Source organism: Dactylosporangium sucinum (assembly GCF_014647515.1).
GTDB lineage: Bacteria > Actinomycetota > Actinomycetes > Mycobacteriales > Micromonosporaceae > Dactylosporangium > Dactylosporangium sucinum.
In genome coordinates, this window is sequence record NZ_BMPI01000076.1 from 1 (window position 1) to 49,980 (window position 49,980).

A 49,980-nucleotide genomic window follows, 5' to 3' on the forward strand; every position below is an offset into this window, starting at 1 on the left:
CTCTCCCGCGCCGCCCTGCTCGACATCTTCCTGATGTTCTGGATCGTCGTCGCCTTCTACTTCCTCGTCCTCGACCGCGAGCAGCGCCGCGCGGGTGTCCTGGCGTCGCTGGAGGGCGGACGGCAGCCGGGGATCCCGTGGTACCGCGTCGCCTGCGCCGTCTCGCTCGGGCTGGCCTGCGGGGTCAAGTGGAGCGGCCTGTGGTATCTCGTCCTCTTCGCGGTCGCGGTGGCGGTCTTCGACCTGGGTGCGCGCCGCAGCGCCGGGCTGCGGCTGCGCCCCGTGCCCGCCGCCGGCTGGGCGCTCGCCGTGGTCGGCATCGCGGCGCTGGCCTACCTGGCCACCTGGTGGGGCTGGTTCGCCTCCGACGACGGGTACTTCCGCCACTGGTCCGACAACGCGCTGGTCAGCCTGTGGCACTACCACCGGGAGGCGTACGGGTTCCACACGACGCTGGACACGCCGCACCCGTACCAGTCGTGGCCGTGGCAGTGGCTGCTGCTCGGCCGGCCGGTGCTGCTGTACTGGACCGGCGACGCCACCTGCGGCGGCCCCAACTGCGCGTCCTCGATCCTGCTGCTCGGCACCCCGCTGCTGTGGTGGTCGTTCCTGCCGGCGCTGTTCGGCCTGGCCTGGCTGGCGACCGCCCGCCGCGACGGCCGCGCCTGGCTGGTCCTGCTCGCCGCGCTGGCCGGCATCCTGCCCTGGTTCCAGTCGATGCCGGCCCACCGCACGATGTTCTCGTTCTACGCCCTGCCGGCCGAGCCGTTCCTCGTCCTGGCGGTCGTCTACGTCCTGGGCGCGATCATCGGCCCCCCGCAGTCCGACCACCGCCGCACGGGCGCGCTGGTCGCGGGGGCGTACGTGCTGCTGGTCGCGGCCTGCTTCGCGTACTTCTACCCGATCTTCAGCGGCATGGACATCACGTACACCCAGTGGCTCTCGCGGATGTGGCTCGGTTCCCGCTGGATCTAGGACGACGAACGTTCACCGGGTTGGTGGTGTTGTGGTTCCTCGCCGCGTTGCCGAGTCGAGCGACTCCCCACCTTGTGTGGTGGTGGGGCGGGCCTCAGCCGGCCGACCGACCCGTGCGTCCGTCCCTGCCGTGCGCACCGGTGGTTCGCCTGGTGTGGCGGGTCGGTGGTGTGGTGGGGGTCGGCGTGGGTCACGCCGGGACAGTCCGGCACCGGGGAGGTGCCGCCCTGCTCGACGGTGCGTGAGCACCTCCGGCAGCACAAGGGGTCGCGGCGATGGCGCAAGACCCGCGCAGCAGCCCGAAGCACCGCTCCCGCTGCGCCCTGGTGGTGCGCAACCCGACACGGCAGGTGCGATGCACCACCCGAACAGCAGCCGGACCACGACGACGAGGCATGCGCACACTCAAGCACACGGGTATGACAGAAAACCCGGCCAACGTTTCTGGACACAGCACTCGCCGGAACACCTCGTGCCGCTTCGCGTCGAACTCGGCGTCCGGGAGGGCGCCCGGGGCGCGCTCGTCGCCCCCACGCATCAGGCCGGGCTGTTCCCCACGCCCCTCGGCGCGCGGTAGCCGGCCCACAGCAGCCAGCCGAGGAGGACGACCTCGCCGACGAAGGTGAACGTCGCCAGGCCGAGGTCGTAGCCGGCGATGGTGCCGAGGCTGTCGCCCGCGTACCCGGCACCCGCCAGGATCAGCAGCGCGCCGAGCCAGGTCGGCACGTGCGGTGCCCGGATCGCGGCCCAGCCGGTGACGAGCAGGTGGACGCCGAAGACGAGCAGCGCGAGGTCCCAGCCGCGCTCGAAGGCGTCGACGCCGGACCGGCCGGCGAGCAGGTTGCCCTGCGCGGCGAGGAACGCGGCGGCGTAGGCGACCCGCAGCCCGGCGCAGAGCTGGGCGAGGCCGCGGTCGGCCGGGGCGAGCACACCGTAGAGGCCCCAGGCGACGACGACGTCGAGGACGGCGACGATCGCGAACCCGGCGGTGGCGCCGCGCAGGTCGGCGCCCGCGTCGGAGAGGGTGGCGAAGCTGTACCCCGACAGCACGACCATGGCCAGCAGGCCGAATCCGGCGGCGAGCGCGGAGCGGCGGTCGATCACAGCGTCACCACCAGCTTGCCGGCGGGGCGGTGGCCGAGGGCGCGCAGCGCGGCCGGGGCGTCCGCGAGCGGGTAGGTGCGCTCGACGGCCGGCGTGACCGCGCCCGCCTCGATGAGCGCCGTGAGCTCGCGCAGGTCGGCGGCGTCCTCGCGGGCGCCGACGCTGCGCAGGCGCTGCCCGACGAACAGCGACAGCAGCGGGGCGCGGAACATCTGCCGGGAGAAGCCGCCGAGGAGGCCGCCGCGGTCGTAGCTCCCGCCGACGATGGCCAGGATGCCGCGCGGGGTGAGCGCGCGCCGGAGCGTGGCCAGCGGATGGTCCCCCGCGGTTTCGATGATCACGTCGTACCGCACGGGCCCGCGGTCGAACCGGTCCTTGGCGCGGTCGATGACCTCGTCGGCGCCGAGGCCGCGGACGAGGCCGGCCTTCGCCCCGCTGCACACGCCGGTGACGTGGGCGCCGCGGGCCTTGGCGAGCTGCACGGCGAAGGAGCCGACGCCCCCGCCGGCGCCGATGACCAGGACCCGCTGGCCCGCGCCGACCTCGCCCGCGTCGCGGACGGCCCGCAGCGCGGTCATGGCGGAGACGGGCACGGCGGCGGCCTGGGCGAAGGTGAGGTTGGCGGGCTTCGGCGCGAGCCGGTCGGCGCGGGCGACGGCGAACTCGGCGTAGGAGCCGCTCTCGCCGCAGCCGTACACCTCGTCGCCGGGCCGGAAGCCGGTGACGCCGTCGCCGACCGCGGCCACGACGCCGGCCAGGTCGCGGCCGCGCACGGCCGGCGTCGGGCGGCGCAGGCCGATGGCCATGCGGACGAGGTACGGCCGGCCGGTCATGAAGATCCACACGCCGGGGTCGACGCCGGCGGCGCGGACCTCGACGAGGACCTTGCCGGGCCCGGCGGCCGGTCGGTCCGTGTCGCGCAGGGCGAGCACGTCGGCCGGCCCGTAGCGATCCTGAACGATGGCTTTCACGAGGTTTCCTCCTCGGGGTACTGGAAGACGTCGTCGAGCCGGACGCCGAGCACGTGGGCGATCTTGAACGCCATCTCCAGCGACGGCGAGTAGCGACCCTGCTCGATGGCGATCACGGTCTGCCGGGTGACGCCGATGCGGTCGGCGAGCTCGGCCTGGGTCATCTCGCCGCGCTCGAAGCGCAGCGCGCGGATGCGGTTGGTGACGCGGGTCGGCTTCACCACTGGGGGAGACTCCCGCGGTACACCAGGACCTTGGTGATCGACCCGAGGACCGCCGAGAGCACGAAGCACAGGTAGATGACGTTGGCGATCCAGAAGTAGTCCCACTCGGCGAGGGCCATGAGCATGGCCGACACCCCGCCGATGACGACGAACGCCTGGCCGACGTGGTCACCGAGGCGGCCGATCTCCTTGTCGCGCACGTCCCTGGCGCGGGAGGCCCGCGGGTTGACGACGCCGAGGCCGATCTCCGCCACGATGTTCGCCACGATGGCGCCGCCGACCGTCCACAGCAGCGGGCCGGCGTAGTGCACGCCCGCGAGGGCGCCGCCGTCCGCGCGGCCCAGCACGGTCACGACGTAGGCGGCATACGCCAGAACGCTGACCACGAGCATGATCCACGCTCGTTTCTCCTCATGCGTCACGGTCGGCTCCCGGAATGGATGTACAGAATCTTTGACATCCCGAAGGTAACACGTCTTTGACACCATGTCGAGAATGTTTGACACCGCTGCGGGTGAGCCGGTGATCGGGTCGCGGCGGCTAGCATCGGACCCGATCCGGATCGAAGAGGGGCCGCCTATGCTTGCCCGCCTCGCCGCCTGGCTGGTCCGGCCGGAGCCGCCGCCACTCGGGTGGGGCATCGCGGCCGGCGCACTGTTCGTGGTGCTGGAGACGCTGCTGGCGTATCCGCTCGCGCAGACCGCGCCCCGCGAGGCCATCGGCGCCCTGTTCCTGCCCGGCGTCCTGATCGTGGCCATCGTCTGGGGACTGCGGCTGGGCGTGGCGACCGCCATCGCGAGCGCCCTCGCGTTCGACTTCTTCCACGTCCACCCATTGCGCCGCTTCACGCTCGCCGACCTGCGCGACTGGCTGGAGCTGGCGGTGCTGCTGCTCACGGCGGCGCTCGGCGGCGCCCTGGCCCGGCTGGCCCGGTCGCGGGCGGCCGAGGCGACCCAGCGGCGCGGGGAGGCGGACCTCATCGCCGGGCTCGCCCGGCTCGTGCTCGGCGCCGGCGAGCTGCCGCCGGTGCTGCCCGAGGCCGCCCGCCGGATCGCCGACACGCTCGGGATGCCGTCCTGCTCGATCGTGCTCGACGACCCCGGGACGGCCGACGGGGAGCCGCGCGTGGTCATCCCGCTGCGGCTCGACAACCGGACCGGGGCCCTCGTCGTGCCCGCCGGCCTGCCGCCGCCGGTGCTGCGCCGGCTGTACGACCGGGTGCTGTCGCCCCTGGAGGCGCTGCTGTCGGCGGCCGGCGAGCGGGCCGCGGCCGAGGCGGCGCTGCGCACCCTGGCCGCCGAGCAGGCGATCCTGCGCCGGGTGGCGGTGCTCGTCGCGCACGGCGCCCCACCGGCCGACGTGGTGACCGCGGTCGCCGCGGAGACGGCCCGGCTGCTCGGGGCCGACGCCACGCGGCTCTTGCGCCACGAGGCGCCCGGCACGGTGACGGTCGTCGCCGAGTACGGCAAACCCGGCTTCGACAGCCTCGTGGGCCGGCGGCTCGACGTGAGCGGCGGCGTGGCCGAGCTGGTCCTGCGCACCTCCCGGCCGGCCCGCATGGACAGCTACGGCGACCGCCGCGGCACCCTCGCCGACCTCGCCCGCACCGAGGGAATGCACTCCTCGGTCGCCGCGCCGGTGCTCGTCGACGGCGGCGTCTGGGGCGTGCTGACCGTGCTGTGGGCCCGGCCCGATCCGCCGCCGCCGGGCGTCGAGCAGCGCCTCGCCCAGTTCACCGAGCTGGTCGCGACGGCCGTCGCCAACGCCGAGGACCGGGCCGAGCTGACCCGCTCACGGGCCCGGCTGGTGTTCGCCGCCGACGAGGCCCGCCGCCGCATCGAGCGCGACCTGCACGACGGCGTCCAGCAGCGGCTCGTCTCGCTCGGGCTGGAGCTGCGCGCCGCCGAGGCGCTCGTGCCGGCGCAGCTCGGCGAGCTGCGCGACCGGCTGTCCCGCACCACCGACGGCCTGCGCAGCGCGTTCGACGACCTGCAGGAGATCTCCCGCGGCATCCACCCGGCGATCCTGTCGCAGGGCGGGCTCGGCTCGGCGATCAAGGCGCTCGCCCGTCGCAGCCCGGTGCCGGTCGCCGTCCGGACCGGCCCGCGCCGCCGGTTGCCGATCGGCGTCGAGGTCGCCGCGTACTACGTGGTGTCCGAGGCGCTCACCAATGCCGCCAAGCACGCCGCCGCGTCCGAGGTCGACATCGACATCGAGTTCGCGCCCGACCCCGCCACGCGCCGCGAGCAGCTCATCCTGTCGGTCCGCGACGACGGCGCGGGCGGCGCCGACCCGAGCCTCGGCTCCGGGCTGGCCGGGCTGCGCGACCGGGTCGAGGCGATCGGCGGCCGGCTGCGCATCGCCAGCCCGGCCGGTGGCGGCACGCACCTGAGCGTCACGCTGCCGCTCGAGGACAGTCAGGTCGCCGCGCGCACCTGATGGACCTTGTGCAGCAGCTCGGCGCCGGTGAACGGCTTCTCCAGCAGAGCGACGCCGGGCTCGACGATCTGGGTCCCGCCGAGCAGGCCGTTGCTGTACCCCGACATGTACAGCACGGGCAGCCCGGGCTGACGCTCCTGGAGCGCGGCGGCCAGCCGCGGCCCCGACAGCTCGGGCATGATGACGTCGGTGAGCAGCAGGTCGCACCCGTGCAGCTCGTGCAGGCGCAGCGCCTCCGCCCCGTTGGCCGCGACCCTGACCTGGTAGCCGCCCGCGACGAGGATCCGGCACACGACCTGGGCCAGCGCGGGCTCGTCCTCGACGACCAGCACCCGCAGCCCGCCGCCGTCCGGCGGCTGCGCCCTCGCCGCGGCCTTCGCCGGCGCGGCGCCGTGCGCGACGCGCGGCAGGTAGACGCGGAAGGTGGTGCCGATCTGCGGCTCGGTGTACACGTGGATCCCCCCGCCGGCCTCGGTCACGATCCCGTAGACGGTGGCGAGGCCGAGCCCCGTCCCCTGCCCGCGCGGCTTGGTGGTGAAGAACGGCTCGAAGATCCGCTCGGCCACGTCCTTCGGCATGCCCTCGCCGGTGTCGCTCACGACGAGCCGCGCGTACTCCCCCGCGGCCAGCTCCGGCCGCACGTCCGCGACGTCCCCGTCGAGCGTCGCGGCCCCGGCCTCCATCACCAGGGTCCCGCCGTCGGGCATCGCGTCGCGCGCATTGATCGCCAGATTCAGCAGTACCTGTTGCAGCTGCCCCGGGTCCGCGTGCACCACCAGCGGCTCGCCGCCCGGGACGGTGACGAGGTTGATGTGCCCGCCGATGGTGCGGGAGAGCATGGCCTGGACCTCGGCGAGGACGGCGTTGAGGTCGACGTCCTGGGGCTGCACGGCGTCCGCGCGGGTGAACGTGAGCAGCTGGCGCGTGAGGTTCATGGCCCGCCGGGTGGCGACCCGCACCTGCTCCAGGTCCGCCTGGACGGCCGCGGCGCCGCTCGGACCGTCGGCGCTTCCTCCGCTGTCCCCGACGCTCCGGCCGCCCGCTCCGCCACCGACCCGCGCGCCTTGCGCACCTCTGCGGCTTCCGTGCAGTTCCACCGCCTCGGCGGCGAAGTCGGTGTAGTTGGCGATGATGGCCAGGATGTTGTTGAAGTCGTGGGCGACGCCGCCGGCCAGCTTGCCCAGGCTTTCCATGCGCTGCGCCTGGTGGGTGCGCTCCTCCATCGCCCGCCGCTTGGCGGCCGCCTCGTTGGCCGCGGTGATGTCCCGCGCCACGGCCGCCATGCCGACCAGCGCGCCGGTCGCGTCCTCGATCGGCGCGATGCTGACCGCCACCGCGAGGACCGTGCCGTCCTTGCGGACCCGGCGGGCCTCGTACTCGAAGTCCCGCTCCCCCGCCGCGATCCGCGCGATGACCCCGGCCTGCTGCCCCTCCTCCTGGTCGGCCGCGAGCATCGCCGCCGGCCGCCCGAGGACCTCGTCGGCGGTGTACCCGAAGAGCCGCTCCGCGCCCCGGTTCCACGCGGTGATCGCCCCGTCGAGCGACACCCCGATGACGGCGTCGGTGGTGGCGTCCACGACCGCCGCGAGGGTCGCCCGGGCGGCCCGCTCCCGCTCGCTCGCCTCGGCCAGCCGGCGCTGCTCCCACGGGCTGACGTAGATCGCGCCCCGCCCGAGCAGGACGCCGTAGCTGCGCCGCAGGGTCCAGTAGTACCCGCCGATGCCGGCGGTCAGCAGGTCCCACACGGCCATCGACCACGGCGCGTGCCCGGCATGGCCCTGCATCGCGTCCCGGTACGCCGCCGCCGCGTGCATCCCGTGGCCGACCGCGCAGCTGCAGAAGATGAGCGCGGTCGCCACGGCAAGCTTGTTCGTGCGCAGCTGCCCCGCCCGCCACACGGGCACCGCGACCGCCAGCGTGATCGCGGCGTACGCGACCATGATGAGCAGGTTGCCAACCAGGAACAGCTGCCCGGGCACGTTCACCCGATCGGACGCCCGCGGCCAGAACTGAGCGATTCACGCCCCGCGCCCGTCTTTCGGGTCCGGAACGCCGCGCGGTACGTGTGCGGGGCCGCGCCGACGACCCGCTTGAACCGCTCCCGGAACGCCGTCGGCGAGCCGAAGCCGACGTCGGCGGCGACCAGCTCGACCGGCCGGTCGGTGGTCTCCAGGAGGTGCTGCGCCCGCCGGATCCGGGTCAGCAGCAGCCACTGCAGCGGCGTCGTGCCGGTCTGCTCCCGGAACCGCCGGTTCAGCGTGCGGACGCTCATCCCGGCCCGCCCGGCCAGCTCGGCGAGCGTGAGGTCGGCGTCCGTGTTGTCCTGCATCCAGCGCAGCAGCGGCTCGAGGGCCGAGCCGCGCGGGGCCGGCGGCTGCTCCGGCACGATGAACTGGGCCTGGCCGCCCTCCCGTTCGAGCGGCATCACCGACAGCCGGGCCGCGTCGGCGGCGACCGCCGAGCCGTGGTCGCGCCGGATCAGGTGCAGGCACAGGTCCAGCCCGGCGGCAGCCCCCGCCGAGGTGAGGAACTGGCCGTTGTCGACGTACAGCACGCCGGGGTCGACCTCGACCGCCGGCCACCGCTCGGCCAGCGCCGGCGCCGCGAGCCAGTGCGTGGTGGCGCGCAGGCCGTCGAGCAGCCCGGTCGCGGCGAGCGTGAACGCGCCGGCGCAGATGGACGCGATGCGGGTGCCCCCGCCGGCCGCCTTGCGCAGGTGCCGCAGGACCTCCTCGGGCACGGGGCGGGTGGCGTCGGCGCAGCCCGGCACGATGATCGTGTCGGCGTCGAGCAGGGCGTCCAGCCCCCACGGGGCGTTCAGGGTGAAGGCGCCGGCGTCGACGGTGGCGGACGCGGCACAGATGCGTACCTCGTAGGGCGCGCCGCCGTCGGCGAGCCGCACCCGGCTGAACACCTCGATCGGCGTGGCCAGGTCGAACGGGATCACCTGGTCGAGGGCGAGGACGGCGACGACGTGCATGCCGGCCAGCGTACTGGCCGGAATCCGTCACAGCTCGGCAATCCTGCCACGAGCGCTACCCGCCGTGCTGCTCCAGGGCGGCGCCGATCTCGACGATCGCGCGCTCGACCCGGGCCCGGACCTGGCCGGCCATCGCGTGCGGCAGGACGTCGGTCAGCCACACCAGGCGGCTGCCCGCCGGGTGGTCGAAGACCTGGAAGGACGCGTGATGGTACGTGAGCGGGAGGCGCTGGCCCTCCACCACCGCGTAGGCGAGGCGGCGCAGGTCGTGGTCGGTGGCCAGGATCAGCTCGCGGATCCGGGAGCCGTCCGGCATGGTCAGGATGCGGGTGTCGCCCTCGATCCGGGCGTCCGCGACCCGCCCGGGCAGCAGGCGGCGATGCACGGCGCCGACGTCGGCGACCGCCTCCCACACCACCTGCGCCGGCAGCCCGACGACGACCTCGACGCACACCGTTGCCACGCCGCCCATCCTCGCAGACGCACCACGGCAGGCCGAGGCGACGGCCGATCAGCACGCTCCAGGCGGGGCCGACGGTCCGGCGGGCGACCGGGCCGCGTCGCGGTGGCCGTGTTCAGCGGTACAGCGTAGCGACCGCCGCGATGTCCGCGTCCTGCAGGCCCGACGCGGCCGCCTGCTCGTAGCGGTGGTGGATCGCGTCGGCGGCCGGGAGGTCGACGTGGGCGCGGCGGGCGATGTCGACGGCCAGGCCGGCGTCCTTGGCGCCCAGGGCCGTGCTCCACCAGCCGTCCTGCTTGCCGGTCAGCACGTCCTCGAACCGGTTGCGCACGCCGGCCGGCAGCATCGGGCTGGCCCCGAGGAGCTCCCGCAGCTGCTCGTCGCGCAGGCCCCCGGCCCGGCCGACCGCGAACGACTCGGCCAGGACGACCACCTCCGACAGCAGCATCAGGTTGGTCGCCAGCTTCGCGGTCAGCGCGAGATGCGGGGAGTCGTACCGCCGGACCGAGCCGGACAGCGCCGTCATCACCGGCCCCAGGTGAGCCACGATCCCGGGCTCACCCCCGGCGAGCAGCATGGCGTGCCCGCCGGTCACGGCCACCGGGCTCCCGACCACCGGCATCGCCACGAACCGGCCGGAAAACGCCTCGGCCAGGGCCGCGCTGCACTCCGGCGACACGGTCGACGAGTCGACGTACACGGCCCCGGCGCCGATGGCCGCGCGCAGCTCACCCAGCGCCACCGCCCGCACGGCCGCGTCGTCGGCGAGCATGGTGATGACCACCTCGGCCCCGGCGACGGCGTCGGCGACCCCGGACGCCTCGCGGCCACCCGCGGCGAGCACCTCCCCCGCCCGGCCCGGCGTGCGGTTCCACACCGTCACCCGGTGGCCGCCGCCGAGCAGCCGCCCGGCGATCGCCCGACCCATCCGCCCCATCCCGAGCACCGCGACGTCCATGCGCCCTGGCTGCCCGCCCTCGCCGCCGCCAAACCCGTCGTCCGCCCGGCGGCCCGGAACCTACCGCGACGTCAGCTCCAGCGCGATGTCGACGAGCATGTTTTCCTGACCGCCGACCAGCTTGCGCCGGCCGGCCTCGGTGCGGCCAGCTGGGCGGGCGGCAGCATGTGGCTCATCATGAGGAAGCCGGACACGTCCATGCCGAGGCCGCGGGCGGCCGCGATGTGCTGCGCGGAGACGTCCGCCTCGGTGCAGTGCGTGGCACTGTCGGCACGCCGGCCCGGCCGGATCACCACGACCCACGAGACCGCGCGCCTCACACGCCTGACCGGGCCGTCGCGCCGGATCGGTCGGCCGGGACTCAGTGCTGCACGAGACGGTTGCGCAGCACGATGGTGCGGGCCGGCTGGTCGTCGCCGTTGATCCGCTCCAGCAGCAGGCCGGCGGCGGTGGTGCCGATCAGGCGGGCCGGCAGCTGCACGACGGTGATCGGCAGCGGGGCGAGCGGCATGAAGGGCAGGTCGCCGAACATGGCCACGCCGACGGCCGGGGGCAGCAGTCCCCGCTGCGACAGCACCCGCAGCGCGCCGACGCTCATCAGGTTGTTCGCCACGAAGACCGCGTCGGGCGGCTCGGGCAGGTCCAGCAGCTCGGTCATCGCCTGCTCGCCGCCGTCGATGCGGAAGTTGGCGTGGCGCAGCAGCGCGTGGTCGGCGCCGCCGTGGGCCGCGAGGGCGTCGGCCCAGCCGTCGGCCCGCTGGGTCGCGGTCTCCACGTCGCGCGGGCCGGTGACGCAGGCGATGCGGCGGAAGCCCTGGTCGAACAGCGACGTGGTGGCGGCCCGGCCACCCGCGCGGTTGTCGACCGTGACGGCGTCGATGTCGAAGCCGTGCGGGCCGCGGTCGACCGCGACCACCGGGCGGCCCCGGTCGATGAGAACCTTGACGTCGCTGCGGTCGCCGGCGGCGGCGATCACGACGCCGGCGATGTTGGCGCCGACCGCGATGTCGAGATACCGCGCCTCCTTGTCGTGGTCGTCGTCGGTGTTGCACAGCAGGACCGAGTAGCCGGCGGCCTGGGCGACGTCCTCGACGCCGCGCGCCATCGAGGTGAAGAACGGGTTCTCGATGTCGGGGATGACCAGCGCGATGACCTCGGAGTGCTGCCGGCGCAGGGTCCGCGCGACGCGGTTGGGACGAAACGACAGCGCCTCGGCCGCCTCGCGCACCCGCTTGGAGCGCTCGGGCGAGACGCTCACGCCGTTCATGACCCGGGAGACGGTGGCCGGGGACACGCCGGCGAGCGCGGCGACCTCATAGATCGTTGCCATGACTCCCCCGTCCGCACCGGCTCGCAATGCCTGCGATCCTATGCCGGACGCCGGCCCGCTCGCATCGACATGCTTCCACGCCGCCCGTGCCCGTCCACCGGGGCTCGCCGTCCCAGGCGGCGCTGCACCGCCTGACGTCGTAGCCCAGCCGCGGCGGGCCGTGCCTGCCTACGCGATGGGCCACGCGTGCGGCATCGCCCACCGCGGCGTCCAGATACCGGTGTCCGGCAGCGGTCGGCGCAGCGTGCGGACGTGGGCGAGCAGCGCCGCGAGCCCCGGGTGCGGGTTCTCGCGGTGCCAGACCAGCGAGTGGGGGTACACCGGGATCGGGTCGCGCACCGGAATGCGGCGCAGGTCGTAGTGGGCCGGCCAGACCAGCCGGACGTGCCGGCCGGTCAGCGTGGCCAGGGTCGGCGAGTCCGCCAGCACCTCCAGCAGGTGGTCGGTGCCGAAGTTCGGGCCGATCCCCTCGATGCCGAGCCCGAACTCGGCGGCGAGGTCGGCGTAGAAGGTTGCCCACTCGGTGCCGGGGACGATGCCCGGGATCCAGATCGGGTGCCCGGCGAGCTCGGCCGGCGTCACCGCCCGGGCGGCGGCGAGGCGGTGGGCCGGCCCGGTCAGCAGCTCGTGCGGGTCGTCGAGGAAGCGGGCCGCGGCGAGGCCGTCCCGCAGCTGCCGCTCGGGCGCGGTGACCGCGCGGAACGTCGCGTCGATCGCACCGGATCGGACGGCGGCGACGGCCGTGTCGACGTCGGTGTCGACCAGGGTCACGACGTCGAGGTCAATGTCGGGGTGCGCCTGGTGGAAGGCGCGCATGAGCGCCGCCGGGCCGATGCTGTGGTTGAGCACGTCGACGCGCAGCGCCCGGCGCGCGGGGCGCACGGCGGCGACGGCCCGCGCCTCGGCGCTGAGCAGGGTCCGGGCGTGCGGCAGGAACGCCTGGCCGTCGATGGTGAGCCGGGCGCCGCGCGACGTGCGGGTGAACAGGGCGACGCCGAGGCTCCTCTCCAGCATGCCGATGCGCTTGGACACCGCCTGCTGGCTGATGCCGAGCCGGGCCGCGGCCTCGCCGAAGTAGCCGTCCTCGGTGACCGCGACGAACGCGCGCACCGCACCGACGTCGAGGTCCGCCGCGGAGTCGTCCACAACCGATGGTTGGGGGCGATCGGCGTGTCGGTTGTTGGACATCGCTGCCTGCTCTCGGATCGAATGCTTCCGACAACGACGAGGCTACAACCAGGAGGTGTCGTGTCGGCGGCGTCCTTCGTGCATCTCCATGTGCACACCGAGTACAGCCTGCTCGACGGGGCCGCCAAGATCGGCCGGCTCGTGGCGGAGGTCGCCCGGCAGGAGATGCCGGCCGTGGCCATGAGCGACCACGGCAACCTGCACGGGGCGTACGAGTTCCACCAGGCGGCCCGCAAGGCCGGGATCAAGCCGGTGATCGGGATCGAGGCGTACCTCGCGCCGGCCGGCCGGCAGCACCGCAAGCCCGTCTACTACAGCGACGACCTCGCGCTGCGCCGGTCCGACGACGAGACCGGCGAAGGCGGCGACGTCTCCGGGCGGGGCCTGTACACGCACCTGACGATGTGGGCGGCCGACGCCCGCGGGCTGCGCAACCTGTTCCGGCTGCAGTCGCGGGCCTGGCTGGAGGGCCATGTCCAGAAGTACCCCCGGATGGACGACGAACTGCTCGCCGAGCACGCCGGCGGGATCGTCGCCACGACCGGGTGCCCGTCCGGGGAGGTGCAGACCCGGCTGCGGCTCGGCCAGTTCGACCGGGCGGTCGAGGCCGCCGCGCGGTACCGCGACCTGTTCGGCCGCGACAACTACTTCCTGGAGCTCATGGACCACGGCCTGCCGATCGAGCGCCGGGTCCGCCGCGAGCTGCTGGAGCTCGCCAAGCGGCTGGGCCTGCCGCCGCTGGCCACCAACGACTCGCACTACGTCACCGCCGAGCAGGCACCGGCGCACGACGCGCTGCTGTGCGTCGGCACCGGCCGGCAGCTGGCCGACACCGACCGGTTCCGGTTCGCGGGCAGCGGCTACCACATCCGCTCCGCCGCCGAGATGCGCGCGCTGTGGGACGACGCGGTGCCGGGCGCCTGCGACAACACGCTGCTGGTCGCCGAGCGCGTCGGCGACTACGGCGACGTCTTCGCGCACCGCGACCTGACCCCGCGCTTCCCGGTGCCCGGCGGCGAGAGCGAGTCGAGCTGGCTGCGCCGGGAGACGCTGCGCGGTGCCCGCCGCCGCTACGGCGACGACCTGCCGCCCGCGATCCTGGACCGCATCGACTACGAGCTGTCGGTCATCGACGTCATGGGGTTTCCGGGGTACTTCCTCGTCGTCGCCGACATCTGCCGGTACGCCCGCGAACACGGCATCGGCCTGGGCCCCGGGCGGGGATCCGCCACCGGCTCGATCGTCGCCTACTGCACCGGCATCACGCAGCTCGACCCGATCGAGCACAAGCTGATCTTCGAGCGCTTCCTCAACCCGGAGCGCATCACGATGCCGGACGTCGACCTCGACTTCGACGACCGGCGGCGCGACGAGATGATCGCCTACGTCACCCGGAAGTACGGCGCCGACCGGGTCTGCCAGATCGTCACCTTCACCACCATCAAGGCGAAGGCCGCGGTCAAGGACGCCTGCCGCGTGCTCGGCCTCCCGTACGCGCTCGGCGACCGGATCACCAAGGCGTTCCCGGCGGCGGACGGCGGGCAGGAGATCCCGCTCGCCGCCGTCCACGACGAGCACCACCCGCGCCACGGCGAGGCGGCCGCGCTGCGCGAGATGTACGCGCAGGATCCCGACGTCCGGCAGGTCCTCGACACCGCGGCCGGGCTGGAGGGCCTGACCCGGGGCACCGGCGTGCACGCCGCCGGCGTCATCCTCTCCAGCGAGCCGCTCGTCGACGTCGTCCCGCTGGTCCGGCCGAAGGCCGACGGCCCGGTTGTCACCGGGTTCCCGTTCACCCAGGCCGAGGACATGGGCCTGCTGAAGATGGACTTCCTCGGGCTGCGCAACCTCACCGTCATCGGCGACGCGATCGCGAACGTCCGCGCCAACAAGGGCGTCGACATCGACATCCTCGACGTGCCGCTCGACGACGCCCGCACCTACGAGCTGCTGGCGCGCGGCGACACGCTCGGCGTCTTCCAGCTCGACAGCGCCGGCATGCGAGTGCTGCTGCGGCTCATGCAGCCCACCACGTTCACGGACATCGCCGCGGTGAACGCGCTGTACCGGCCGGGACCGATGGAGATGAACGCCCACACCAACTACGCGCTGCGCAAGACGGGCCGGCAGCCGGTCACGCCGATCCACCCGGAGCTCGCGGAGGCGCTGGAGCCGATCCTGGGCGACACCTACCACCTGGTCGTCTTCCAGGAGCAGGTGATGGCCATCGCGCAGCAGCTCGCCGGCTACTCCCTCGGCGCCGCGGACCTGCTGCGCCGCGCGATGGGCAAGAAGAAGAAGGAGGTCCTGGACGCCGAGTGGGACCGCTTCTCCGCCGGGATGCGCTCGCGCGGGTACTCCCCCGAGGCGATCGGCGCGGTCTGGGACGTGCTCGTGCCGTTCAGCGGCTACGGGTTCAACAAGTCGCACACCGCCGGCTACGGCCTCGTCTCCTACTGGACCGCGTACCTCAAGGCGAACCATCCCCAGGAGTACCTGGCCGCGCTGCTCACGTCGGTCGGCGACGACAAGGACCGGATGGCGGTCTACCTGTCCGACTGCCGGCGCCTGCGCATCCGGGTGCTGCCCCCGGACGTCAACGCCAGCCGGCTCGACTTCACCGCCGTGGGCGCCGACGTCCGCTTCGGCCTGGGTGCCGTGCGCAACGTCGGCGCCGGCGTGGTGGACGCCGTCGTCGCCGCCCGGCAGGCCCACGGCCCGTACACCGACCTCACCGACTTCCTCGCCAAAGTGCCGGCCGTCGTGTGCAACAAGCGCGTCATCGAGTCGCTCGCCAAGGCCGGCGCCTTCGACAGCCTCGGGCACCCGCGCAAGGCCGTGGTCGCCGTGCACGAGCCCGCCGTCGACGCGGTGCTCGACGTGAAGCGGCACGCGGCCTACGGGCAGGACTCGCTGTTCGGCGAGGCCGACCTGCAGGCCACCTTCTCGGTCGCTCTGCCGGACGGCGAGTGGGACCGGGCCACGCTGCTCGCCTTCGAGCGGGAGATGCTCGGCCTGTACGTCTCCAGCCACCCGCTCGACGGCGCCGAACACGTGCTCGACGCCAACCGCGACACCACGATCGCCGACCTGCTGGCCTCGGGCCGGCCGGACGGCGCGGCCCGGATCAGCGGCATCGTGGCCGGCCTGCAGCGCAGGGTCACCAAGCAGGGCGCCCAGTGGGCGGTGCTGACGGTCGAGGACCACGACGCGGCCGTGGAGTGCCTGATCTTTCCCAAGACCTATGCGGTGTACCGCGACGTGCTCGCCGAGGACCGCGTCGTCTCCGTCCGCGGCCGGATCAACGTCCGCGACGAGACGACGAGCGTCTACGGCGAGGAGGTCACCCTGCTCGACGTCACCCGGGCGCCGACCGAGCCGCCGGTCGTCATCTCGATCCAGCCGGCCCAGGTGAGCCCGCGCCTCGTCCGGGAGCTCGGGCACATCCTGGCCGCCCATCCGGGCCAGGCCCCCGTCCACGTGCGCCTGCACCACCGCCGGGCGGCGAGCGTCCTGCTGAACCTGCGGCCGTTCCGGGTCACCCCGCGACCGGCGCTCTACGGCGACCTCAAGGCGCTGCTCGGCGCCGACGCGATCGGCCGCGGATGACCGGCGAGTGGACCTGCCACCGGTGCGGCGCCGACACCCTGCTCGCCGTCCTGCACGTGCCCGGCACCTGGACGAACGCGACGGGCACCCGCTTCCCGGTCGTGCACAAGCTCGTGGTGTGCGCGGCCTGCGACCCCGCCGGCCCGCGCACGCCGGCGGCCGTGGACGAGGACGTCCTCGCCGCGGAGGCCGACGCCTGGCACCGCGGGACGCTGTGACCGCCCGCCGCTGGGGCGCCGGCGTCACCAGCCGCCTTCGAAGAAGGCGAGCAGGGCCGGGGCCGGGTCGGCGGCCACCGTCGTGTTGGCCACGGCGACCGTGAGCATGGCCAGCGACAGCAGGACCGACAGCCCGCCCAGCGCGCCCCACACGGCCCTCGCGCGGCGGGAGTCGCGGGGCGTGCGGGCGAACCGCCGCCACAGCGCCACGGCCACGGCGACGAACGCGACCGTCACGAGACCGGCGACGACGGCCATCGCCGCGTGGTAGCGCCCGAAGTCGTCGACCATCGCCTGCAGCGCCGGCGACACGGCGGCGCCCGTGGTGAGCGAGCCGGCAAGCTGCTCGCGGGCCTGGGCCAGGTCGCCGCCGCTCAGCATCGGCAGCAGCGAGGCGAACGGTGCCACGGCGCCCTGGACGTTGGCCATCACCACGACGAGCGCGAACAGCCCGAGCAGCGTGACCAGCGCGCCCGACCCGCCGAGCGCCAGCCGCCGGCCGGTGCCGGGGCCGCCGGTCCGCAGGAACGACCGGCCGAGCCGCACGGCGAGCGCGGCGAGCACGACCAGCAGCAGGGCGGCGATCGCGCCCTTCACCAGGTGGTAGCCGAACCAGTAGTCGACGGCCCGCTGCAGGGCCGGGGAGAGCGGCCGGTCGCCGGCGCTCCAGTACTCGGCGAACGCCCCGCGGAGGCCGTCGAGGTCACCGCCCGAGCCGGCCGCGGCGAGCGGGCCGGGAGCGACGACGAACGCCGCGACGAGGGCCGCGGCGACGGCGGCGAGGACGGCGACGGTGCGGCCGGACACGCCGGACGGCCGCCACGGGAGGACGGGGCTGCTCACGGAGAGGCTCCTTACTGTTGACTGCGCAGGTAGGTCAGCACGGCGAGGACCCGCCGGTTGGTGTCGTCGTTGACGGGCAGGCCGAGCTTGGCGAGCAGGCTGCCGATGTGCTTGCCGATGCCGGCCTCGGTCAGCGCGAGCGTGCGGGCGATCGCCGCGTTGGAGTGGCCCTCGGCGAGCAGCGCGAGCACCTCGCGCTCGCGGGCCGACAGGTGGCCGAGCGGGTCACGGCCGCGCAGCATGAGCTGGCGCACGACCTCCGGGTCGACGACCGTGCCGCCGTCGGCCACCCGCCGCAGCATGCCGGCGAACTCGGCGACGTCGGCCACCCGGTCCTTGAGCAGGTAGCCGATGGCGCGGCCCTGGCCGGAGGCGAGCAGCTCGCCGGCGTAGCTGTGCTGCACATACTGGCTCAGCGCCACCACGGCGAGCCCGGGATGCGCCGCCCGCAGCGCCACGGCGGCCCGCAGCCCCTCGTCGGTGAACCCCGGCGGCATGCGCACGTCGGTGACGACGAGGTCGGGCGCGGTCTCCGCCACCGCCGTCACCAGCTCGGCGGCGTCACCGACCGCGGCGACGACCTCGAACCCGAACCGGCCGAGCAGCCCGGCGAGCCCTTCCCGGAAGAGAACGGAGTCCTCGGCGATCACGACGCGCACGGCAGCTCCACCCGCAGGATCGTCGGCCCGCCGGGCGGGCTGGAGATGAGCAGCCGGCCACCGGCCGCGGCGGCCCGGTCGGCCAGGCCGGTCAGGCCCGACCCGTGGGCCGGGTCGGCGCCGCCGCGCCCGTCGTCGCGCACCTCGACGGCCAGCAGCCGCCGGGACGGCGAGCCCGACGGCCGGGCGGCGACGGCGACCTCGGTGGCGCCGGCGTGCTTCACGGCGTTGGCGAGGGCCTCCGACACGGCGGCGTAGGCGACGGTCTCCACGGCCGGCGCGAACCGGCCCGGGTCGGCGTCGACGCGCACCCGCAGTGGGCTGGCGGCGGCCAGCTCCTCGACCGCGGCCCGCAGCCCCAGCTCGCGCAGCGTGCGCGGGCTGATGCCGCGGATCAGGTCGCGCAGCTCGACCATCAGCGCCTTGGCCTGCTCGTGCGCCGTCGCCACCGCGTCCGCCGCGGGCGAGCCGGGCGGCAGGTCCAGCTTCGCGAGGCCGAGCTGCATGGTCAGGGTGGCGAGCCGCTGCTGGGCGATGTCGTGCAGGTCGCGCTCGATCCGGTGCCGCTCGGCGTCGAACGCGTCGGCGAGCCGCGCCCGGGACCGGGTCACCTCGACCAACTCGGCCGACGCCGGGTCGGGCTCGCCGCACAGCAGCAGCCGGGCGAGCGCGGCATGGGCTCCGCCGAGCGCGGCGGCGAGGTACAACAGGACCGGGATCAGCAGCAGTCCGAGCGCGGCCCGCCCGAGGACGTTCGCGGCCGAGTCCATGGTCGCCACCCGGTGGTGCACCGCGACCGGCGTGGAGGCGACGAGCAGGCCGACGAGGGCGAGCGCGCCCAGCCACACGGGCGCCACGATGCCGAGCAGCAGCAGGTAGGCCACGGCCCGCCAGGTGGCCGGGTCGGCGTAGAGGCCGCCGCCACGGGGGCGGGCCGGCGCCGGCGCGTCCTCGGCCAGCCGCAGCCGCCACCGCTCCGCCCCGGCCACGACGAGCGCCAGCCGCGGCCCCACGAGCGCGAGCAGCCCCACCCCGAGCAGCCCGAGCGCGGCCGCGCCGGCCAGGGAGGGACCGGCCCGCAGCACCACGACGGCGAGCGCGAGCGGGGCGACCGGCACGGCGAGCACGAGCCAGAGCAGCCCCGCCGCCACGGCCGTGGTCGTCGCGTAGGCGATCCCGCGCCACGGCCACGCCGACACGAGGAACCGGGGCCGCATCGCGGCCCTGAGCAGCGTCATGCCACCCAAGCTAGGCGAGCGCCGGGTCCCCCAACCATGGTGCTGGGTCGACTCTTTCGGTATACCTAGCTCTACCAAGGCCGACCGCCGGAAACTGTCGTACCCGGCGAGCATCATTGGGCCCATGCGAATCCTCACCGTTGCCGGCACCGAGCTGTTCGTCGAAGGCCCGAGGCAGGTCGTCCGGGTCGAGGTCGCGGACTGGCCGGGGCGCCTCCAGGTCACCGGCGACGGCGTGTCCGGCGCGGCGGAGGCGACCGGGCCTCTCGCCGAGGTGGCCGTCGACTGCGACGCGCCGCCGGGCACGGTCGTGCCGATCCGGGTCACCGCCGACGGCGGCCCGCCGGTCGAGGCGGAGCTCACCGTGGCCGAGCCCGGCTGGACGGTGTGGATGGTGCCGCACTTCCACTACGACCCGGTCTGGTGGAACACGCAGGCCGCATACACCGCGACGTGGGACCGCGCCGGCCGGCTCGGCACCGAGTTCCGGGCGCAGTTCCAGCGCACCGGCTTCGACCTGGTCCGCCTGCACCTGGAGACGGCCCGCCGCGACCCCGACTACAAGTTCGTCCTGGCCGAGCTGGACTACCTGAAGCCCTACTGGGACAGCCACCCGCACGACCGCGGCTACCTGCGCACCCTGCTCGCCGAGGGCCGGCTGGAGCTGATGGGCGGGACGTATAACGAGCCCAACACCAACCTCACCTCGGCGGAGTCGACGATCCGCAATCTGGTCCACGGCGTCGGGTTCCAGCGCGACGTCGTCGGCGGCGACCCGCGCACCGCCTGGCAGCTCGACGCGTTCGGCCACGACCCGCAGTTCCCCGGCCTGGTTGCGGACGCGGGGCTGGACTCGTCGTCGTGGGCGCGCGGCCCGTTCCACCAGTGGGGGCCGATGCTGTGGACGTATGAGGCGCGCGACGGTTGGGGCGACCCGTCGGTGATGCAGTTCAGCTCCGAGTTCGAATGGGTGTCGCCGTCCGGGCGGGGCGTGCTGACGCACTACATGCCGGCGCACTACTCGGCCGGCTGGCACATCGACGGCAAGCCGACGCTGGAGGCCGCCGAGCAGAGCGTGTATGAGCTGTTCCTGCTGCTGAAGCGGGTCGCCGCGACCCGCAACGTGCTCCTGCCGGTCGGCACCGACTACACGCCGCCGGCGAAGTGGGTGACCGACATCCACCGGCACTGGAACGCGCGGTATGTGTCGCCGCGGTTCGTCTGCGGCCTGCCCCGGGAGTTCTTCGCGGCGGTCCGCGCCGAGGGACGACGACTCAGCCCGCAGACCCGCGACATGAACCCCGTCTACACCGGCAAGGACGTGTCGTTCATCGACACCAAGCAGGCCCAGCGCCACGCCGAGGCGCTGCTGACCGACGCCGAGCTGTTCGCGACGGTCGCCGCGGCCCGCGGGGCCGGGTTCCCGCACGCCGCGGTCGACAAGGCGTGGCGGCAGCTGGTCTACGGCGCGCACCACGACGCCATCACCGGCAGCGAGTCCGACCAGGTGTATCTCGACCTGCTCACCGGCTGGCGCGAGGCGCACGACCTGGCGGCGAAGGTCCTCGACGACGCGCTGCGGCACCTTGCCCCGCCGTCGGGCGGCGTCGTCGTCTTCAACCCGTCGGCGTGGACCCGGTCCGGTGTCGTGCGGGTCCGGACGGACGACGGCGACGTGGTGTTCCGCGCCACGGACGTCCCGCCGCTGGGCTACCGCACGTTCCCGCTGCCGGGCCGGACCGAGCGGTGGACCGAAGTCGGCGAGCCGGTCATCAGCAACGACGCCTACCGCGTGACCGTCGACCCCGGGCGCGGCGGCTGCGTGTCCAGCGTCGTCGACCTGCGTACCGGCCGGGAGCTGCTCCAGCCCGGCCGGGTCGGCAACGAGCTGCACGTCTACTGCGAGTATCCGGCCCACCCGCGCTTCCACGAGGGCCCCTGGCACCTGCTGCCGAAGGGACCGCCCACCCACGGCTCCGCCCGCCGGCCGGCCACCACGACGAGGACGGAGCACGGCCCGCTCGGCCAGCGGATCACCGTCACCGGCGAGTGCGGGCCCATGCGATACAGCCAGGTCATCACGCTGTGGAGCGGCGAATCGCGGATCGAGCTCGTGACCCGCCTCGACGACTTCGCCGGCGAGGACCAGCTCGTGCGGCTCTGCTGGCCGGTCGCGGTGCCCGGCGCGCTGCCGGTCAGCGAGGTCGGCAACGCCGTTGTCGGCCGCGGGTTCGGGCTCATCGACGCCGACAGCGAGCACGCCCCGTGGACGCTCGACAACCCGGCGCACCACTGGTTCGGCGTGTCCAGCACCGCCCGCGTCGAGGTGCGCGACCCCGACGGCGCGCGGCGGCACACCCGGGCGATCGGCGTGGCCGAGATCGTCGCCGACGACGACGTGCGGGACCTGGCCGTCGCCCTGGTCAGGCAGGGCGTGACGGCGACCACGTCCCGCCCGGACGGCACCCGCTACGGCCGGCTCGCCGTCGACTCGAACCTGCCCGACGTCCGGATCGCCGTCGGCCGCACGCCCTACACCGACGCGGTCGTCGCCGCGGCCGGCGGCGCGGACGAGGTCGAGCGGCAGCTCGCCGCGACCGGCCGGGCCAGGGTGTGGCTGCCGGCCGAGCGGGCGCTCAGCGACGTGTGGCGGCCGAACGCGGACCTGACCGGGCTGCTCGACCTGCCGGTGCTCGTCGTCATCGGCGACGTCGAGGGCTTCTGCCGCGACGTCGGCACCGGCACGGTGCCGGCGACGCGCCCCGCCGGCGGCCGGACCGATCCCGACCCGGACCTCGACGACCGGACCGTGGCCCTGCTCAACCGCGGCATCCCGGGCTTCGCGGTCGACACGTCAGGAGCGCTCCAGCTGTCCCTGGTCCGCTCGTGCACCGGCTGGCCGTCCGGCGTCTGGATCGACCCGCCCCGCCGGACCGCTCCGGACGGCTCGACCTTCCAGCAGCAGCACTGGTCGCACACCTTTGAGTACGCGCTGGTCACCGCACCCGGCGACTGGCGGGCGGCCGGCCTGGTCCGGCACGGCCACGAGCTGAACCATCCGCTGCACGCCCGTCTGGCAGCGGGAGACGGCGGACCGGCGGCCGGGTCGTTCGTCACCGTCGAGGCCGCCGGCGACGTCGTCCTCACCGCGCTGAAGCCGGCCGGCAACCCGCTCGCGTCGGGCGCCGCACCGGCCACAGTGGACGGTGTGACGGTCCGGCTGTACGAGGCGTCGGGCCGCCCCACCGAGGCCCGGCTGCGGCTCTGGGCGCCGGCGAGCGAGGCGCACGCCGTGGACCTGCTGGAGACGCCGGGCGCCGCGCTGCCCGTCGACGCCGACGGCGCCGTCCGGCTCGCGCTCGGCGGCGCGGACATCGGGCAGGCGACGATCCGGGTCGGGCCGATCCCGCCCGCGCACGAGCCTCCCGCGCCGGCGTACGCGAAGTACTGGCTCGACAACGCGGGCCCGGCGCCGACCGGGAACCTGCCGGTCGCGCTGCACCTCGACCCGCCGGTCGCGGTCGCGGACGGCCCGGTCACGCTGACGGCGACCGTGGCCTCCAACCGGGTCGATGCGCGCTGCGGCGGCACCGTGGAGATCCAGGCGCCACCGGGATGGCGGGCCGAGCCGGGCACCTTCCCGTTCGACCTCGACCCGGGCGGGTTCACCGCGACGCCGGTCGTGCTGGTCCCGCCGCCCGGCGCCGCGCGGGGTGTGCACTGGGTGCGGGCCCGCACCGACGGGCTGGTGGAGGACGTGGCCCGGCTGCTGGTCGACGCCTCCGGTCCCGAGTCGGTCACCGCGTCCTGGGGCTGCGACGCGCTGACCCTGCGGGCCGGCGAGGAGTCCGTGCTCCGGCTCGGCCTCGGCACCGACGCCGCCGGGCCGATCGAGGTCGACGTGCGGCTGGTCAGCCCGTGGCCGGCCTGGCGGCTGTTCCCGGTGGCCGCGGCCCGGGTCGCGCCGCCGGCCCGGCTGGAGCTGCCGGTGCAGGTGCCGCACGACCACGAGCCGGGCCGCTGGTGGGTGCTCGCCAAGCTCGCGCACGCCGGCGAGCTGCACTACACGGCCCCGCTGACGGTCGAGGTGGTGCCGTGAGCGGGGTCGCCGCCCGGGTCGGGGACCGGCCGATCGCGGTCGCCGCCGTCGAGGAGCGGCTGGCGGCGATGCGGCGCGGCCCGTTCGCGGCGCGGCTGCCCCACCCGGACACCGCCGAGGGGCGCAACCTGCGCCGGTGGCTCGTGCAGGTGCTGGTCACCGAGGCCGTGGTCGAGCACGAGGCGGCCGCCCTCGGGGTGCTTCCAGCCGCCGATGACGGGCCGCGCCCGCTCACGCTCGCGGAGGCGCTGCGGACCGGCGGGGTGACGGCCGCGGTCGTGGCCGCCCACCCCCTCGCCCGCGCGCTGCGGGACCGGGTCGCGCCGCCGCGGCCGGCGCCGGACGAGGTCGCCGCCGACTACCACCGCCGCAACCGGGACCGCTACCCGCAGCCGTTCGACGAGGTGCGGGCCGACCTGGCCGCCCGGCTGGGCGCGGAGGACGCCGAGCGCCGGTTCGCGGCCTGGCTCGACGAGCGGTGCGCGGCCCTGGTGCGCCTGGAGCCGGGCTACGAGCACCCGGCCGACCCCCGCCACCCGGACGCGACGCACCGGCACTGAGGCCGCAGCCGGTGCGCCCGCGGCTTCGTCGGCAGCCCCGCTGATCGGCGGCCGGCCTCAGAACTCGAACACCAGGCGGGCCGGCACCCGGCCAGCCAGGATCTCCTCGAAGCAGGCGTTGACCTCGTCGAGCTTGCGGGTCCGCGAGATCACCCGGGTCCGGCCGGCCGCGTGCAGCGCGAACACCTCGGCGAGGTCCTGCCGGGTGCCGACGATCGAGCCGATCACCGACCGGCCGCCGAGCACCGTGTCGAAGATGGGCACCGGGATGCTGCCGCCGGCGGGCAGGCCCACGCAGACGAGGCGGCCGCCCCGGGCCAGCGAGCGCAGCGCCTGTTCGAACGGCTTCTCGGTGGCGGCGAGCACGACGGCGACGTCCGCGCCGCCGACCGACTGGATCTCGGCGACGGGGTCGGTGGTGCGCGCGTTGACCAGGTGGTCGGCGCCGAGCTCCCGGGCCAGTTCCAGCTTGGCCGGTTCGACGTCGACCGCCGTGACGAGGCCGCCGACGATGCGCGCGTACTGCACCGCGAGGTGTCCGAGCCCGCCGACGCCGAACACCGCGACCCGCTCGGCCGGGCGCACCTGCGCCACCTTGATCGCCTTGTACGTCGTGACCCCGGCACACGTGAGCGGCGCGGCGTCGAGCGAGGAGACCCCGTCCGGCACCTCGACCACGCCGCGCTCGTAGGCGGCGGCGTACTCGGCGTAGGCGCCGTTGACCGAGTATCCGCTGTTGAGCTGCCGCTCGCACAGCGTCTCCCAGCCGGTCAGGCAGTATCGGCACCGCCCGCACGCCGCGGCCAGCCAGGGGATCGCCACCCGCTTGCCGAGCCAGTCGGCGGCGACGCCGTCGCCGACCGCCTCGACCACGCCGACGCCCTCGTGGCCGGGGATGAACGGCGGGGTGGGCTTCACCGGCCAGTCGCCGTGTGCGGCGTGGATGTCGGTGTGGCACAGGCCGGACGCGACGATCCGGACGAGCAGCTGGTCCGGCGCGGGCGTCGGGACCGGGAGCTCCTCGATCTGCAGCGGACGGTCGAAACCGGTGACGACGGCCGCCTTCATGGTGATCACTCCTTCGTGCGGGTTGCGTTCTCAGTTCAAACCTGGCGGCCACGGCGGCGGTGCGCACCGGCCGAAGGTCCCGCCGACGCGGGTACCACGGCGGGACCTTCGGCTCTGACGCTTCCGTCCGGTCCGCACGACGGTGGGGACGGAGGGAGGTGAGTTCGATGCGCATCGTTCGGCGCCACGACATGGCGCTGCGAGCGTTCGGCACGGTGCGGCGCGCCCTGACGCGGGCGCCCCGGCAGCCGGCAGCGGAGGTCCGCCTCGAACGGCACAAGGACGACCTGCCGCCGCGGCTCAACGTCGGCTGACAACCACCCGCCGCCGGTCACGGCCGTTGCCCGGCCGCGGCCGGCGGCCGAGATCGGAGGATCGAGATGACACAGCAGCGGTACACCGGGCGCGTCGCACTGGTGACGGGCGCCGGATCGGGCATCGGGCAGGCGACGGCGCTGCGGCTCGCCCGCGAGGGTGCCCGCGTCGTCGGCTGCGACGTCGACGCGGCCGGCCTGGAGGCGACCGCCAAGCTGCTCGCCGCGGAGCGCTACGAGGCGGACCTGCTCAACGCGGACATCACCGTGCAGGGCGACGTGGAGCGCGTCGTCGCCGCCCCGCCCGGCGGCTTCGTCGACCTGCTCGCCAACGTGGCCGGGATCATGGACTACTTCCTGCCGGTCGGCGAGCTCGACGACGAGACCTGGGACCGGGTGATCGCCGTCAACCTCACCGGCCCGATGCGGCTGTGCCGGGCCGTCGTGCCGATCATGCGCACGAACGGCGAGGGCGCCATCGTGAACGTGTCGTCGATCGGCGGGCTGACCGGCTCCGTCGCCGGCACCGCCTACGTGTCGGCGAAGCACGGGCTCATCGGCCTCACCCGGTCGCTCGCGTACCTCTACGGCCCGGAGGGCATCCGGACCAACGCGGTCTGCCCGGGCGGCGTGCGCACGAACATCGGCCGCACCGCGTTCCCCAAGTCCGACTGGGCGTTCCGGCGGTTCGAGCAGTCGTTCGATCGCGAGTCGCGCACGGCCGAGCCGGACGAGATCGCCGCGCTCGTCGCGTGGCTCGGCTCGGCCGAGGCCCGCAACGTCAACGGCGCCGTCATCACGTCGGACGGCGGCTGGACGGCCTGAGTACCGCACGGTCCCCGACGATTGGTGGCTGCGGCCCCGGTGGGCCGGGTCCACGGGCCCGGCCCACCGCGCCGGCCGCGGTGCTGCCCGCTACCCGCCCAACGGGCCGGGCATGGCGATGACGTCGAAGTCCGCGGAGGCTCCACCGTCCGCGGCGCACGCGAGGGCCGCCCGGGTTCGCCAGGCGTCGACCGCGAGGGTGGCCGCCGCACCGAGCGCGGCACCCTCGCCGAACCGCCAGTCGTTCAGCAGGGACCGCCCGTCCCGTTCCAGGCGCCGCCACCAGCGGGTCTCGCCCCGCCAAAGGTCGACCGCCGCGGTGATGTCCGGGAACGGCCAGGCCGCCCACCTGGGCAGCGCGGCGGCGAAGCCGGCCAGCGAGCCGGACCGCAGCGCCCGAGGGCCGAGCAGCGCGGCGGCGCGGCGCTCCACCTGCGCCGGCAGCGGGCGCCCGGTCGTCCATCGTTCCCGGGCGACCAGGAGTGCCGCACCGCCGCAGGCCCACGCCCGCGCGGCCGGCAGCGCAGCCACCCCCTGCGCCCACGCCAGCCGCATGCTCAGCGCCACGGCGTGCGCGCCGGCCTCCCCCGGATCGCCCCACGCCGACGCGGCGAGCGCCGCGCGCACCTCGTCCACCGTGCCGGCTCGGGCCAGCCGTGGGGTCGCGGTCGCCAACGCGCCGACGCGGTACCGCACGGGGCGACCCGGCTGTCGCAGCCGCCGTTCGACATCGCTGATCTCGAACCAGCCGGCCAGCGCCCGCAGTGTCGCCACGGCACGGCCGGGCTGCCAGCCGGCGAGGACCCGCAGGTGCCACAGCAGGGTCGCCGCGACCGCCTCCTGCGCCTCGTCGAGGCCCTGGCCCGGCCGGACGTCACGACCATAGGGTGTCGAGGCCAGGATATCGAGCGCGGCGCCGAGGGTGTGGCAGAGCGCGACCCGGCGCGCCGCCGCGGGGCCGATGCAGCGGCGGACGAGGGCACGGGCCCGGACACTGCCGGCCACAAGCGCGGCGCCGCCGGTGCTCATGATTCCAGGATGACCCGGCACGCCACGATCCGCGCGGTGCGGCGGGCCGGCCGTTCCGAGCGGCTCCAGCACTGCCAGACCCGACCGGTGCGGCATACCGTCGGAGTCCTGGAGCCCCGACACCAGTGAGGTGAGCGCAGTGGCCACAACGCTGCTCGCGGCAGCAATCGTCACCGGCGTCCGCACGGTCCTCATCGCATTGTGCGTGCCGGCGGTCCGCCGTCGTCCCGCGGCGGGCGGGTCGGCGGATCCGCCGCGGGCCGCCTGGCTCGCCGCACGGGTCGCACCATTGCCGGAGGCCGTGTCGGAGCCACGCCGGTAGCGGCGGGACTGACGGGAAGTGGGTGCCGGCGGTGGGCATCGCCGACCTGTTGCAGCGCTTCCGGCCGGCCGGCCCGCCCGGGGCCGCCCGGCCGGCGGCCGTTCCCGCGGACCCCGCGGCGGAGGCCGCCGCTGAGCTGCTGCCGGTGTTCGCCGCGTTGCGGGAGACGACGGCCGAGGCCGCGGCGATCCGGGCCACGGCGGAGACCGGGGCGGACACACGGCGCCGCCGGGCGGTGATCGCGGCACGGCGCGTCGTCGCCGGGGCCCGGCGTGCGGCGCCGGCCGCCCGGGCGCAGGCGTTCGCCGAGGCCCGAGCCGGTGACAGCCGCGCCGGGGACGCCCTCATGGCCGCCGCCCGCCACGACGCCGACGAGGTGCGCCGCCGCGCCACGGAGCGGCTCGATCGGGCCGTCTCCGACGTCGTAGCCGGCGTGCTCGCCGAACTCTACGATCCACGCGAGGTGCCGCGATGAGCGCGGTGCGGCTGCGGGAGCGGATGCTTCCGACCCGCATGAGCCGGATCGCCCTGGTGACGCCCGAGGCGGCGCTGGACGCGGTCCTGGCTGAGGTCGCGGCAGCCGGTGTGGTGGAGCTCGAGCCCGTCGACGCCGGCGGACGCCCGGCGGGCGAACGGGGGTCCGGCACCGCGCGGATGCGCTCGGGGGCGGTGCGCGAGCAGGGCGTTGCGGCCTATCGGGGCTGGTGCCCGGAGCGTGAGCGGGCGCCGTTGGCGGCGCGGATCGCACCGTTGGGCGGCGCGCTCGTACCGCTTCCCCGCCCGGCCGGCGTCGACCCGCCGACGCTGCTGGTGCCCGCCGGCCCGGTGGGCCGGTCCGTCGCCCCGCTGGTCGGCACCTACGGGACCGTGCCGTACGCGGACGTCGACCCGTCCGTGCTGGCCGGGGTGGCGTACGTGGTGATGTTCGGCATGATGTTCGCCGACGCCGGCCACGGCCTGGTGCTGGTCGCCATCGCCGTCGCGCTGCGCCTGCACCCACCCCGGCGATGGCCGGCGCTGCGCGACGCCTGGCTGTTCATCGCCGGGGCCGGGCTGGCGGGCACGCTGTTCGGTGTGCTGTTCGGCGAGTGCTTCGGCCCGACCGGCCTACCGGCGTTGTGGCTGGAGCCGCTTGCGGAGCCGGTGCGGCTGCTCACCGCCGGCGTCGCGGTCGGTGCGGTGCTGCTCGCCGCCGCCTTCGCCGTCGGCGTGGTGAACCGCTGGCGCGAGGGCTCCGTCCGGCTAGCCCTGTACGCGCCGTCAGGGGTCGCCGGCGCCGCGGTCTTCCTGGGTCTTGGCTGCGTCGCCGCCGGCTTCTACGCCGGCGCCGTGCCGGTCACGGTGACCGGTGCCGCCGTGGCCGGGTGCGGCCTCCTCCTCGCCGCGGTCGGGCTTCACGCGGCCGCGGGTGGCGGCGGTGCGGCGGTTGCGCAGACCGCGGTGCAGCTGTTCGACCTGGTCGTCAGGATCGGTGCGAACGTTGTGTCTTTCGCCCGGCTCGCCGCGTTCGGCCTGACCCACGCCGCCCTCGGCGGCCTGGTGTGGGTGGCGACCGCCGACCTGTGGCATCGCGGTGGCGGCTGGGTGGCCGCCGCCGCTGTCGTGTTCCTGGCCGGCAACACGGTGACGTTCGGCCTGGAGGCCCTCGTCGCCGGTGTGCAGGCCCTGCGTCTTGAGTACTACGAACTGTTCTCGCGCGTTTTCGAGACGACCGGCCGGCCGTTCCGCCCGTGGCGTGGCGATCCGGGCCCCGGGCCGGGCTCGGAGGAGGTGCTGCCATGAGTGCGTTGTGGCTTGGGGTGCTGCCGGCGGTACTGCTGGTGTGCTGGGCGGCACGGGCGTTGGCCCGGCGGCATCCGCGTGCGGTGCCCCGCGCCCTGCTGGTGCTCAACGCCGCACTGCTGGCGGCCGCGGCCGTCATGGCGGTCGTGGCGTTCACGGCCGCCCCGGCCCAAGCCAGCGCCGCGGGCGTCGCAGCGGCCGGCGGATCGAACTGGGCGGCATTGCTGGGGGCGGCGGTGGCGGTCGCGGGCTCGTCGATCGGCGCGGCGATCGCGGTGGCGTACACCGGAGCCGCCGCACTGGCCGCCATGAGCGAACGGCCCGAGGTCTTCGGCCGGGCGATGGTCATCGTCGGCCTGGCCGAGGGCATCGCGATCTACGGCCTGATCGTGGCGATCATTCTGATCGGCAAGGCCTGATCATGGACCACAGGGGGGAGCCCGAGTCCCGCTCCGCTGCGGGACGGGTCGCGGCCATCGGGGAAGCGCAGCTCGTGCGGGGCTACGCGCTGGCCGGGGTGGCCGTCACCGTCGCCGCCGACGGCCCGGCGGTGCGCGCCGCGTGGCGGGCACTGGCACCGGACATCGTCGTGGTCGTGCTGACCCAGGCCGCCGCCCGGGCACTGGCGGGCGTCGCCGCGGCACCGGGGCGCATGGTGGCGGTCCTGCCGGAGCCGCCCGGGGCCCGGCCGTGAGCACCGCGGTCCGGGAGGCGCTCGAACCGCTGCGGCGGGCGATCCTGCGGGCGGCCCGCGCGTACGCCGACGGCTGCCGGGCGGACGCCGCAGAAGCTGCCGGCGGGATGCTGCGTGCGGCCCGGGCAGAAGCCGAGCAGATCCGGCTGGAGGCTCGCGCAGCCGGCCTCGACGATGCCGCCGTCCTGTCGGCGGCCGAACGGGCGCACACACGCCGGGCCGCCCGGGCGGTGGTGCTCGCAGCACGCCGCGACACGGCCGAGGAGCTGCGCCGCCGGGTGAGCGCCGCGCTGCGGGCGGAACTCGGCGGCGGATGCCTCGGGCCGGCGCTGGCCGACCGGGCTCGGGCGGTGCTCGGGCCACAGGCACGGATCGAACCGGCCGGAGACGGCGGCGTCATCGGCACGCTCGGGAACCGCCGGGCCGACTGCTCCATCGCGGCGCTGACCGAGTACGCCATCGCGCGGCAGGCCGGCCGCGCCGCAGAGGTGTGGACGTGATGCCGCGCGAGACCCCCGACGGACGGATCACCCGGGTCGCCGGCCCGCTCGTCGAGATGAGCGACCGCGGCCGCGGGGTTGCGATGCACGACCTCGTCGGTCTCGGCTCCCAGCGGCTGCCCGGAGAGGTCGTCGGCATCCGGGAGGGCACGCTGACCGTCCAGGCCTACGAGTACACCGGCGGCCTGCGGCCCGGCGCGGCGGCGGTGCCCCTCGGGCACCGCCTCGTCGCCCGCCTGGGCCCGTGGCTGCTCGGCGGCGTCTTCGACGGGCTGCTGCGCCCGCTCGCCGGCGCGCCGGTGTGGCTCGCCCCCGGCGCGGCCGGCGGCGAGCCACCCGCCGGGTCCCGGTGGCGCTTCGCGCCCTGCGTGGCCGACGGCCAGGTCGTCAGCGGCGGATCGAAGCTCGGTGTCCTGGCCACCGTCGGGCCGGTCGAGTACCGGGTGCTGGTCCCGCCGGAGGTCGCCGGTGTCGTCGAGCGGTGCGCCGCGCCTGGTGAGCGCGGGCCGGACGACGTGCTCGCGAGCGTCGGCGGCATGCCGGTCGGGATGACCGCCACCTGGCCGATCCGCGCGCCGCGGCCGGTCCGGGGGCGGCGGGACGCCGACGAGCCCCTGCACACCGGCCAGCGCGTCGTGGACGGCCTGTTCCCGATCGCCAAGGGCAGCACGGCCGCGGTGCCGGGCGGCTTCGGCACGGGCAAGACGATGCTGCTGCAGCAGATCGCCAAATGGTGCGACGCGGACGTCATCGTCTACGTCGGCTGCGGCGAGCGCGGCAACGAGATGGCCGACGTCGTCGCCGAACTGGCGGCACTCGAGGATCCCCGGACCGGCGGGCGGCTCATCGACCGTTCCGTCGTCGTCGCCAACACGTCCAACATGCCGATGATGGCGCGGGAGGCAAGCGTCTACACGGGCGTCACCGTCGCCGAGTTCTTCCGCGACATGGGCCACGACGTCGTGGTCATCGCGGACTCCACGTCCCGCTGGGCGGAGGCGCTGCGCGAGTTCGCCTCGCGGGCCGGAGCGTTGCCGGCCGAGGAGGGCTACCCGGCCGACCTGGCCTCCGCGCTCGCCGCGTTCTACGAGCGGGCCGGTGCGGTGAGGACGCTCGGCGGCGCCCCGGGCTCGGTCACCATCGTCGGCGCGGTGTCGCCGCCCGGCGGCGACCTCACCGAGCCCGTGACGATGAACACCGAACGCTTCGTCCGGTGCCGCTGGACGCTTGACCGCGATCTCGCCTACGCCCGGCACTACCCGGCGGTGTCCTGGTCGGGGTCGTTCTCGCGGGACGCCGCGGCGATCGGCTCGTGGCACGCTCGGCACGGCGACGCCGCGTGGCTGCGTCGGCGGGCCCGGGCGCTCGACGTCCTCGCCGAGGCCGACCGGCTCGGCGCGCTTGCCGAACTGGTCGGCACGGCGAGCCTGCCGCCGCACGAGCGCGTCGCGATCCTGGCCGGGAGGCTGCTGCGTGAGGGGGTGCTGCAGCAGAACGCGCTGGCGCCGAACGACGCGCGCTGTACCGCGGAGAAGGCAGCGGCCCTGCTCGACGCGATCCTGGCCGTCACGCAGCGCTGCCACGCGCTCGTCGACGCCGGCGTGCCCGCGGAGACGCTCGAGTCGGTGGACTACGGGCCGTTGGTCCGGGCGCGCGAGGCGACCCGGCCCGACGGCGTGGCGGAGGTCGCCGGGCAGGCCGAGGCGACGCTCGCCCGGGTCGACGCGACGAGGGAGCGGTCATGAGCGGGTGGCCGGTGGTCGAGCACGCGTCGGTCCACGAGGTCCACGGACCGCTGCTGGTTGTCGGCGACGTGGGCGGGGCCGCCGGCTACGACGACGTCGCGACGATCGTTTCCGCCGACGGCGGGCGGCGGCACGGCGTCGTGCTGGAGGCCGGCGGGGACACGGCGGTCGTTCAGGTCTACGAGGGCACCTCCGGTATCGCGCGGTCCGGAACCCGGGTCGCGTTCACCGGCGCACCCATGCGGATCCCGGTCGGCGAGCGCTGGCTCGGCCGCATGTGCAACGGCCGGGGAGAACCGCTCGACGGCGGGCCGCCGGTGATCGCCGACCGGTCGGTCCCGGTGGCGGGGTCTCCGATGAACCCGACCTGGCGCGAGCCGCCGAGCGAACCGGTCGTCACCGGCGTCTCGGCGGTCGACGCGCTGACGACCCTGGTCCGGGGACAGAAGCTGCCGGTGTTCGCCGCCGCGGGATTGCCGTACCTGGAGCTCGCCGTCCAGATCGCGCGCCAGGCCCATGCCGGCGGGGCACCGTTCTGCGTCGTCTTCGCCGGGATGGGTCTCACCCACGCCGACGCCGGCTTCGTCCGCGACGCGCTGGACGAGCGCGCGGCCGCGGACGAGTTGGTGCTGTTCCTCAACGCCGCCGACGACCCGGTCATCGAGCGGATCCTGACGCCGAGGCTGGGGCTGACCGTAGCGGAGGACCTCGCCTTCACCGGCGGCCGGCACGTGCTGGTGGTGATGACGGACATGACAAGTTACGCCGAGGCGCTCCGCGAGGTCTCCGCGGCCCGCGGCGAGATCCCGGCCCGGCGGGCGTACCCGGGCTACCTGTACAGCGACCTGGCCTCGCTCTACGAGCGCTGCGGCCGGGTGCGCGGCCGGCCGGGGTCGGTGACGATCGTTCCGGTGCTCACCATGCCGGCCGAGGACATCACCCATCCGGTGCCGGACCTCACCGGGTACATCACCGAGGGCCAGATCGTCCTGTCCTCGGAGGTGCACAGCCGCGGGGTGTACCCGCCGGTCGACCCGCTGTCCTCACTGTCGCGCCTCATGCGGCACGGCGCTGGGGCCGGCCGGACCCGCGACGACCATCTCCCGGTCGCGGCGCAGCTGATGGCCGCCCTGGCGCGCGCCCGGCAGGTGCGCGAACTGGCGGACCTCGTCGGCACGGCCGCCCTCGGCGACACCGATCGCCGCTACCTGGACTTCGCCGGGGCCGTCGACCGCGACCTGCTGAACCAGCGGCCGGACGAGTCCCGGTCGCTCGACGAGACGCTCGGCCGAGCGTGGCGGACCCTCCTGCGGCTGCCCGACGCGGAGCTGACCACGCTCCCGGACGCGCTGCTCACTCGGCATCGCCGGACGGGGTGACCGCCGTGCCGCGACTGCGTCAGGTGCCGCCCGGCCGGGCCGGGACGCTCTGGCTGCGCCACCGGCTGGCGGTGGCCCGGCGGGGCTGCGGCGTCCTGCGCCGCAAGCTCACGATGCTCACCGAGGAACGCGAACGCCTCCGTCGCCGATACGAGACCACCGCGGCGGAGTGGGCCCGCGCCGATCGGGTGGCCTGCGGCTGGCTTCGGCGGGCCGCGGTCCTGGACGGCGCGGATGTCGTCGGCCCGGCCGGAGCCGGCGGCCCGATGACCGTGGTCCCGCGATGGACGGCGTTGATGGGCGTGCGGTACGCCGCGCCGCCCGGGATCGAGCCTCCGCACCCGCCGGCGGGGTGGCACGCGCCGGGCGGGTCAGCGACCTCGCAGGCGGCCCTGACGTACCGGGCGGCCGCCGAGGCCGCCGCCCGGCATGCGGCCTCGTCCTCGGCGCTGTCCACCGTCGACGAGGAGGTCTCCGCCGTCCGCCAGCGGGTGCGCATGCTGGAGCAGCACTGGATTCCCCGGCTGGAGGACGCCCTGGTGGTAGCCCGGCAGCAGATGGACGAGCAGGAGGCCGCCGACGGAGCGCGCCGCCGGGCGAGGGACGGAAGGCAGGCCTGAGGGTGGCGGCGGTCAGACCTGACGCGGGATGCCGCCGCTGAGCGACAGGATCCAGCACATCGCCTTGTGACCGAAGTCGGCGGTGGGGCCGAACATCAGCGGGCACCCGCCGGCGATGACGTGGATGCCGTGGCCACGGCCGTACTCGGCGGCCGCGTCGGAGGCGCTGCCGGGGCCGAACCCGCGGTGCATCCACACGTGGGTGACGCCGAGGTCGGCGCACTCGCGCATGGTGGCCTCGGCGGTCTCGGGGCGGGTGCCGATGACGACCGCGTCGACGCCGCCGGGGATCGACGCGAGGTCGGGGTACGAGTGGTCGCCCTCGACCTGCTCGGCGTTGGGGTTGACCGCGAACACCTCGTAACCGCGGTCCCGCAGCCGCTGGTAGACGACGTTGCTGCCGTGGCCCTGCGGGGTCCGGGACACGCCCGTCACCGCGATGCGCCGGTGGGCCAGGAACTCCGCCGCGGCGGCCTTCAGTGTGGCCATGGTGCCGTCCCTCCCTGACACGTGCGGGGCGGGAGCCCCGCCACGACCACCGTCCCGCCGGCGGCGGCGGTGCACGAGGGCCGAAGGTCCTCACCCCTGGGTGCGCACGACCAGAACCGGGCGGTGGGCGTGGTGCAGGGTCGCCATCGCCACGCTGCCGAGGAGGATCTCGCGCACCGCCGAGCGGCCGCGGGAGCCGACGACCACGACCGCGGCGTCCTGTTCCCGGGCGCAGTCGGCGAGCGCCCCGGCGACGGCGCGCCCCGGCGGGCCGGGCCGGGACGGCACGTGCAGGCGGGCCGGCGCCGCGCCACCCGCCTGCGGGTCGCCGGGCGCCTGGCCGTCGTCCACGGTCACCGGCAGCACGGTCCGCGCCGGGAACAGCCGGACGGCGGTGTCGAGGGCGGCCTGCGCGCCGGCCGAGCCGTCGTCGCCGACGAGCACGGGGCCGGCGCTCAGGGCCGCGAACTCGGCGGTCAGCAGCGGGTGCGGCACCACGAGCACGGGCCGGGCCGCGTAGTGCACGGCCATGTCGGAGACGCTGCCCAGCACCGCCCGGGCGCCGCCGAGGCCGCGCGAGCCGACGAGCACCAGGTCGGCGTCCACCTGCTCGGCGAGCTCGGCGAGCTGGAGGCCCTCCCCGGCGTACGTCTGCGCCACGAGCGCCTCGGCGGACCACCCCTCGGCGGCGGCCAGGGTGACGCCGACCGCGGCGATCCGGGCGGCCTCCCTCCCGCCCTCGCGCTCGACCGCCGCGACGAACTCGTCGATGTGGGCGGCGCCGGTCCACAGCCGCCGCCGCAACGCGTCGTCGGCGAACGGCGGGGGCCACAGGTTGGCCACCCAGGCCTTCGCCCGCGGGAACAGCTTGGCGGCGGCCGCGATGGCGGCACTCGCCGCCGGTGAGCCGTCGTACCCGGCCAGCACTCGGATGGGCATCGCAGCCTCCTCGACGCTCGGCGATCTTGGCTCGTTCCAGCATGGCGAGCCGCCCGCGCGGCCGGCAGGGCGTTCGGTCCCGGCTCACCCGGGCCGTTCGCCCTGGATGACGTCTCAGGTGTGCGTCGGGTGCTCGTGGTCCGCGTGGCCGGCGGGTTCGAGCTGGAACGTGGAGTGGGCGACGTCGAAGTGCCCGGCCAGGCAGTCCTGGAGGGCGTCCAGGAGCTGCGGCGCGTGCCCGTCGTGGAAGCAGGAGTCGTCGACGACCACGTGCGCGGTGAGGACAGGCAGGCCCGACGTCACGGTGGAGACGTGCAGGTCGTGGACGGCGAGGACGTGGTCGAGCCCGGTGATGTGGGCCCGGATCCGCGCCAGGTCGATGCCGGGCGGGGCCGCCTCCAGCAGGATGTCGACCGCCTCCTTGAGCAGCCGGACGGCCCGGGGCGCGATGACCAGCCCGATGAGGATCGACACGATCGCGTCGGCGCGGGTGAAGCCGGTCAGCGCGATGACGCCGGCCGCGACGAGGACGCCGACGGAGGTGGCGGTGTCGGTGGCGACCTCCAGGAACGCGCCGCGCAGGTTCAGGCTGGCGTTGCGGGCCCGGTAGAGCAGCGCCACCCCGGCGAGGTTGCCGGCCAGGCCGATGACGCCGAACAGGGCCATGCCGCCCGGCGCGACGTCGGCCTGGTCGAGCAGCAGCCGCCGGATGCCCTCGACGAACACGTACCCGCCGATGCCGCACAGCAGCAGGCCGTTGACGGCCGCGGCGAGGATCTCCGCCCGGGCCCAGCCGAAGGTCCGCCGTCCCGAGGCGGGGCGGGCGGCCAGCAGGGTCGCTCCCAGCGCGAGGGCGACGCCGCCGGCGTCGGCGAGCACGTGCCCGGCGTCGGCCAGCAGCGCCAGGCTGCCGGTGAGCAGCGCACCGGCGACCTCGACGACGAAGATCACCGCCGACACGCCGAGGACCGCGGCAAGGGTCCGCCGGTGCGCGCCGGTCGCCGTGGTCGCGTGGTCGTGCTGGTGGCTCATCGCCGGTCACCGAACCCGGCCGCAGGAAGCATGCTCATATGCGCACTATACAATATGTCTGCGGGATAGTTCAGCCGTCCGTGTACCATCCGGTCGTGCATCGGCATCGGCCTCGACTCGGTCATCGAGGTCGCCTCCGCCGCCGTGGTGGCCTGCCAGTGCTCCGGCCCCGACCACGAGCGCCGCGAGCGCACCGCCCTGCGGATCATCGCCGTCTCGTTCTTCGCTGTTCGGCTCGTGGTGGGCCCGACCCGCTCGCCGCGCTGGCCATCGCCGCCGTCGCGGTGCAGGAGGGCCGGGAGGCGTGGCGCGGCGAGGCCTGCCGCGCCCCCACCGCCGCCGCGGCCTGCACCGACGGCTGCTGCGAGGACCGGTAGGCGACCGGCGGCGTCAGACGACGGCGGCCAGGAGCGTGCCGGTGTACGCCGCGCCGAGCCCGGCGACGACGGAGGCCGTCACGTTGCCCGCCGCGAGGAACCAGGCGCCGGTCTGGGCCAGGCGCAGGGTCTCGTAGCTGAAGGTGGAGTACGTGGTCAGCGCGCCGCACAAGCCGATGCTGGCGAAGGCGACGAGGGCCGGGTCGGCGGGCAGCGCGGTGAGGAACCCGAGCAGCAGCGACCCGGAGATGTTGACCATGAGGGTGCCCCACGGGAAGACCGAGTCGTGCCGGGCCTGCACGGCCCGGTCGGTAAGGTACCGCAGCGGGGCGCCGATCGCGGCGCCGAGCAGGACCAGCAGCAGGGTCACCGGTCGCCTCCCGCCGCTCGCCGGGCCCGCCGCACCAGCCAGGTGGTGGTCCCGGCCCCGACCCAGACCGCCAGCATCGCCGAGACGAGGGTGACCGCCAGGTAGAGCAGGCCGAGGCCGGGCCGCCCGGCGGTGGCGGTGCGGTGCGTCTCGACGACGTAGGTGGAGAACGTCGTGTACCCGCCGAGCACGCCGACGCCGAGGAACGGGCGCAGCAGTCGCTGCCGGGTCGCGACCTCGGTGACGATCACCATGAGCACGCCGATGAGCAGGCATCCCGACACGTTGACGACCAGCGTGGCCCACGGGAACTCGCCGGGCGCATGCGGCCAGGCGACACCGAGCCCGTAGCGGGCGGCGGAGCCGAGCATGCCCCCGGCGGAGATCGCCGCCAGCACCGGCAGCGCGTGCGGGCGCAGCTCGGCGCGCTCGGCGGGAACGTGCAGGTCGACGTCGGAGTCGATGGGCTGGACGGGGTTCATGCGCGGGCGGTCCCTCCTGCAGGCACGCGGCAGCTGTCTGCAGGGACCGTTGGCATCGTCGCGGTTCACCCGGCACGGGTCGGCGGGCCCCACCGCCGGCCACGGCTCGCGCTGAGCGGCCACGGCACCGCCAGCATACCGCCTGCCGCTGCGCGCCGCGGGGTTGCATCCGGTACCCCGGTACAGGCTTACCGTCGGGGAGCAGCGCCGCACCGGCGCCTGTCCTGCCAGTTCAAGGAGCCTGTGATGGCGTTCGACGTCCCTGACGCGTGCACCCTGCCGACCGCGGAACAGCCGCTGCGGCTGGCCGAGTTCGACGCACTGTTCGCCACCGCCGTCCGCGCGGTGACCACGGTGAGCCCGACCCACGCCCGGATGCGCCTGACCGGCGCGGCCGGGCTCGAGGCCGCCGTGCGCGACCTGGCCGCCCGCGAGACGCAGTGCTGCTCGTTCTTCACCTTCACCGTCACGCCGCAGCCGGCGACCGGCACCGGCGGCGAGGCGCTCGTCCTGGACGTCGAGGTCCCGGCCGCCCACACCGACGTGCTCGCCTCCCTCGCCGGCCGGGCGAGCGCGGTCGCCGGCCGGGCGAGCGCGATCGCCGGCCGGGCGAGCGCGATCGCCGCCGGTACGGCCTCGTGACCGCCGGCGACACGGACCGGGCCCACGTGCGGCTGCCCCTGCAGCCGCCGCCGGTGGACAACGCGCCGCCGACGCGCAGCAAGGTCAGCGGCGTGCTCGCCGCCGTCGCCTGCGCCGCCTGCTGCGCTCTGCCCCTGCTCATCGCGGCCGGGGTGCTCACCACCGCCGGCGCGGCGGTCCTGGAGAAGACCCTCCTCGCCGTCGCCGCCGGGCTGGGCGTCGCGGCGCTGGGCATGTGGTGGCTGCACCGGCGCCGCAGCGCCCGGCACGCCGCCGCGGCCGGCGCCACCTGCGGCTGCGGCGGCGGAGGGTGCGGCTGCTGAACACCGCCGGCGGTGCGGCCCCCGCAACGGCCGCACCGCCGCGGTGTGCTGCGATGACGACCATGACGATCATCCGGTCCATCGCCCTGTTCGTTCTCGCCGCCCTCGCCGAGATCGGCGGGGCCTGGCTCATCTGGCAGGGCGTGCGCGAGCACAAGGGCCTGCTGTGGATCGGCGCCGGCGTCGCCGCCCTCGGCGCCTACGGCTTCGTCGCGACCCTCCAGCCCGACGCCAACTTCGGCCGCATCCTGGCCGCCTACGGCGGCGTCTTCGTCGCCGGCTCCCTCGCCTGGGCCATGGTGGTCGACCGGTTCCGCCCCGACCGCTACGACGTCATCGGCGCCGTCGTCTGCCTCGTCGGCGTCGCCGTCATCATGTACGCGCCGCGCGCCGGCTCCTGAGCAACAGGCCCTTCGTCCCGCGGCGACGGGCCGGACTCCCGTCGTCCCGCCGGCCGGCCAGGAGCCAGATGAACGGGATCACCGCCGGATACACCGCCGGCATCCTGGAGATCCGGGTGCCGCTGACCGGTCGGGCCGAGCCCGGACCGGAGATCCCGATCACCGTCGCCGGCAAGGCCGCCAGGAAGCAGTGAAGCGCGGGTCCCGGGGGCAGCCCCGGGGACCCGCCCGCGCATCGGTTCACCCGCAGCGCCGCCGCGGTCTCGTGTCGTCGACCGACCAGTCCAGCTCGTCGGCGACCCGCAGGACGCCCTCGACGGCCCGCGTGCGGGCGGCCAGCCGGACGGCCGTGGCCCGCCGGTCGACGCTGCCGCGCAGCGTGACCGCCCCGTCGTGCACCTCGACCGAGATCCGCGCCGGGTCGACGCCGTAGGTGGGCAGCACCACCCCGTCCAGGACGTCGCGTGCGATCGCGTCGTCGCCGCGCAGCGTCCGGCGGACCAGGTCGCCGCGGGTGATGATGCCGACCAGCCGGCCCGACGCGTCGTCGACCACCGGCAGTCGCTTCACCCGGTGGTGGGACATGAGCCGCGCCGCGACGCCGACCGGCGCCTCCGGGCCGACGGTGACGGCCGGCGCCGTCATCAGCTCGGCGGCCCGGCTGGACTCCAGGGACGTGCCGTCGCCGATCGCCGGCAGCAGGTCCGCCTCCGACACCACGCCGATCACCCGGTCGGCGTCGTCGACGACGGGCATGCCGCTCGCCCCGTAGTCGGTGAGCACGTCGATGATGTTGCGGGCCCGGCAGTCCGCGGTCACCACGACCACCGCCTGGGTCATCACTTCACGCACCTGTACCTCGTGCATCGCGCGCCTCCCCCGCTCGTTCACGCCTTGGGCACCGCGAGCGGGTGCTCGACGTCGTCCTGGGCCGCCATCGCGGCCATCGTCGCCCGGTACCGGTCGCGGGTCAGCCGGCCCGCGACGAGGTCGTGAGCGGCCTCGGTCTCGATCCGGGCCCGGCGCCGGTCGCCGGCGCTCGCCAGCCACACGGCGAGCCGGGGACGGTACCGGTCGTCGGCCGGTCCGCGGGCGCGGATCGCCGCGACGTGCATGGCGATGAGGATGCCGTACACCGCCGCGATGGCACCCGCGAAGATCATCGTCGCCGCCATGATGCGCTCCTCCCCCGATCCTGCTCCGGCCTCAGCCTCGCCCGCCACGCGTACCCCGGCCAGTGCGCACGGTCCCGTGCACAGCGGGCCGATCGGCCCTGACGGCGTGGCGGCCGGACGCCACAGACTGGGGCCGGTGCCACGGAAGGAGGAGCCATGAGCCGCGACAACCTGCGCTCGGCCCTGCTCGGGATCGGGATCGCCGCCGTCGGCGTCGTGATGAGCGACGCGCTCGCCCGGATGACCGCCCGGGCGCTGCGCGAACCGCCCGCGCGGCGCCGCCCCGCCGCCGGCGCGTCATGAACGGCGCGGCAGTCCGCGACTGAAGCGGCCGCCCATCCCAAGCGGCCGCCCGCCCCAAGCGGCCGCCCGTCCACAGCGGCGCTCGTCTACAACAGCGCCTCGTCCAGCATCGCCCGCACCAGCCCGGCGGCCTGCCGCTGGGCCGGTGTGCCGTCCTCGCACAGCAGCCGGATCGCGGCGGCGAGCGCCTCGGCGCGCCGCTCGGCCCGGCACATCCGCAGGGCCAGGTCAGCGGTGTCGGTGCTCGGCCGCCGCGGCACCACGGTCGTCGTCAGCGTCTGCGTGGTCATGGCCCCCACCTCCCGGATTTCTCGGTCATTCCCGACATGTCAACCGTGCCGCCCGGGTCCCGCCGGCGGACAGCGCCGAACGGCCCGTGCGCCCGGACGAACGGCCCGGGTGAGGCGAACGACCCCCCGCGGCCGGCCCAAAGCCCCTGCCGGACGGACATCGACGGCTCGACGCTGAGGGTGGAGGCATCGAGAGGGGAGCAACGATGGAGACCCAACGGATCGTCGTCGGCTACGACGGGTCGGTCGAGGCGCGGGACGCGGTCGACTGGGCCGCGGACGAGGCGGCCCGGACCGGGGCGCCGCTGCGCATCGTGTACGCGTACCAGCTGGCCTGGCCCGCCGCCGCCATGTACGGCCAGGTGACCGAGGTGCTGGCGACGGAGGCCGAGGAGCGCGGCGACCACACCGTCCGCGACATCGTCGAGCACGTGCGCCGCCGCCGGCCCACCGTCGAGGTCACGGGCTCGGCGGTGCACGCGGAACCCGCGCCGCTGCTGCTCGGCCAGGCCGCGGGCACGCGCCTGCTCGTGGTGGGCAACCGCGGCGGCGGGGGCATGACCAACCTGCTGCTCGGCTCGATCAGCCAGCAGGTCGCCACCCACGCGCGAACCCCCGTCGCCGTCGTCCGCGGGCGGGCCGGCACGACGGACGGTCCGGTCGTGGTCGGCGTCGACGGGTCCGGGTCGACGGACGCGGCGCTTGCGCTCGCGTTCGAGGCGGCCGTCGCCCGCGGCGCCGAGGTGATCGCCGTCCGCGCGTACAGCCCGCCGAGCCCGGCCGTCGTGCCGCTCAGCGCCGTCGAGGCGGACGAGCGCGCCGCGCTGGAGGCGTCGCTGGCGGGCTGGGCGGAGAAGTACCCGGGCACCAGGCTGACGGCGCTGCTCGCGGTCGGCCGGGCGGCCCGGGTGCTCGTCGGGATGTCGCACACCGCGCAGCTCGTGGTCGTCGGCAGCCGCGGTCACGGCGGCTTCACCGGCCTGCTGCTCGGCTCGGTCGGGCAGCAGCTGATGCACCACGCCGAGTGCCCGATCCTGATCGCCCACCGGCCGGACGACCACTGACGGCCACCGATCGGGGCCCGTGCGGCATGCCGCACGGGCCCTTCGACCCTGGTCGCCCGGGGTCCGCACAGCGGAGGCTGGAATCGGCGCACAACGCCCCGTACCCGCAGAACGGAGGTGGCGGCGATGAGCACCGAGTCCGCCGTCGTGGTCGGCGTGGACGGCTCGCCGGACGCCCGCAGCGCCGTCGAGTGGGCCGCGGCGGACGCGATGCGCAGGCACCGCCCGCTGCGCATCGTCCACGCGTACCTGTGGCCCACCGGCTACGCCCCGATGGCGGTGCCCGGCCCGCCGGCACTGTACGACGAGACCATGCGGCTGGCGGCCGAGCAGATCGTCGACGAGGCGGTCACCCTCGCCCGGGCTGTCGCGCCGGCGCTCGACATCGCCGCCGACGTGCGGGTCCAGCAGCCGTCCGCGGCGCTCAGCGACGCGTCCCGCAACGCTCGCCTGGTCGTGATCGGCAACCGCGGGCTCGGCGGCTTCGCCGGGCTGCTGCTCGGGTCCGTCGGCATCCAGCTCGCCGCCCACGCCGCCTGCCCCGTGGTCATCGTCCGGCACGCGGGCCGCCCGCCGGGCCCCGAGGCGGGCCGGGTGGTCGTCGGCGTCGACGGCTCCCACGACGCCGAGCGGGCCCTGGGGTTCGCGTTCGAGCAGGCGTCGTTCCGGGGTGTCGGGCTGACCGCCGTCGAGGCCTACCGGTGGCCGGCGTCGAGCGGCCCGGGCGATCTGGTGCCGCTGGTCTACGACCCCGCCAAGCTCCGCGACGACGAGGATCGCACCCTGGCCGAGGCGATCGGCGGCTGGGCCGGGAAGTACCCGGACGTCGACGTGCGCCGCGCGGTGGCCAACGGCCGTCCGGCCGCCGTGCTCACCGAGCTGTCCGCGGGCGCGGAGCTCGTCGTCGTCGGCAGCCGGGGCCGCGGGGGCTTCGCCGGGCTGCTGCTGGGCTCGGTCAGCCAGGCCCTCATCCACCACGCCGCCTGCCCGGTCGCCGTGGTCCGCTGACCGCACCGCGCACGGGCCAGGACACCGGCCCGCGCGGGGCGCCGCACGGGCCTGTCGCCGGTGGTCGGCCGGGGCTGCCCGGCGGACGCTGGAGTCGGAGCACAACGCCTCCCAGTACCCGCAGAACGGAGGTGGCGGTGATGAGCACCGAGTCCGCGGTCGTGGTCGGCGTCGACGGCTCACCCGACGCCCGCAGCGCCGTCGAGTGGGCCGCGGCGGACGCGATGCGCAGGCAGCGGCCGTTGCGGATCGTTCACGCCTGCCTGTGGCCCACGGTCTACGCCCCGATGGCGCTGCCCTCGCCGCCGGCGATGTTCGAGGAGACGATGCGGGAGGCGGCCGAGCAGATCGTCGACGAGGCCGTGAGCCTCGCCCTGGACGTCGCGCCCGGGCTGGACGTCAGCACCGACGTGCCGATCCAGCAGCCGACGGCGGCGCTCAGCGACGCGTCCCGCAACGCCTGTCTGGTCGTGATCGGCAACCGGGGGCTCGGCGGCTTCGCCGGGCTGCTGCTCGGCTCCGTCGGCATCCAGCTCGCCGCCCACGCCGAGTGCCCGGTGGTCATCGTCCGGCACGCGGACCGCCCGCCGGGCCCCGAGGCGGGCCGGGTCGTCGTCGGCGTCGACTGCTCCCACGACGCCGCGCGGGCCCTGGGGTTCGCGTTCGAACAGGCGTCGGTCCGCGGCGCCGGGCTGACCGTCGTCGAGGCCCGCGGGGGGCCGGTGCCGGCCGGACCGGACGACCGGGTGCCGCTGGTGTACGACCCGGTCGAGCTGCGCGCCGACGAGGAGCGGGTGCTGGTCGAGGCGACCGGCGGCTGGGCCAGGAGGTACCCGGGTGTCGACGTGCGCCGCGCGGTGGCCAACGGGCGCCCGGCCGCCGTGCTCACCGGGGTGTCCGCGGGCGCGGCGCTGATCGTGGTCGGCAGCCGGGGCCGCGGCGGCTTCACCGGGCTGCTGCTGGGCTCGGTCAGCCAGGCCCTCATCCATCACGCCGCCTGCCCGGTCGCCGTGATCCGCGCAACGGCCGCCCGAAGCTGAACGAGCCGCCCGAAGCTGAACGAGCCACGACGGGCGGGACCTGTGGCCCGGGTCCACCGGCCGGCGGTTCGGGCCGAAGTACCGTGTCGCGGCACCGCCGCGGGCACGAGAGTCGAAGGCGAAGCACAGAGCCGGAAGGAGCCGACACCATGCTCGCCACCGAGGCCCGGACCAGGATCGAGGCGCACGCCATCGAACACGCCGTCGAGCGGCTGACCCGCCGCTACGCCGGCCGGCACACCCCCGAGGCGGTCCGGCAGACCGTCGAGCAGCTCACCGACCGGTACGCGACCGCCGAGATCCACGCCTTCGTGCCGGTGCTCGTCGAGCGCGACGCCCGCCGGATCCTCGACGCGGACGGGGGCGCGTCATGACGTACCGCATCGCCGTCAACGGCTTCGGCCGGATCGGCCGCGACTTCGTGCGGTGCCTCGTCGAGCGCGACCTGCTCGGCAGCGCCGTCACCCTGGTCGCGATCAACGACCTGTTCGACACCGCCACCCTCGCGCACCTGCTCCAGCACGACTCGACCTTCGGCCGGCTGCGCGCCGAGGTCGCGGTCGACCCGTCCGGCGGCGGCATGACCGTCGGCGGGCAGTACATCGAGGTGCTGCGCCAGCGCGACCCGGCGGTCCTGCCGTGGGCCGATCTCGGCGTGGACCTGGTCATCGAGTCGACCGGCCGGTTCCGCAGCCGCGACGACGCCGCCGTCCACCTGAAGGCCGGCGCGCGCAAGGTGCTCATCTCGGCGCCGGGCAAGGAGGTCGACGCGACGATCGTGCTCGGCGTCAACGGCGACACCTACGACCCCGACCTGCACGACGTCGTGTCCGCCGCGTCCTGCACGACCAACTGCGCGGCCCCGATGGCGCAGGTGCTGCACAACGCGTTCGGCATCGAGCAGGGCGTGCTCACCACCGTGCACGCGTACACCAACGACCAGTCGGTGCTCGACGCGCCGCACAAGGACCTGCGCCGGGCCCGGACCGCGGCCACGAACATCATCCCGACGAGCACCGGCGCGGCGAAGGCGATCGGGCTGGTGCTGCCCGGGCTGGCCGGGCGCCTGGGCGGCGTGGCGCTGCGGGTGCCGGTCGAGAACGGGTCGCTGACCGACCTGACCGTCCGGCTGTCCCAGCCGGCGACGGCCGAGCAGGTCAACGCCGCCTTCGCCGCGGCCGCCGCCGGCCCGCTGGCCGGCATCCTGCGCTACAGCGAGGCGCCGCTGGTGTCCCGCGACATTATCGGCGACCCGTCGTCCTGCGTCTTCGACGCCGGCCTGACCTCGGCCGACGGCCGGCTGGTGAAGGTGTTCGGCTGGTACGACAACGAGTGGGGATACACCAACCGTCTGGTTGATCTCGCAACGATGTTCGCCGCCAGGTAGGGGCCGGACACGCGCACGAAATGGTTACCTGGCACAGTGGAGGTGGAGACGACCGCGAGCGGAGGGGAGGCGACGGCACCTGACTCGCCTGCTGCTCGTCCAGGAAGCACCGGCCGGCGCCGCCGCGCTGGCCGGGCTCCTGCGCGGTGAGGGATTCGGTGTCGAGTCCACCACCGCCGAGGTCGTGGCCGGTCTCGCCGCACGCCAGGCCGACCTGGTGCTGCTCGACCTTCCCCTGCCCGGCGTGCCGGGCGCGGACCTGTGCCGGGTGCTACGGGCGCGCTCCTCCGCCGGGATCATCGTGCTCGGTGCCGCCCATTTCGAGCCCGACGCGCCGATCGCGCTGGACTGCGGCGCCGACGACTATCTCGCCAAGCCCTTCGGCCTCCGGGAGCTCGTCGCCCGGATCCGGGCCGTCGTGCGCCGCCGCCGCGGCCCCGAGCCGCGGGCACCGCAGGACGTCCTCGCCGGCGGGCCGGTCGTGCTCGACGTCGGCGCGCACCGGGCCACGCTCGCCGGGCAGGCGCTCGACCTGCCGCTCAAGGAGTTCCAGCTGCTCGAGACGCTGCTGCGCCAGGCCGGCCGCCCGGTCGCCCGCGCCCGGCTGCTGCACACGATCCGCAGCGGCGACGAGAGCGGCCACCAGGGCAGCAACACCCTCAGCGTCCACATCAAGCGCCTCCGCACCAAGATCGAGCCCGATCCCGGGGCGCCGAGCCATCTCGTCACCGTCCGCGGCGTCGGCTACAAGTTCGTCCCGTGGCCGGCGCAGCCCACACCACCCGGCGACCTGCGGCCCGACCTCGCCGACGCGCTGCGGACCGCGCTCGGCTGGCGACTGCCGCCCGCCGGCTGGATGCTCGTCGACGGCCTGGCCCGCGAGATCGAACGTTCGCTCAACAGCGACCCGGTGGAGCTGCGGGTGGCACGGCAGCGTCTCGACCTGCTCCAACCGGGCACGGCGACGCCCGCCGGCGCCCAGCCGTGCCCCGAACACCTGTCGGAGCGCCTGGAGGCGATCGCCCGGCGGCTGGCACCGGACCGGGGCTGACAGCCCGCTTCAGTACGCGGCGAGACCCGCTGCGTGGAACTGCGAGCGGACCCGGTCCACGACGTCGGCGGCCGGCGGCGGCGTGTCGCGCAGCGGGAACGGGATGCCGAGCCGCTCGTACTTCGGGGCGCCGAGCCGGTGGAACGGCAGCACGTCGACCCGCTCCACGTTCCCGAGCGAGGCCGCGAACCCGGCGACGCCCGCGACCTCGGAGGCGTCGTCGGTGAGGCCGGGCACGAGCACGTAGCGGACCCAGACCGGCGTGCCGCGGGCGGCCAGCCGCCGGGCGAAGTCCAGCGTCGGCGCGAGCGAGCCCCCGGTGAGCCGCCGGTACCGGACCGGGTCCCACGCCTTGATGTCGAGCAGGACCAGGCTGGTGACGTCGAGCAGGGCGTCGGACGCGCGGGCGCCGAGCCCGCCCGCGGTGTCCAGCGCGGTGTGCAGGCCCAGCCCGCGAGCGCCGGTGAACAGCGCCTCGGTGAACGCGGGCTGCAGCAGCGGCTCGCCGCCGCTGACCGTCATCCCGCCGCCGGCGACGTGGACGAACGACGCGAACGGCTCGACCTGCCGCAGCACGGCGCCGGCGGTGGTCGGCGAACCGTCGCGCATGTGCCAGGTGTCCGGGTTCTGGCAGTACAGGCAGCGCAGCGGACACCCGGCGAGGAAGGCCACGAACCGGGTGCCGGGCCCGTCCACACCCGTGGAGAGGTCCCACGAGTGCAGCCGGCCCGGCACCGTCGCAGTCGTCATCGCGCACCGTGAAACGTCCGGCTGATCACGTCGCGCTGCTGCTCCGGGGTCAGCTTGACGAAGTTCACGGCGTAGCCCGACACGCGCACGGTCAGCTGCGGGTAGCGCTCGGGGTGCGCCATCGCGTCGACCAGCGTCTCGCGGTCCAGCACGTTCACGTTGAGGTGGAAGCCGCCCGCGGCCGTGTAGCCGTCGAGGATCCCGGCCAGGTTCACCGCCCGCTCCGCGTCCGTGCGGCCCAGCCCGCCGGGGGTGACGGTGCTGGTGAGCGAGATGCCGTCGCGGGCCGACGCGTACGGCAGCTTCGCCACCGACAGCGCGGAGGCGGCCATGCCGTGCACGTCGCGGCCGTTCATCGGGTTCGCCCCCGGCGCGAACGGCTCACCCGCGCGCCGGCCGTCGGGCGTGTTGCCGGTGTGCTTGCCGTAGACCACGTTCGACGTGATCGTGAGCACCGACTGGGTGTGGATCGCGTCGCGGTACGCGGGATTGGCCCGCACCTTCGCCATGAACGTCTCGACCAGCCACACGGCGATGCTGTCCGCGCGGTCGTCGCCGTTGCCGTACGCCGGGTAGTCGCCCTCGACCAGGTAGTCGACGGCGAGCCCGGTCTCGTCCCGGACCGGGCGGACCGTGGCGTACCGGATCGCCGAGAGGCTGTCGGCGGCGACGGACAGGCCGGCGATGCCGCAGGCCAGGAACCGGCGCACCGGGTAGTCGTGCAGCGCCATCTCGAGCCGCTCGTAGGCGTACTTGTCGTGCATGTAGTGGATGATGTTCAGCGCGTCGACGTAGGTGCGGGCGAGCCAGTCGAGGGTCCCGTCGAAGGCGGCCAGGACGGTGTCGTAGTCGAGCACGTCACCGTCCGGCGCCGGGGACGGCGGGGCGACCTGGGCGCCGCTCATCTCGTCGCGGCCGCCGTTGATCGCGTACAGCAGGGCCTTGGCCACGTTGACCCGCGCGCCGAAGAACTGCATGTCCTTGCCGACCCGCATCGCCGAGACGCAGCACGCGATCGCGGTGTCGTCGTCGCTGTAGCGGCGCAGCAGGTCGTCGTTCTCGTACTGGATCGCGCTGGTCTCGAGCGAGACCTGCGCGCAGAAGCGCTTGAACGGCGCGGGCAGCGCCGGCGACCACAGCACCGTCAGGTTCGGCTCCGGCGCCGGTCCCAGGTTGTACAGCGTCTGCAGGTAGCGGTACGAGGTCCGGGTGACGAGGGTCCGGCCGTCGCGGCCCATCCCGCCGATCGACTCGGTGACCCAGGTCGGGTCGCCGGAGAACAGCTGGTCGTACTCGGGCGTGCGCAGGAACCGCACGATGCGCAGCTTGACGACGAAGTCGTCGACGAGCTCCTGCGCCTGCGCCTCGGTGAGCGTGCCCTCGTCGAGGTCGCGCTCGAGGTACACGTCGATGAAGCTCGACGTCCGGCCGAGCGACATGGCGGCGCCGTTCTGATCCTTGGTGGCGGCGAGGTAGGCGAAGTACAGCCACTGCACCGCCTCACGCGCGGTGCGCGCCGGCCCCGAGACGTCGTAGCCGTAGCTCGCGGCCATCGCCTTGAGCTCGTCGAGCGCGCGCAGCTGCTCGGCCAGCTCCTCCCGGTCACGGATGACGTCGGCGGTGGCGGCGTGGTGGTCGAGGGACGCCTTGTCGCGCCGCTTGGCCTCGATCAGGGCGTCGGCGCCGTAGAGTGGCACCCGGCGGTAGTCGCCGATGATGCGCCCGCGGCCGTACGCGTCGGGCAGGCCGGTGATGACGCCAGCCCGGCGGGCGGCAAGGATCTGCGGCGTGTAGGCGTCGAACACGGCGTCGTTGTGGGTCTTCCGGTATCGGGTGAAGATCTCCCGGACGACCGGGTCGAGCTCGTAGCCGTAGGCGCGCAGGCCGTTCTCGACCATCCGCAGCCCGCCGCAGGGCATGATGGCCCGGCGCAGCGGCGCGTCGGTCTGCAGGCCGACGATCAGCTCGCGGTCGCGGTCGATGTACCCCGGGGCGTGCGCGGTGATCGACGCCGGGGTGCGCGGGTCGACGTCGTAGATCCCGCGCCGCCGCTCCTCCGGGAACATCTCGGTGAGCAGGCCCCAGACGTGCGTGGTCCGCGCGGTGGGCCCGGCGAGGAAGCCGCCGTCGCCGGTGTACGGGCGCACGTTGGCCCGCACGAAGCCGGCGACGTCGATCTCGTCGCGCCACCCGCCGCCGCGGAAGCCGCGCCAGGCGGCGAGCCCGGCCGGCGCGGGAGCACTCGTGGTGGTCATCGGTTCCTCCTCAGATGGCTGCACCCTCAGCCTTGCCCGGCGCGGACGAACCGGACAGGGCCGTTCGTCCCCCCGCGCCGGGACGTGGGCCTCGGGTGCCGCGCGGCCGGCGGGCGCACGGTGTGGGGAGAACCCGTGGAGGTGGACCATGACCAAGTACGTCTACGACTTCGCCGAGGGCGGCCGGGAGCTCAAGGACCTGCTCGGCGGCAAGGGCGGCAACCTCGCCGAGATGGTGAACCTGGGGTTGCCGGTGCCGCCGGGCTTCACGGTCACCACCGACGCGTGCCGGGCGTTCCTGCGCACCGGCGCCGAGCCGTACGGCCTCGCCGAGGAGGTCGCCCTGCACCTGGAGCGGCTGGAACGGCAGGCCGGCCGGCGGCTCGGCGACCCCGCGGACCCGTTGCTGGTCTCGGTGCGGTCCGGGGCGAAGTTCTCGATGCCCGGCATGATGGAGACGGTGCTCAAC

54 protein-coding genes and 2 pseudogenes are annotated in these 49,980 nt (G+C 75.1%); 29 read left to right on the forward strand and 27 right to left on the reverse strand.

All coding sequences use genetic code 11. The annotated features are described in order from the left end of the window. Nucleotides 1-975: dolichyl-phosphate-mannose--protein mannosyltransferase (locus IEZ31_RS46585; RefSeq protein ID WP_190256597.1), on the forward strand; the 975-nt coding region annotated here is incomplete at its 5' end. Nucleotides 976-1,512: 537 nt separating this feature from the next. On the opposite strand, the gene IEZ31_RS46590 is transcribed toward IEZ31_RS46585, so the two are convergent. Genes IEZ31_RS46590 through IEZ31_RS46605 form a run of 4 tightly spaced genes read right to left on the reverse strand, consistent with a single transcriptional unit; the run spans nt 1,513 to nt 3,696 of the window. Next, nucleotides 1,513-2,079 (reverse strand): DUF4386 domain-containing protein, encoded by a 567-nt coding sequence (locus IEZ31_RS46590; RefSeq protein ID WP_190256596.1) that lies wholly within the window; start codon nt 2,077-2,079, stop codon nt 1,513-1,515. Beyond that, entirely contained in the window at nt 2,076-3,050 is a 975-nt protein-coding gene (locus IEZ31_RS46595) for an NAD(P)-dependent alcohol dehydrogenase (protein WP_190256595.1), read from the reverse strand. The genes IEZ31_RS46590 and IEZ31_RS46595 overlap by 4 nt, the downstream gene beginning before the upstream one ends. Beyond that, a complete protein-coding gene (locus IEZ31_RS46600; RefSeq protein ID WP_190256594.1) occupies nt 3,047-3,274 on the reverse strand; it encodes a helix-turn-helix transcriptional regulator in 228 nt (75 codons plus the stop codon). The genes IEZ31_RS46595 and IEZ31_RS46600 overlap by 4 nt, the downstream gene beginning before the upstream one ends. Further along, nucleotides 3,268-3,696 (reverse strand): hypothetical protein, encoded by a 429-nt coding sequence (locus IEZ31_RS46605; RefSeq protein ID WP_190256593.1) that lies wholly within the window; start codon nt 3,694-3,696, stop codon nt 3,268-3,270. Before IEZ31_RS46605 ends, IEZ31_RS46600 begins: the two co-directional genes overlap by 7 nt. A gap of 157 nt (nt 3,697-3,853) precedes the next feature. Here IEZ31_RS46605 and IEZ31_RS46610 point away from each other — a divergent pair, with 157 nt between their 5' ends. Beyond that, on the forward strand, nt 3,854-5,713 hold the full coding sequence (locus tag IEZ31_RS46610; RefSeq protein ID WP_190256592.1) for a GAF domain-containing sensor histidine kinase: 1,860 nt from the start codon (nt 3,854-3,856) through the stop codon (nt 5,711-5,713). On the opposite strand, the gene IEZ31_RS46615 is transcribed toward IEZ31_RS46610, so the two are convergent. From IEZ31_RS46615 to IEZ31_RS46645, 8 genes and pseudogenes are all read right to left on the reverse strand, one after another. Next, a complete protein-coding gene (locus IEZ31_RS46615; RefSeq protein ID WP_308429509.1) occupies nt 5,692-7,698 on the reverse strand; it encodes a PAS domain S-box protein in 2,007 nt (668 codons plus the stop codon). The genes IEZ31_RS46610 and IEZ31_RS46615 overlap by 22 nt on opposite strands. Then, a complete protein-coding gene (locus IEZ31_RS46620) occupies nt 7,695-8,693 on the reverse strand; it encodes a GlxA family transcriptional regulator (RefSeq protein ID WP_190256591.1) in 999 nt (332 codons plus the stop codon). The genes IEZ31_RS46615 and IEZ31_RS46620 overlap by 4 nt, the downstream gene beginning before the upstream one ends. A 55-nt stretch (nt 8,694-8,748) precedes the next feature. Continuing rightward, a complete protein-coding gene (locus tag IEZ31_RS46625) occupies nt 8,749-9,156 on the reverse strand; it encodes an SRPBCC family protein (protein WP_190256590.1) in 408 nt (135 codons plus the stop codon). 112 nt (nt 9,157-9,268) lie between these two features. Next, nucleotides 9,269-10,111, reverse strand: a complete 843-nt coding sequence (locus IEZ31_RS46630; protein ID WP_190256589.1) for an NAD(P)-dependent oxidoreductase — start codon at nt 10,109-10,111, stop codon at nt 9,269-9,271. 60 nt (nt 10,112-10,171) lie between these two features. Beyond that, nucleotides 10,172-10,231, reverse strand: a complete 60-nt coding sequence (locus IEZ31_RS59900) for a hypothetical protein (RefSeq protein ID WP_373294805.1) — start codon at nt 10,229-10,231, stop codon at nt 10,172-10,174. Continuing rightward, a pseudogene (locus tag IEZ31_RS46635) lies at nt 10,222-10,374 on the reverse strand (4-hydroxy-2-oxovalerate aldolase); the annotation flags it as partial. The pseudogene IEZ31_RS46635 and the gene IEZ31_RS59900, both read right to left, overlap by 10 nt. A gap of 98 nt (nt 10,375-10,472) precedes the next feature. Beyond that, nucleotides 10,473-11,441 (reverse strand): LacI family DNA-binding transcriptional regulator, encoded by a 969-nt coding sequence (locus IEZ31_RS46640; protein WP_190256588.1) that lies wholly within the window; start codon nt 11,439-11,441, stop codon nt 10,473-10,475. Nucleotides 11,442-11,609: 168 nt separating this feature from the next. Beyond that, nucleotides 11,610-12,587: a LysR family transcriptional regulator gene (locus tag IEZ31_RS46645; RefSeq protein ID WP_229836929.1), complete on the reverse strand. Its 978-nt coding sequence runs from the start codon at nt 12,585-12,587 to the stop codon at nt 11,610-11,612. Between the two features lie 102 nt (nt 12,588-12,689). Between IEZ31_RS46645 and dnaE the strand changes: the two genes are divergently transcribed. Beyond that, nucleotides 12,690-16,238 (forward strand): DNA polymerase III subunit alpha, encoded by a 3,549-nt coding sequence (gene dnaE / locus IEZ31_RS46650; RefSeq protein WP_229836927.1) that lies wholly within the window; start codon nt 12,690-12,692, stop codon nt 16,236-16,238. Next, on the forward strand, nt 16,235-16,456 hold the full coding sequence (locus tag IEZ31_RS46655; RefSeq protein ID WP_190256585.1) for a DUF6300 family protein: 222 nt from the start codon (nt 16,235-16,237) through the stop codon (nt 16,454-16,456). The genes dnaE and IEZ31_RS46655 overlap by 4 nt, the downstream gene beginning before the upstream one ends. A gap of 24 nt (nt 16,457-16,480) precedes the next feature. On the opposite strand, the gene IEZ31_RS46660 is transcribed toward IEZ31_RS46655, so the two are convergent. From IEZ31_RS46660 to IEZ31_RS46670, 3 genes are read right to left on the reverse strand one after another with little or no spacing between them, the layout of a single operon-like run. Then, on the reverse strand, nt 16,481-17,299 hold the full coding sequence (locus tag IEZ31_RS46660; RefSeq protein ID WP_229836925.1) for a hypothetical protein: 819 nt from the start codon (nt 17,297-17,299) through the stop codon (nt 16,481-16,483). A gap of 11 nt (nt 17,300-17,310) precedes the next feature. Further along, nucleotides 17,311-17,958, reverse strand: a complete 648-nt coding sequence (locus tag IEZ31_RS46665) for a response regulator transcription factor (protein WP_190256584.1) — start codon at nt 17,956-17,958, stop codon at nt 17,311-17,313. Next, complete coding sequence (locus IEZ31_RS46670) at nt 17,946-19,196, reverse strand: sensor histidine kinase (protein WP_190256583.1); 1,251 nt, start codon at nt 19,194-19,196, stop codon at nt 17,946-17,948. The genes IEZ31_RS46665 and IEZ31_RS46670 overlap by 13 nt, the downstream gene beginning before the upstream one ends. 124 nt (nt 19,197-19,320) lie before the next feature. On the opposite strand from IEZ31_RS46670, the gene IEZ31_RS46675 reads away from it, so the two are divergent. Both IEZ31_RS46675 and IEZ31_RS46680 read left to right on the forward strand, forming a co-directional pair. Next, the gene (locus IEZ31_RS46675; RefSeq protein WP_190256582.1) at nt 19,321-23,295 is read left to right on the forward strand and encodes a glycoside hydrolase family 38 N-terminal domain-containing protein; all 3,975 of its coding nucleotides are present in this window, start codon (nt 19,321-19,323) and stop codon (nt 23,293-23,295) included. Then, complete coding sequence (locus IEZ31_RS46680; RefSeq protein WP_190256581.1) at nt 23,292-23,855, forward strand: DUF7158 domain-containing protein; 564 nt, start codon at nt 23,292-23,294, stop codon at nt 23,853-23,855. Before IEZ31_RS46675 ends, IEZ31_RS46680 begins: the two co-directional genes overlap by 4 nt. A 57-nt stretch (nt 23,856-23,912) precedes the next feature. Here the strand turns inward: IEZ31_RS46680 and IEZ31_RS46685 are convergent, their stop codons facing one another. Next, nucleotides 23,913-24,923 carry a zinc-dependent alcohol dehydrogenase gene (locus tag IEZ31_RS46685; RefSeq protein WP_190256580.1) on the reverse strand — a complete coding sequence of 337 codons (1,011 nt, stop codon included), beginning with the start codon at nt 24,921-24,923 and terminating at the stop codon, nt 23,913-23,915. A 167-nt stretch (nt 24,924-25,090) separates the two neighbouring features. On the opposite strand from IEZ31_RS46685, the gene IEZ31_RS46690 reads away from it, so the two are divergent. Together IEZ31_RS46690 and IEZ31_RS46695 are read left to right on the forward strand one after the other, a co-directional pair. Further along, complete coding sequence (locus IEZ31_RS46690) at nt 25,091-25,237, forward strand: hypothetical protein (RefSeq protein ID WP_190256579.1); 147 nt, start codon at nt 25,091-25,093, stop codon at nt 25,235-25,237. Between the two features lie 66 nt (nt 25,238-25,303). Next, complete coding sequence (locus tag IEZ31_RS46695; RefSeq protein ID WP_190256578.1) at nt 25,304-26,062, forward strand: SDR family NAD(P)-dependent oxidoreductase; 759 nt, start codon at nt 25,304-25,306, stop codon at nt 26,060-26,062. Between the two features lie 90 nt (nt 26,063-26,152). Here the strand turns inward: IEZ31_RS46695 and IEZ31_RS46700 are convergent, their stop codons facing one another. After that, complete coding sequence (locus IEZ31_RS46700; protein ID WP_190256577.1) at nt 26,153-27,091, reverse strand: serine/threonine-protein kinase; 939 nt, start codon at nt 27,089-27,091, stop codon at nt 26,153-26,155. 353 nt (nt 27,092-27,444) lie between these two features. Here IEZ31_RS46700 and IEZ31_RS46705 point away from each other — a divergent pair, with 353 nt between their 5' ends. The 8 genes from IEZ31_RS46705 to IEZ31_RS46740 are packed head-to-tail and all read left to right on the forward strand — an operon-like array spanning nt 27,445 to nt 34,133. Further along, complete coding sequence (locus IEZ31_RS46705; RefSeq protein ID WP_190256576.1) at nt 27,445-27,888, forward strand: hypothetical protein; 444 nt, start codon at nt 27,445-27,447, stop codon at nt 27,886-27,888. Then, the gene (locus tag IEZ31_RS46710) at nt 27,885-29,195 is read left to right on the forward strand and encodes a V-type ATPase 116kDa subunit family protein (RefSeq protein WP_190256575.1); all 1,311 of its coding nucleotides are present in this window, start codon (nt 27,885-27,887) and stop codon (nt 29,193-29,195) included. The genes IEZ31_RS46705 and IEZ31_RS46710 overlap by 4 nt, the downstream gene beginning before the upstream one ends. Next, a complete protein-coding gene (locus IEZ31_RS46715; RefSeq protein WP_190256574.1) occupies nt 29,192-29,614 on the forward strand; it encodes an ATP synthase subunit C in 423 nt (140 codons plus the stop codon). Before IEZ31_RS46710 ends, IEZ31_RS46715 begins: the two co-directional genes overlap by 4 nt. Nucleotides 29,615-29,616: 2 nt before the next feature. Beyond that, on the forward strand, nt 29,617-29,889 hold the full coding sequence (locus tag IEZ31_RS46720; protein WP_190256573.1) for a hypothetical protein: 273 nt from the start codon (nt 29,617-29,619) through the stop codon (nt 29,887-29,889). Next, the gene (locus IEZ31_RS46725) at nt 29,886-30,389 is read left to right on the forward strand and encodes a hypothetical protein (RefSeq protein ID WP_190256572.1); all 504 of its coding nucleotides are present in this window, start codon (nt 29,886-29,888) and stop codon (nt 30,387-30,389) included. The genes IEZ31_RS46720 and IEZ31_RS46725 overlap by 4 nt, the downstream gene beginning before the upstream one ends. Next, entirely contained in the window at nt 30,389-32,134 is a 1,746-nt protein-coding gene (locus IEZ31_RS46730) for a V-type ATP synthase subunit A (RefSeq protein WP_190256599.1), read from the forward strand. The genes IEZ31_RS46725 and IEZ31_RS46730 overlap by 1 nt, the downstream gene beginning before the upstream one ends. Beyond that, nucleotides 32,131-33,513: a V-type ATP synthase subunit B gene (locus IEZ31_RS46735; RefSeq protein WP_190256571.1), complete on the forward strand. Its 1,383-nt coding sequence runs from the start codon at nt 32,131-32,133 to the stop codon at nt 33,511-33,513. Before IEZ31_RS46730 ends, IEZ31_RS46735 begins: the two co-directional genes overlap by 4 nt. Before the next feature lie 5 nt (nt 33,514-33,518). Then, complete coding sequence (locus IEZ31_RS46740; RefSeq protein WP_190256570.1) at nt 33,519-34,133, forward strand: V-type ATP synthase subunit D; 615 nt, start codon at nt 33,519-33,521, stop codon at nt 34,131-34,133. Between the two features lie 12 nt (nt 34,134-34,145). On the opposite strand, the gene IEZ31_RS46745 is transcribed toward IEZ31_RS46740, so the two are convergent. From IEZ31_RS46745 to IEZ31_RS46755, 3 genes are all read right to left on the reverse strand, one after another. Next, nucleotides 34,146-34,622 (reverse strand): CoA-binding protein, encoded by a 477-nt coding sequence (locus IEZ31_RS46745; protein WP_190256569.1) that lies wholly within the window; start codon nt 34,620-34,622, stop codon nt 34,146-34,148. A 90-nt stretch (nt 34,623-34,712) separates the two neighbouring features. Further along, a complete protein-coding gene (locus tag IEZ31_RS46750) occupies nt 34,713-35,561 on the reverse strand; it encodes a universal stress protein (RefSeq protein WP_190256568.1) in 849 nt (282 codons plus the stop codon). A 114-nt stretch (nt 35,562-35,675) separates the two neighbouring features. After that, a complete protein-coding gene (locus IEZ31_RS46755) occupies nt 35,676-36,593 on the reverse strand; it encodes a cation diffusion facilitator family transporter (protein ID WP_190256567.1) in 918 nt (305 codons plus the stop codon). A gap of 99 nt (nt 36,594-36,692) precedes the next feature. Between IEZ31_RS46755 and IEZ31_RS57705 the strand changes: the two are divergent. Next, a pseudogene (locus tag IEZ31_RS57705) lies at nt 36,693-36,970 on the forward strand (hypothetical protein); the annotation flags it as partial. 13 nt (nt 36,971-36,983) lie between these two features. On the opposite strand, the gene IEZ31_RS46760 reads toward IEZ31_RS57705, so the two are convergent. Beyond that, entirely contained in the window at nt 36,984-37,340 is a 357-nt protein-coding gene (locus tag IEZ31_RS46760) for a fluoride efflux transporter FluC (RefSeq protein WP_190256566.1), read from the reverse strand. Next, nucleotides 37,337-37,822 (reverse strand): fluoride efflux transporter FluC, encoded by a 486-nt coding sequence (locus IEZ31_RS46765; protein ID WP_190256565.1) that lies wholly within the window; start codon nt 37,820-37,822, stop codon nt 37,337-37,339. Before IEZ31_RS46765 ends, IEZ31_RS46760 begins: the two co-directional genes overlap by 4 nt. Nucleotides 37,823-38,068: 246 nt before the next feature. On the opposite strand from IEZ31_RS46765, the gene IEZ31_RS46770 reads away from it, so the two are divergent. The 4 genes from IEZ31_RS46770 (at nt 38,069) to IEZ31_RS58695 (ending at nt 39,382) form a co-directional block, all read left to right on the forward strand. Further along, a complete protein-coding gene (locus IEZ31_RS46770; protein ID WP_190256564.1) occupies nt 38,069-38,464 on the forward strand; it encodes a hypothetical protein in 396 nt (131 codons plus the stop codon). Then, nucleotides 38,461-38,787, forward strand: coding sequence for a mercuric ion transporter MerT (merT, locus tag IEZ31_RS46775; protein WP_190256563.1), 327 nt, complete (start codon nt 38,461-38,463; stop codon nt 38,785-38,787). The genes IEZ31_RS46770 and merT overlap by 4 nt, the downstream gene beginning before the upstream one ends. Nucleotides 38,788-38,849: 62 nt before the next feature. Beyond that, nucleotides 38,850-39,188, forward strand: coding sequence for a YnfA family protein (locus IEZ31_RS46780; protein ID WP_190256562.1), 339 nt, complete (start codon nt 38,850-38,852; stop codon nt 39,186-39,188). Between the two features lie 68 nt (nt 39,189-39,256). After that, the gene (locus IEZ31_RS58695) at nt 39,257-39,382 is read left to right on the forward strand and encodes a hypothetical protein (RefSeq protein ID WP_268241754.1); all 126 of its coding nucleotides are present in this window, start codon (nt 39,257-39,259) and stop codon (nt 39,380-39,382) included. A 46-nt stretch (nt 39,383-39,428) separates the two neighbouring features. Here the strand turns inward: IEZ31_RS58695 and IEZ31_RS46785 are convergent, their stop codons facing one another. Both IEZ31_RS46785 and IEZ31_RS46790 read right to left on the reverse strand, forming a co-directional pair. After that, nucleotides 39,429-40,055, reverse strand: coding sequence for a CBS domain-containing protein (locus IEZ31_RS46785; protein ID WP_190256561.1), 627 nt, complete (start codon nt 40,053-40,055; stop codon nt 39,429-39,431). A 20-nt stretch (nt 40,056-40,075) separates the two neighbouring features. After that, a complete protein-coding gene (locus tag IEZ31_RS46790; protein ID WP_190256560.1) occupies nt 40,076-40,363 on the reverse strand; it encodes a hypothetical protein in 288 nt (95 codons plus the stop codon). A 156-nt stretch (nt 40,364-40,519) separates the two neighbouring features. Between IEZ31_RS46790 and IEZ31_RS46795 the strand changes: the two genes are divergently transcribed. Beyond that, nucleotides 40,520-40,666 carry a hypothetical protein gene (locus IEZ31_RS46795; RefSeq protein WP_190256559.1) on the forward strand — a complete coding sequence of 49 codons (147 nt, stop codon included), beginning with the start codon at nt 40,520-40,522 and terminating at the stop codon, nt 40,664-40,666. Nucleotides 40,667-40,752: 86 nt separating this feature from the next. Here IEZ31_RS46795 and IEZ31_RS46800 read toward each other — a convergent pair whose 3' ends face one another. After that, nucleotides 40,753-40,956 carry a hypothetical protein gene (locus IEZ31_RS46800; protein WP_190256558.1) on the reverse strand — a complete coding sequence of 68 codons (204 nt, stop codon included), beginning with the start codon at nt 40,954-40,956 and terminating at the stop codon, nt 40,753-40,755. A 206-nt stretch (nt 40,957-41,162) separates the two neighbouring features. Here IEZ31_RS46800 and IEZ31_RS46805 point away from each other — a divergent pair, with 206 nt between their 5' ends. The 6 genes from IEZ31_RS46805 (at nt 41,163) to IEZ31_RS60330 (ending at nt 46,506) form a co-directional block, all read left to right on the forward strand. Beyond that, a complete protein-coding gene (locus tag IEZ31_RS46805) occupies nt 41,163-42,020 on the forward strand; it encodes a universal stress protein (RefSeq protein ID WP_190256557.1) in 858 nt (285 codons plus the stop codon). Nucleotides 42,021-42,146: 126 nt separating this feature from the next. Then, nucleotides 42,147-43,028, forward strand: a complete 882-nt coding sequence (locus IEZ31_RS46810; protein ID WP_190256556.1) for a universal stress protein — start codon at nt 42,147-42,149, stop codon at nt 43,026-43,028. A 140-nt stretch (nt 43,029-43,168) separates the two neighbouring features. Then, nucleotides 43,169-44,068 carry a universal stress protein gene (locus tag IEZ31_RS46815; RefSeq protein ID WP_190256555.1) on the forward strand — a complete coding sequence of 300 codons (900 nt, stop codon included), beginning with the start codon at nt 43,169-43,171 and terminating at the stop codon, nt 44,066-44,068. A 149-nt stretch (nt 44,069-44,217) separates the two neighbouring features. Next, a complete protein-coding gene (locus IEZ31_RS46820) occupies nt 44,218-44,442 on the forward strand; it encodes a three-helix bundle dimerization domain-containing protein (RefSeq protein ID WP_190256554.1) in 225 nt (74 codons plus the stop codon). Continuing rightward, complete coding sequence (gene gap, locus IEZ31_RS46825; protein WP_190256553.1) at nt 44,439-45,455, forward strand: type I glyceraldehyde-3-phosphate dehydrogenase; 1,017 nt, start codon at nt 44,439-44,441, stop codon at nt 45,453-45,455. The genes IEZ31_RS46820 and gap overlap by 4 nt, the downstream gene beginning before the upstream one ends. Beyond that, nucleotides 45,424-46,506, forward strand: a complete 1,083-nt coding sequence (locus IEZ31_RS60330; protein WP_229836922.1) for a CATRA system-associated protein — start codon at nt 45,424-45,426, stop codon at nt 46,504-46,506. Before gap ends, IEZ31_RS60330 begins: the two co-directional genes overlap by 32 nt. Nucleotides 46,507-46,515: 9 nt before the next feature. Here the strand turns inward: IEZ31_RS60330 and pflA are convergent, their stop codons facing one another. Next, on the reverse strand, nt 46,516-47,256 hold the full coding sequence (pflA, locus tag IEZ31_RS46835; RefSeq protein WP_190256552.1) for a pyruvate formate-lyase-activating protein: 741 nt from the start codon (nt 47,254-47,256) through the stop codon (nt 46,516-46,518). Further along, nucleotides 47,253-49,511, reverse strand: a complete 2,259-nt coding sequence (gene pflB / locus IEZ31_RS46840) for a formate C-acetyltransferase (protein ID WP_190256551.1) — start codon at nt 49,509-49,511, stop codon at nt 47,253-47,255. Before pflB ends, pflA begins: the two co-directional genes overlap by 4 nt. Before the next feature lie 148 nt (nt 49,512-49,659). Between pflB and IEZ31_RS46845 the strand changes: the two genes are divergently transcribed. After that, nucleotides 49,660-49,980 (forward strand): PEP/pyruvate-binding domain-containing protein (locus IEZ31_RS46845; RefSeq protein WP_308429512.1); only part of this gene is annotated, 321 nt, incomplete at its 3' end.

Bases quoted from the DNA above. Each gene is read 5' to 3' on its own strand.
- IEZ31_RS46785 (WP_190256561.1), bottom strand. From the start codon at position 40,055: ATGCACGAGGTACAGGTGCGTGAAGTGATGACCCAGGCGGTGGTCGTG.
- IEZ31_RS46795 (WP_190256559.1), top strand. From the start codon at position 40,520: ATGAGCCGCGACAACCTGCGCTCGGCCCTGCTCGGGATCGGGATCGCC.
- IEZ31_RS46630 (WP_190256589.1), bottom strand. From the start codon at position 10,111: ATGGACGTCGCGGTGCTCGGGATGGGGCGGATGGGTCGGGCGATCGCC.
- IEZ31_RS46670 (WP_190256583.1), bottom strand. From the start codon at position 19,196: ATGACGCTGCTCAGGGCCGCGATGCGGCCCCGGTTCCTCGTGTCGGCG.
- IEZ31_RS46750 (WP_190256568.1), bottom strand. From the start codon at position 35,561: ATGCCCATCCGAGTGCTGGCCGGGTACGACGGCTCACCGGCGGCGAGT.
- IEZ31_RS46640 (WP_190256588.1), bottom strand. From the start codon at position 11,441: ATGGCAACGATCTATGAGGTCGCCGCGCTCGCCGGCGTGTCCCCGGCC.
- pflA (WP_190256552.1), bottom strand. From the start codon at position 47,256: ATGACGACTGCGACGGTGCCGGGCCGGCTGCACTCGTGGGACCTCTCC.
- IEZ31_RS46655 (WP_190256585.1), top strand. From the start codon at position 16,235: ATGACCGGCGAGTGGACCTGCCACCGGTGCGGCGCCGACACCCTGCTC.
- IEZ31_RS46690 (WP_190256579.1), top strand. From the start codon at position 25,091: ATGCGCATCGTTCGGCGCCACGACATGGCGCTGCGAGCGTTCGGCACG.
- IEZ31_RS46755 (WP_190256567.1), bottom strand. From the start codon at position 36,593: ATGAGCCACCAGCACGACCACGCGACCACGGCGACCGGCGCGCACCGG.
- IEZ31_RS46715 (WP_190256574.1), top strand. From the start codon at position 29,192: ATGAGTGCGTTGTGGCTTGGGGTGCTGCCGGCGGTACTGCTGGTGTGC.
- IEZ31_RS46695 (WP_190256578.1), top strand. From the start codon at position 25,304: ATGACACAGCAGCGGTACACCGGGCGCGTCGCACTGGTGACGGGCGCC.
- IEZ31_RS46735 (WP_190256571.1), top strand. From the start codon at position 32,131: ATGAGCGGGTGGCCGGTGGTCGAGCACGCGTCGGTCCACGAGGTCCAC.
- IEZ31_RS46745 (WP_190256569.1), bottom strand. From the start codon at position 34,622: ATGGCCACACTGAAGGCCGCCGCGGCGGAGTTCCTGGCCCACCGGCGC.
- IEZ31_RS46780 (WP_190256562.1), top strand. From the start codon at position 38,850: ATGACGATCATCCGGTCCATCGCCCTGTTCGTTCTCGCCGCCCTCGCC.
- IEZ31_RS46800 (WP_190256558.1), bottom strand. From the start codon at position 40,956: ATGACCACGCAGACGCTGACGACGACCGTGGTGCCGCGGCGGCCGAGC.
- gap (WP_190256553.1), top strand. From the start codon at position 44,439: ATGACGTACCGCATCGCCGTCAACGGCTTCGGCCGGATCGGCCGCGAC.
- IEZ31_RS46765 (WP_190256565.1), bottom strand. From the start codon at position 37,822: ATGAACCCCGTCCAGCCCATCGACTCCGACGTCGACCTGCACGTTCCC.
- IEZ31_RS46700 (WP_190256577.1), bottom strand. From the start codon at position 27,091: ATGAGCACCGGCGGCGCCGCGCTTGTGGCCGGCAGTGTCCGGGCCCGT.
- IEZ31_RS46675 (WP_190256582.1), top strand. From the start codon at position 19,321: ATGCGAATCCTCACCGTTGCCGGCACCGAGCTGTTCGTCGAAGGCCCG.
- IEZ31_RS46820 (WP_190256554.1), top strand. From the start codon at position 44,218: ATGCTCGCCACCGAGGCCCGGACCAGGATCGAGGCGCACGCCATCGAA.
- IEZ31_RS46790 (WP_190256560.1), bottom strand. From the start codon at position 40,363: ATGGCGGCGACGATGATCTTCGCGGGTGCCATCGCGGCGGTGTACGGC.
- IEZ31_RS46685 (WP_190256580.1), bottom strand. From the start codon at position 24,923: ATGAAGGCGGCCGTCGTCACCGGTTTCGACCGTCCGCTGCAGATCGAG.
- IEZ31_RS46810 (WP_190256556.1), top strand. From the start codon at position 42,147: ATGAGCACCGAGTCCGCCGTCGTGGTCGGCGTGGACGGCTCGCCGGAC.
- IEZ31_RS58695 (WP_268241754.1), top strand. From the start codon at position 39,257: ATGAACGGGATCACCGCCGGATACACCGCCGGCATCCTGGAGATCCGG.
- IEZ31_RS46730 (WP_190256599.1), top strand. From the start codon at position 30,389: ATGCCGCGCGAGACCCCCGACGGACGGATCACCCGGGTCGCCGGCCCG.
- IEZ31_RS46720 (WP_190256573.1), top strand. From the start codon at position 29,617: ATGGACCACAGGGGGGAGCCCGAGTCCCGCTCCGCTGCGGGACGGGTC.
- IEZ31_RS46805 (WP_190256557.1), top strand. From the start codon at position 41,163: ATGGAGACCCAACGGATCGTCGTCGGCTACGACGGGTCGGTCGAGGCG.
- IEZ31_RS46610 (WP_190256592.1), top strand. From the start codon at position 3,854: ATGCTTGCCCGCCTCGCCGCCTGGCTGGTCCGGCCGGAGCCGCCGCCA.
- IEZ31_RS46710 (WP_190256575.1), top strand. From the start codon at position 27,885: ATGAGCGCGGTGCGGCTGCGGGAGCGGATGCTTCCGACCCGCATGAGC.
- IEZ31_RS46770 (WP_190256564.1), top strand. From the start codon at position 38,069: ATGGCGTTCGACGTCCCTGACGCGTGCACCCTGCCGACCGCGGAACAG.
- pflB (WP_190256551.1), bottom strand. From the start codon at position 49,511: ATGACCACCACGAGTGCTCCCGCGCCGGCCGGGCTCGCCGCCTGGCGC.
- IEZ31_RS46620 (WP_190256591.1), bottom strand. From the start codon at position 8,693: ATGCACGTCGTCGCCGTCCTCGCCCTCGACCAGGTGATCCCGTTCGAC.
- IEZ31_RS46815 (WP_190256555.1), top strand. From the start codon at position 43,169: ATGAGCACCGAGTCCGCGGTCGTGGTCGGCGTCGACGGCTCACCCGAC.